The 44,382-nt window shown below is 30.5% G+C and carries 33 protein-coding genes, 1 tRNA gene and 1 pseudogene (1 of these 35 cut by a window edge); 9 read left to right on the top strand and 26 right to left on the bottom strand.

Annotated elements, in window-relative coordinates; translation table 11 throughout:
• Window positions 1-610: 610 nt before the first annotated feature.
• The gene (locus OCU55_RS22210) at window positions 611-1,564 is read right to left on the bottom strand and encodes an L-lactate dehydrogenase (protein WP_261854476.1); all 954 of its coding nucleotides are present in this window, start codon (window positions 1,562-1,564) and stop codon (window positions 611-613) included.
• Between the two features lie 306 nt (window positions 1,565-1,870).
• Here OCU55_RS22210 and OCU55_RS22205 point away from each other — a divergent pair, with 306 nt between their 5' ends.
• Complete coding sequence (locus OCU55_RS22205) at window positions 1,871-2,548, top strand: uracil-DNA glycosylase (protein WP_261854475.1); 678 nt, start codon at window positions 1,871-1,873, stop codon at window positions 2,546-2,548.
• A 189-nt stretch (window positions 2,549-2,737) separates the two neighbouring features.
• On the opposite strand, the gene OCU55_RS22200 is transcribed toward OCU55_RS22205, so the two are convergent.
• The 11 genes from OCU55_RS22200 to OCU55_RS22150 all read right to left on the bottom strand — a co-directional run bounded on the left by OCU55_RS22200 (window position 2,738) and on the right by OCU55_RS22150 (window position 17,403).
• Window positions 2,738-2,965 carry a hypothetical protein gene (locus tag OCU55_RS22200; RefSeq protein WP_261854474.1) on the bottom strand — a complete coding sequence of 76 codons (228 nt, stop codon included), beginning with the start codon at window positions 2,963-2,965 and terminating at the stop codon, window positions 2,738-2,740.
• A gap of 226 nt (window positions 2,966-3,191) precedes the next feature.
• Window positions 3,192-3,267 (bottom strand) — tRNA-Phe (locus OCU55_RS22195).
• Window positions 3,268-3,464: 197 nt separating this feature from the next.
• Window positions 3,465-6,350 carry a VWA domain-containing protein gene (locus tag OCU55_RS22190; RefSeq protein WP_261854473.1) on the bottom strand — a complete coding sequence of 962 codons (2,886 nt, stop codon included), beginning with the start codon at window positions 6,348-6,350 and terminating at the stop codon, window positions 3,465-3,467.
• A 35-nt stretch (window positions 6,351-6,385) separates the two neighbouring features.
• On the bottom strand, window positions 6,386-8,185 hold the full coding sequence (locus OCU55_RS22185) for a vWA domain-containing protein (RefSeq protein WP_261854472.1): 1,800 nt from the start codon (window positions 8,183-8,185) through the stop codon (window positions 6,386-6,388).
• Window positions 8,182-9,054: a DUF58 domain-containing protein gene (locus tag OCU55_RS22180; protein ID WP_261854471.1), complete on the bottom strand. Its 873-nt coding sequence runs from the start codon at window positions 9,052-9,054 to the stop codon at window positions 8,182-8,184. Before OCU55_RS22180 ends, OCU55_RS22185 begins: the two co-directional genes overlap by 4 nt.
• Before the next feature lie 12 nt (window positions 9,055-9,066).
• Window positions 9,067-10,050: an AAA family ATPase gene (locus tag OCU55_RS22175; protein ID WP_261854470.1), complete on the bottom strand. Its 984-nt coding sequence runs from the start codon at window positions 10,048-10,050 to the stop codon at window positions 9,067-9,069.
• 170 nt (window positions 10,051-10,220) lie between these two features.
• Window positions 10,221-11,825 (bottom strand): hypothetical protein, encoded by a 1,605-nt coding sequence (locus OCU55_RS22170; protein ID WP_261854469.1) that lies wholly within the window; start codon window positions 11,823-11,825, stop codon window positions 10,221-10,223.
• A 32-nt stretch (window positions 11,826-11,857) separates the two neighbouring features.
• Entirely contained in the window at window positions 11,858-12,784 is a 927-nt protein-coding gene (locus OCU55_RS22165) for an ABC transporter permease (protein ID WP_261854468.1), read from the bottom strand.
• 2 nt (window positions 12,785-12,786) lie between these two features.
• On the bottom strand, window positions 12,787-13,716 hold the full coding sequence (locus OCU55_RS22160) for an ABC transporter ATP-binding protein (protein ID WP_261854467.1): 930 nt from the start codon (window positions 13,714-13,716) through the stop codon (window positions 12,787-12,789).
• Complete coding sequence (locus tag OCU55_RS22155; protein WP_261854466.1) at window positions 13,716-16,088, bottom strand: hypothetical protein; 2,373 nt, start codon at window positions 16,086-16,088, stop codon at window positions 13,716-13,718. The genes OCU55_RS22160 and OCU55_RS22155 overlap by 1 nt, the downstream gene beginning before the upstream one ends.
• A 256-nt stretch (window positions 16,089-16,344) precedes the next feature.
• The gene (locus OCU55_RS22150; RefSeq protein WP_261854465.1) at window positions 16,345-17,403 is read right to left on the bottom strand and encodes a L,D-transpeptidase; all 1,059 of its coding nucleotides are present in this window, start codon (window positions 17,401-17,403) and stop codon (window positions 16,345-16,347) included.
• A 294-nt stretch (window positions 17,404-17,697) separates the two neighbouring features.
• Between OCU55_RS22150 and OCU55_RS22145 the strand changes: the two genes are divergently transcribed.
• Together OCU55_RS22145 and OCU55_RS22140 are read left to right on the top strand one after the other, a co-directional pair.
• Window positions 17,698-18,420: an NAD-dependent protein deacylase gene (locus OCU55_RS22145; protein ID WP_427847085.1), complete on the top strand. Its 723-nt coding sequence runs from the start codon at window positions 17,698-17,700 to the stop codon at window positions 18,418-18,420.
• 198 nt (window positions 18,421-18,618) lie between these two features.
• The gene (locus OCU55_RS22140) at window positions 18,619-19,050 is read left to right on the top strand and encodes a hypothetical protein (RefSeq protein WP_261854464.1); all 432 of its coding nucleotides are present in this window, start codon (window positions 18,619-18,621) and stop codon (window positions 19,048-19,050) included.
• A 174-nt stretch (window positions 19,051-19,224) separates the two neighbouring features.
• Here the strand turns inward: OCU55_RS22140 and OCU55_RS22135 are convergent, their stop codons facing one another.
• The 5 genes from OCU55_RS22135 to OCU55_RS22115 all read right to left on the bottom strand — a co-directional run bounded on the left by OCU55_RS22135 (window position 19,225) and on the right by OCU55_RS22115 (window position 24,053).
• A complete protein-coding gene (locus OCU55_RS22135) occupies window positions 19,225-19,647 on the bottom strand; it encodes a YjdF family protein (protein ID WP_261854463.1) in 423 nt (140 codons plus the stop codon).
• Between the two features lie 166 nt (window positions 19,648-19,813).
• Complete coding sequence (locus OCU55_RS22130; RefSeq protein ID WP_261854462.1) at window positions 19,814-21,100, bottom strand: DUF2812 domain-containing protein; 1,287 nt, start codon at window positions 21,098-21,100, stop codon at window positions 19,814-19,816.
• Complete coding sequence (locus OCU55_RS22125; protein WP_261854461.1) at window positions 21,100-21,417, bottom strand: PadR family transcriptional regulator; 318 nt, start codon at window positions 21,415-21,417, stop codon at window positions 21,100-21,102. The genes OCU55_RS22130 and OCU55_RS22125 overlap by 1 nt, the downstream gene beginning before the upstream one ends.
• Window positions 21,418-21,653: 236 nt before the next feature.
• Window positions 21,654-22,079, bottom strand: coding sequence for a hypothetical protein (locus OCU55_RS22120; protein ID WP_261854460.1), 426 nt, complete (start codon window positions 22,077-22,079; stop codon window positions 21,654-21,656).
• A 279-nt stretch (window positions 22,080-22,358) separates the two neighbouring features.
• A complete protein-coding gene (locus OCU55_RS22115; protein ID WP_261854459.1) occupies window positions 22,359-24,053 on the bottom strand; it encodes a methyl-accepting chemotaxis protein in 1,695 nt (564 codons plus the stop codon).
• Window positions 24,054-24,507: 454 nt separating this feature from the next.
• Here OCU55_RS22115 and OCU55_RS22110 point away from each other — a divergent pair, with 454 nt between their 5' ends.
• A complete protein-coding gene (locus OCU55_RS22110; RefSeq protein WP_261854458.1) occupies window positions 24,508-24,984 on the top strand; it encodes a CBO0543 family protein in 477 nt (158 codons plus the stop codon).
• Between the two features lie 223 nt (window positions 24,985-25,207).
• Entirely contained in the window at window positions 25,208-26,131 is a 924-nt protein-coding gene (locus tag OCU55_RS22105) for a metallophosphoesterase (RefSeq protein ID WP_261854457.1), read from the top strand.
• Window positions 26,132-26,535: 404 nt separating this feature from the next.
• On the opposite strand, the gene OCU55_RS22100 is transcribed toward OCU55_RS22105, so the two are convergent.
• Together OCU55_RS22100 and OCU55_RS22095 are read right to left on the bottom strand one after the other, a co-directional pair.
• A complete protein-coding gene (locus OCU55_RS22100; RefSeq protein WP_261854456.1) occupies window positions 26,536-27,945 on the bottom strand; it encodes an HlyD family secretion protein in 1,410 nt (469 codons plus the stop codon).
• On the bottom strand, window positions 27,945-30,152 hold the full coding sequence (locus OCU55_RS22095; protein WP_261854455.1) for a peptidase domain-containing ABC transporter: 2,208 nt from the start codon (window positions 30,150-30,152) through the stop codon (window positions 27,945-27,947). Before OCU55_RS22095 ends, OCU55_RS22100 begins: the two co-directional genes overlap by 1 nt.
• Window positions 30,153-30,397: 245 nt before the next feature.
• Between OCU55_RS22095 and OCU55_RS22090 the strand changes: the two genes are divergently transcribed.
• Together OCU55_RS22090 and OCU55_RS22085 are read left to right on the top strand one after the other, a co-directional pair.
• Entirely contained in the window at window positions 30,398-30,547 is a 150-nt protein-coding gene (locus tag OCU55_RS22090) for a hypothetical protein (RefSeq protein WP_261854454.1), read from the top strand.
• Window positions 30,548-30,641: 94 nt separating this feature from the next.
• Entirely contained in the window at window positions 30,642-30,878 is a 237-nt protein-coding gene (locus OCU55_RS22085; RefSeq protein ID WP_261854453.1) for a hypothetical protein, read from the top strand.
• 1,263 nt (window positions 30,879-32,141) lie between these two features.
• On the opposite strand, the gene OCU55_RS22080 is transcribed toward OCU55_RS22085, so the two are convergent.
• From OCU55_RS22080 to OCU55_RS22055, 6 genes and pseudogenes are all read right to left on the bottom strand, one after another.
• A complete protein-coding gene (locus OCU55_RS22080) occupies window positions 32,142-33,698 on the bottom strand; it encodes an ABC-F family ATP-binding cassette domain-containing protein (RefSeq protein ID WP_261854452.1) in 1,557 nt (518 codons plus the stop codon).
• Between the two features lie 372 nt (window positions 33,699-34,070).
• Entirely contained in the window at window positions 34,071-35,120 is a 1,050-nt protein-coding gene (locus OCU55_RS22075) for an ABC transporter substrate-binding protein (protein WP_261854451.1), read from the bottom strand.
• A gap of 246 nt (window positions 35,121-35,366) precedes the next feature.
• On the bottom strand, window positions 35,367-36,320 hold the full coding sequence (locus OCU55_RS22070) for a CPBP family intramembrane glutamic endopeptidase (protein WP_261854450.1): 954 nt from the start codon (window positions 36,318-36,320) through the stop codon (window positions 35,367-35,369).
• A 540-nt stretch (window positions 36,321-36,860) separates the two neighbouring features.
• A pseudogene (locus OCU55_RS22065) lies at window positions 36,861-37,907 on the bottom strand (competence/damage-inducible protein A); the annotation flags it as partial.
• Between the two features lie 659 nt (window positions 37,908-38,566).
• On the bottom strand, window positions 38,567-38,863 hold the full coding sequence (locus tag OCU55_RS22060) for a hypothetical protein (RefSeq protein WP_261854449.1): 297 nt from the start codon (window positions 38,861-38,863) through the stop codon (window positions 38,567-38,569).
• A gap of 227 nt (window positions 38,864-39,090) precedes the next feature.
• On the bottom strand, window positions 39,091-40,137 hold the full coding sequence (locus tag OCU55_RS22055; protein ID WP_261854448.1) for a YncE family protein: 1,047 nt from the start codon (window positions 40,135-40,137) through the stop codon (window positions 39,091-39,093).
• Window positions 40,138-40,761: 624 nt separating this feature from the next.
• On the opposite strand from OCU55_RS22055, the gene OCU55_RS22050 reads away from it, so the two are divergent.
• On the top strand, window positions 40,762-42,213 hold the full coding sequence (locus OCU55_RS22050; RefSeq protein ID WP_261854447.1) for an FTR1 family iron permease: 1,452 nt from the start codon (window positions 40,762-40,764) through the stop codon (window positions 42,211-42,213).
• A 34-nt stretch (window positions 42,214-42,247) separates the two neighbouring features.
• The gene (locus OCU55_RS22045; RefSeq protein WP_261854446.1) at window positions 42,248-43,264 is read left to right on the top strand and encodes a hypothetical protein; all 1,017 of its coding nucleotides are present in this window, start codon (window positions 42,248-42,250) and stop codon (window positions 43,262-43,264) included.
• Between the two features lie 180 nt (window positions 43,265-43,444).
• On the opposite strand, the gene OCU55_RS22040 is transcribed toward OCU55_RS22045, so the two are convergent.
• A protein-coding gene (locus OCU55_RS22040; protein ID WP_261854445.1) for a multicopper oxidase family protein crosses the window boundary here: on the bottom strand, window positions 43,445-44,382 show its 3' portion. The gene runs 505 nt beyond the window's last position; 938 of the gene's 1,443 nt are visible here — the last part of the coding sequence; its start codon lies beyond the right edge, outside the window — the gene reads right to left on this strand; the stop codon is at window positions 43,445-43,447.

Genomic DNA, 44,382 nt, shown 5'->3' with positions numbered 1-44,382 from the left:
TAATCATAGCTTACTTACTTAGTAAGTCTTTTTTCAAAAGAATTGCTGGTTTAGTTTAAGTCTAATTTTAGACTTTGTTTATCTTCTCTGTTTAATTTTCAAAGACCAAGTTACTGTTACCGCTCATCAGCGACTTTTACATCTTAACATTTTTAAGATGTTATTGTCAACACTTTTCTAAAACTTTTTTGTATTCATAAGTTTTAACTTTCGTGTTCTTTGCTGTGTGTTTCAGCGACGTGTTTTATAATATCATGCCCATATACTTAATAACTTTCCTAATCATTAGGTAAACAAACTTTAACCATGCCTACTTAACTTTTCCTTAATAATCCTCTAATTTTCTTATATTGATACACTTGGTAATGTTTATGTATCAAAAATCAACTTATCCTTGTTTATTATGCATTATATGAAAGTATTATATTCATTTAAATCAATAAATTAGTTAAAACTTTAAAAAAACACAGATTATATTATAAGGAATTTTAGTCTGATAGCATAACTTAACATATATTTGATTAAGAATATTGGAACAAAAAACAAAACCTTATGAAGTTATTAATATAATTAATTAATTCATAAGGTTCTTAAATAACACTAATATATTCTAATGTCCTAGTCTTGCAATATATCCTCTTAAAGATTCATTAGCTTTTTTAAATTTCGACTTTTCTTGCTCTGTCATATTTATCTCTAGTATATCTTTTACACCTTCAGCATTAATAATAGCTGGTACTCCAGATGCAACATTATATTCCCCATATTCACCATCTAATATTGCCGATACAGGTATTATGCTGTGTTCATCAAATAATATTGACTTTATTATCCCTACAGCAGCAGAAGATATACCATAATAAGTGCTTCCACCTTTTCTATTAAAAACTGCCCAGCCTTCTTGAGAAACTCTATATTCAATTTCATCAAGATTCAACTTACCATAAGTATCAGGGTTTTCCTCCATTATTTTTAGGAATGGTTTACCACCAACATAAACATGTGACCATGGTATCATTTGAGCATCACCATGCTCTCCCATAGCATATCCTTGTACTGATCTTGGATCTACATCCAAGTACTCTGAAATCATTGTCTTAAGTCTAGCACTATCTACAGAAGTACCTGTTCCCATGACTTTATTTCTTGGTAATCCTGATATCTTCCAAACATGATAAGTTATAATATCTACAGGATTAGATACTATTATAAAAAAACCATCAAATCCAGATTTCATTATGGGTTCAACAATACTATTACATATCTTAGCACTAATATCTAAAGTATCTATTCTACTTTGTCCTATCTTAGGTGGTGCCCCTGCTGTTATTATTACTACATCTGCATCCCCACATTGATCATATCCTCCTTGATATATTTTTGTTCTTTTAGGAAGATATTCAACTGCATGAGTTAAATCCATCGCTTCACCTAATGCTTTTTCTTCATTTAGGTCTATCATTAGTACTTCTTCGCATACACCTTGGTTTACTAAACTAAATGCACAGCTTGAACCTACAAGACCTGTTCCAACAATAGCTACTTTCCTTGGTTTAATTGCCATTTTAAAGCCCCCTTAACAATATTTATGTATCATATTAAATTATATATTTATTATAAAATACACTTCAACTATTCTATTTTTACCAATAGATAATATAATATGAGATTATTATCAGTAATTATAAATTCTATCATATTTTTTATTAATATTTCTACTAACTTGCATGTAATGTATTACTTTAATTTATTTTATGAAAATTTGATATAATAAATAATATAAGTATGTTTTTATACTACATATATAAATAAAGCAATTTTATTCAAACTGTACTTTCTAGAATTTTATTTTATAAATGAGGTGAAGCATATGTCTGTTAACTTTAATAATGAATGGAATAGCTTATTAAAAGATGAATTTGAAAAAGAATATTACCTTAAGCTGAGAAAGTTCTTAGTCTCAGAGTACGAGAAAAAAACTATATTTCCAGATAAATATGATATCTTTAATGCCCTACACTATACTTCTTATAGTGATGTTAAGGTAGTTATACTTGGCCAAGACCCTTATCATGGCCCTAATCAAGCTCATGGATTAAGTTTTTCTGTTAAGCCAGGAATTAAAATTCCTCCATCTCTTTTAAATATGTACAAGGAATTAAAAGATGATCTAGGCTGCTACATCCCTAATAATGGATATTTGAAGAAATGGGCTGACCAAGGAGTTTTACTTTTAAACACATCTCTTACTGTAGTAGCTAGTGAAGCAAACTCTCATAAGAGTATAGGCTGGGAGACTTTTACTGATAAAATAATATCTTTGTTAAATGAAAGGAAGGATCCGATAGTTTTTATACTTTGGGGAAACAATGCCATATCAAAGGAAAAGCTAATAACTAATGGTTGGCATCACATAATCAAGTCAGTACATCCAAGTCCATTATCTGCTTCAAGAGGTTTCTTTGGCAGCAAACCTTTTTCTAAGACAAATAAATTTCTTGAGTCCATAGGTAAGGCTCCTATCAATTGGCAGATAGAGAACATATAAATTACATAGAAAAATTGCTAAAAATAAAAGGCCTGAATTATTTAAAATAATTCAGGCCTTCTTTACTTAAAACTAAGTTTATTCTCATATAATATATTTCTAATATATTATTTATTTTCTTTCCATAACATCCCACGTCTTTATCTTATAGAGTTCATTATTTAACTATTAAATATGCACACACGACAGTTATCTTTTGATAGATGTCTGTTTACCTTCTATGAAAGCTCTTTTTCTCACTCGTAAGTAAAATGAGTAAGTTAAGGAACCTAATATTCCTATAACACCTCCGGCTGCAAATCCTAGAGTTACATAATTTAGTAGTGCGCCCCCTACTATACCAACACCTGCACCAATAGCTATACCTTTTGCAAGCATATCATTTTCTTTATCAGTTAAACTTAGTTTATCTAGCATACTAGCAACTCCTTAATAAATTATAGGTTATAATGAAAAGTTTTATATCTTACTTCTAATTATACTTCCAATTTATTAAGAATTTCTTTCAAAAAACTTAAAGTATTATTAAGATTTAGTTAAAATAATGTGTTTATCGATAATTAACTCTTTGCAGTGTTCTCTAAATAATGTTATATTTCATAGATAACAAAAAAACCTTTAATAACTAAGGTTATTAAAGGTTTGGTGGCTCGAGCAGGAATCGAACCAGCGACACGAGGATTTTCAGTCCTCTGCTCTACCGACTGAGCTATCGAGCCATAACTTACAATTATGAATTATACACACTTGCTCATATTTTGTCAATAATATAAAAAATATAGAAAAAATAAATATAAATTAACTTAATAAATGACGATCTATATAACAAACTAGCTACCATAGAAGTGCTCTATGGTAGCTAGTTTATTACTTTTATCATAGCAAATGTTTCACTTGTTATATAGCTGTACACAGCCTATTTTTTAAATCTCTTATTCTTTAATAGTTGTGAGGTGTTTAAAGTTGAAGGATTATTCTCTTCCATCTTCTCTTTATTATCTTCTATCTCTTTCTTAACCTCAGCAGCTTTTGGAGGACTTAAGTCAATGAATTCATTATTATAAGTTTTATCTTTACTTGCTTCATTAACATTACTCCTACTATTCTTATTAGCATCTTTATTTAAACCCATATCCTTTAAATTACTACTTTTACCACTACCATTAACTGAACCTACGGTTTTTAACCTGTTTGTTTTCTTAAGCTTAAACCTATTTGAAGTTAAATCTTTAAATAATTTATCTATAAATAACTTAATTTTAGATAAATTCAAATTCAATCTTCTTAAAGCAATATCAAACATCAAAATTATTAATGCTATTGCTAGCAAAAGTGGACTTAAGTCTCTCTGACCTTTCTTCTTTATAATTTCAGTACTAAAAACTTCTTCAGAGGTTTTTATTATCTTCCCACCATTTTCAGTAATGATTTTATCAGTTTTATTTCCCTCTTCTCTTATCTTATATTCTGGAGAATACTGCCTAGCATAGCCTGAGTTTATCGAGCTTAATGTTTCTCCACCTTTACTTTGCTTTCCACTTACCATATATACCCCATCTTCTTTTGTCTGAAAATTGCCGGTATATTCTCCTGGTGCCGTAGGATATAGCTTTATATCCTTACTTTCACCTTGAGGAGTAACAATAGTTGCAGTGGTATCAACTTCACCTTGATTTTTTTTATCCTTTAATACAACCTTTGCTCCATTTCCATCATTGCTTACTTCCATTGATACATCTTCATCATTATAATTCTCTATAGAAAAATTAATTATGTTCTGCCATAACTTTAAGTTTTTTCCCCATCCTATATAGTTAGCACTCCATTTGCCTGATATATCAGAATTCCAAGCTACAGCTTTTCCAAGTCCGTACTGCCAAACTGTCAAGATTGGATCATCCTCATCACTCTTTAATATTATTCTTGCAGTTTCTTTTTGTGATGAACCTATATACCCTAAAAGTGATGGTAGTCCGCCATCAGCTACTCCACTTATTATACTGTGTTCAGTGCTTATTTTAGGTGTAAACTCTCTATTATTCAGGTACATTCTTGCAGCCATAAAGGTTTCTTTTGAAAAGATTCTAGGTATATTAGTATACTCATCAGTAACATAGGACCTACCTCCACAAAAGTCTGCAATACCTTTGAGAAGGTTCTTATCTGCATCTCTTCCCACTGCTACTGTTGAAACAGTAATATTATCCTTATTTATATCCTTTAATAAATTATCATATCCTGTTCTTTCTGCTTGACCGTCTGTCAAAAGAATTATATGTTTTATTTTTGCATCGCTTTCTTTTAGGGATTTATAACCTGCTTCAAGTGCTGGTAGTATGCTAGTCCCCCCTCCAGCACGTATACTTCCTATATCATCCTCTATCTTTTTAGGCTCATTTATAACTCCTCTTTTTACCGCCCAACTATATTCGCCATCGAAGGTAAGAACTCCAATTTCATCTTTTCCTGTTCTTAAGGAATCAAGACTTCTAATAGCAGCCTCTTTTGCCATATCAACCTTGCTTACTCCAGCCATTCCTTCTGTCATGCTTCCTGATTTATCAATTATAAGCATCATAGCCATTTTAGGAATTTCTTTTTTTCCTCTCATGTCCATATAGACTGGCAATACCTTTTCAAGAGATGTCTTAGAATATCCTCCTAAGGCAAAGGAGTTATCTCCACCAGTAGCTATGAAACCTCCACCGAAGTCTTTTACATAACTTTCTAAGGAATTCATAAATCCTTCATTAAGATCGTCAGCTGATACATTGCAGGTTATTATGCTCTTATACGTTGTCATCTCCTGCAGACTTCTTGGCGCTGACTTTGCATTTACTACAGTGAAATCTAGAGAGGATGCCGTAAGCATCTTAGTAAGTTCACCGGCTTCATTTTCGCCACCCTCTATTATAAGAATCTTAGGTTTTGAAGTAATCATAGTAAACGCTGATGCTTCATTATTTTTTAGCTCCGTATCCTTATCTGCTTCTACCGTTACCTTATATCCCTTAAATCCCCCACTAGTTGCCTTATCCCTAAAGACATATTTATTTATCCCCTTAGTTAAATGAACACTTTGTTCTCCAACCTTTTCTCTGCCATTGAATAACGACAATTTTGCATTAGTATCTGTGGTGCTTTGTATAGTAACTGATAAATTAAATTCCTCATCTAATACTAGTTTCTCAGGAACAGAAATACTTTGAACAGCTATTTCTTGTGACTTAGCTTTTTCTTTTTTATAATACTCAAGTTCTATTCCCTGCTGCTTTATCGATGGCATTATTTTGTTTAAATCACCTTGATTTTCATCTCCATCTGAAAGTAATACGATTCTTTTATTCGAATTACTTGGAAATAGAGCAATTGCTGATGCTAAAGCACTTTCTATATCAGTATAATTTTTATCCACATTGCCATCAATCCTTGAAAAAGTCGATTCCTTAGATATAAAACTTTCTACTTGAGTATTTCCTCCAAAGGAAAGTACTCCAATCTGATCCTTAGATGATTTTTCTTTTATAGCATCTTTCACAAATGTTTCAAAAGCATCCTTATCTGTATTCACTGAATCAGAGTTATCAATCAAAAATATAGTTGTATTATTATTTAACTTCCAGTAAAAGCTAGTACCACATATAGATAACATTATTAATATAATAACAACACTTCTTAAAATCACAGCCCATTTTCTTTTTGATTTATTTATTCTAACTGCATACTTTGATAAAAATATTATGATTCCTATTAGAATTGGAATAAATAGCAGAAGATATGGTCTTATAAAACTAAATCCCATAACTGTCCTCCTCTTCCTTCATATTGATCAAAACACTACCTTCCGTGAATTCGCACATAAGCAAACCATTCTATAATCAACACTAAAAGCGTTAGTGCTAACAGAATATTAGTCAAATTAATGCCACTTTTAGAAAGCTCTCCTCCATACTTCTGTGAATTTTTAGAAGCAATATTTTTGGAAGTATCACTTTCAGAGGTTGGGAAATTCACGGCTATGAGCTTAGTCTGCTCATTCTTATCTATCTTTTGATGAATTTCATATATACCAGGTTTATATGCTTCATCAAAAGGCTTCAGAGGATATTTTGTTCCAAGATCAATATTGTCATTATATGGAGTCTTAATCCATATCTTATTTGCTTCTGGTTGTGGTATTACTTCTATATTTTCACCAGTATAATACTGGGTTCCTGATACAGTGTCTCTGTTTAGCATATAAGACATTAAGTTATTTATAAATATAGGGAATTCTGGAGTTAACGGCATATCACTGTTATGCAAATCAAATGCTATGGCTCCAACCTTTTGTCCTTTTACTTCCCCGCAAAACGCTGCATTGTTATCTCCGACCTTTATTATAGTTGATCCCCAAGAAGGAACTTCTATATTCTTAACCTTCGAAACTACAAAACTACTCTTATCCATATACTTGGTCACTGCATGGGATAATACATTTCCTTTTCCACCGTCTCTTTCCGATGAGACATTGAAATAATCATTGTTTTGCTCTGGATTAATGATCAATATATTTCCCTTCTTAGGTAAGGATTCTGGAACTTTGCCGTCAAAAATATACAAATCATAATCACCATTTATAGCTTCTCCTGGATTGGTTTTAAATAATTCTATATCCTTTATTGTTGAGATAGCCTTTTCAAGAAATACATTTTGGTTAGAAGACATTAGGACCTTTGACCCATCTTTTTGTTTCACTATAGAATAAATAACATTGTCCTCATCTAGTGCATCCTTTTGTGATAACTCACACTTTATAAATCTATCTTTAGTCTGAACTTTATCAAAGTAAACAGTCTTCGTCTCTCCACTTTTTATATCCACATTCTTTATATCTAAAAGCTTCTCTTCACCATACAGTAAGATTTCTGAATTGCTTTCATTACCATGATTAGTAACTCTCACCATAACCCTTAAATAATCATTATCTTTACTTTGAGATATATAATCTAAGCTTACATTTTCTTTTGGTGTTGCCAGACTTACAACTTCACCATTTATCTCTTTTAAATTAACATCAGAATCAGTATAATACACTACTTTGTAGCTATTATAGCTATTACATATAGACTTTATAAGTGAGTATGTATCATTTATATCACCCGAGCTATTAGTAGGTTTAATAGCTTTAATCTTATTTATAACTTCTTTTCTATCAGTAGAACCACTAAGCTCAACCTTGCTGTTCTTTGAAGCCGAGACTAATGTAATTCTACTATCTGAAGACAAACCTTTAACCATATCTTCTGCCTTTTTTTCAGCTTCTTCAAGTCTAGTATATTTTTCACCTATTGCGCTCATACTTCCACTATTATCTACAACTATAATTACATTCTCAAAATTCTTACTTCCTATATTTATGAAGGGATTTGCAAGTGCAAAGATAGCTAATAGTAAAGCTAATAGCTGAAGAAAAAACAATAGATTATTTCTAAACTTTTCAAAAGGTGTAGAAGCTTCTGTTTCAGCTAATACCTGTTGCCATAAAAAAAGACTTGGTATTTGTCTTTCTTCATATTTTTGCTTTAATATATACATTAAAATTAATATAGGTATAAGAAGAAGAAACCATAAAGACATTGGTGAATATAGCTTCATATGATTCCCTCCTTACTAAACTTTTCAAACACTACCTTTTGTAAATCTTCCTCTGCGGATACTTGAATAAGGCTTCCACCATACTTTTTCAACTGCTCTTTCATCCCATTAGTCAATGATTTTAATTTTAGCTCGTATGCCTTCATGAGTTTTGGAGTAATAGTGATGTTTATCTCCTCCATTGTCTCACTATCAACAAGTCTTACTTGTCCATCAATCTTAGGATTAAGTTCTTCCTCTGTAAGTATCTGAATAAATATTATTTGCTGCTTATTAAAAGCAAAATACTTTACTAAACTCTCAATTGAACCTTTAGTAAAGAAATCAGATATTACGACAGCTACTGCTCTAGGCTTAAGCTGTTTTTTCTTTATGGCTTCCCAAAGGTTAGTACTTCCACTAAAATCAGCATTTTCTATAAAATTAAGCGCTTGCTGAAAAGATCCTTTTCCCATAAAAGAAGTAGATGGTATTAAGCTATTACCAGATATCTTGTTAATACATACTCTATCTAAATTGTTTATAGCTAAGTATGTAAATACAGCGGAAAGTCTTTGAGCCATTTTCGCCTTACTCTCTTCTCCAAAATCCATAGACTTACTGCAATCAATAAAAATATTTATATATGCTTCTCTCTCTTCCATAAATAACTTTAAAAAAAGCTTTTCAAATCTTCCATAAGCATTCCAATCTATCCTTCTAAAATCATCTCCTGGGGTATACTCTCTGAAATCAGAAAATTCTACAGAACTACCTTTTGCTTTAGATCGCCTTCCTCCAGCAGCACCATTATTTATGGTCATTCTAGCTTTAAGAGATATATTTTCAAGGTTTTTAAAGAAATCACCATTAAATACCTTATCACTCATCTAAACACGCCCTTATTTTAATTGACTTTCTAATATTTGTGAAATTATATTTTCAGCTGTAATACCATCTGCTACTGCATCAAAATTCATGAAAAAACGATGTCTAAGTGCTGGATAAGCAACGTATTTTATATCTTCAAAGGACACATTAAATCGACCTTCCATAATAGCTCTGACTCTAGATGTTGAGATTATTGCTTGTGCAGCTCTCGGGCTAGCACCATATCTTATATATTTTTTTGATATTTCAGGAGAGTTCTCATAGTCTGGATGAGTAGAAAGAACTATTTTTAAAGCATATTCTTCTACTGCTTTAGAAATCGGCACTTCTTTTAAAAGCTTTCTCACTTCTAGTATTTCTTCACCGCCCATCATCTTCCCTAACTCCTCAGCCTCATTATTTATAGTTACTCCTATTATGCTTTTAAGCTCTTCTAAATTAGGAAAAGGCACATTTAATTTAAATAAAAATCTATCTAATTGTGCTTCTGGAAGAGGATAAGTACCTTCATTTTCTATAGGGTTTTGAGTTGCTAATACCATAAAAGGTTCAGAAAGAGTATAAGTGGAGCTTCCTACCGTAACTGTATGCTCCTGCATTGCCTCAAGAAGTGCAGATTGTGTTTTTGGAGTTGCTCTATTTATCTCATCTGCCAACACTAAGTTAGAAAAAATAGGACCTTTTTGAAATTGAAAAGCACTATTTCCTTTACTATCTTTAATGATAATATTTGTACCAACCACATCAGCAGGCATAAGGTCAGGTGTAAATTGTATCCTTGAAAACGGTAAGTCTAAAACCTTTGATAAGGTTTTTACTAGCTGAGTCTTTCCAAGACCAGGTGATCCTTCAAGAAGTACATTTCCACCAGTAAAGATAGCTATTAAAACTTGTCTAACTATATCTTTTTGTCCTATTATTGCTTTACCAATCTCATTTTCTACTTTTTCTATCTTTTCTATTATACTTTTTATGCTTTCTTCGTTTATACTCATTTTATTCTCCTTATTATTTTTATCTCTATAAATGCTTCGATTTAATTCAATGCTTTTATTTAATAACTACTTCAATCAGCGGTTTATCTTAGAAACCTCTCACCGTTTCTAACGAGAGATTTCTAAAATATAAACTTAGAAGTGATTTATCTCTTCCAATGAAAATCTATCTACTGCTGCAATGATGAAAAATACCCTTTTATTATCTCTGTCATACCATCTGGAACCTCGTAGTTTTCCATATTCTCCATAGCTTCTTTACTATATTCACCTACAACTTGATCATAAGGTTTTAGTTCTCCTAGCGTAGCGTTAGATTTATCTGTTATTTCACTCTCACTATTTCCACTGGTTCCGGCTTTACCGCTTAAAGAAGAAGTTTTGCCTTCTCCTCCAAGTCTGCTTGGCGTAAATACTTTTTCATATTCCCTTTCTTTTGAAGTACCTGGAGCCTTATTTCCTACTCCTCCTCCAGAATAAGGATTTACACCATTAGATCCATTGGACGTTCCATTTCCAGCTCCACTTCCTCCGCCACCTGTTCCATTTCCTCCTGATCCTGATCCAGTTCCAGAACCACTCCCACTACCATCTCCACTACCATTTCCACTACCACTGCCGTTGCCAGATCCACTTCCTTGACCTTGGGAATTTTGATCTTTAGCTTCAGCTAGTTGTTGATCTTCATCTCCCAAATCTTTTTGAAGTGAAGCTAATGCTTGATTTTTGTTTCTTTGCGATGAAGACTTAGCTAAGGTATTACTAACTGAACTTACAGCTTTATTTATTGCAGCTTCATCACTGGATGATAATGAGTCTGAAAGTTCACCTAAACTACTTTTAAGATCGCTACTACTTAAAGAGGCCGAGGTACTTGAAATGCTATTTTTAAGCTCTTCTTTTTGCTTGCTATCCATGTTTTTCATATCATTCTTAAGCTTATCTAATTCGCTTTGAAGTTTTTTATCATCATTATTTTTTATAGCATCTGCTAGATCTTTTGTAGCATCATTTTTTTTAAGTCCTTCTGCTAGCTTATTTAAATCCTTTTCTAACTCTTTGTTCTTATCTATATCTAACTTTTTTGCCAGCTTTTCTTTAGCCTTATCTATTTCCTTATCAGTTTTTGCTAGCTTTATATCCTTTTTTAACTCATCTACCTTTGCTAAGAGTTCTTTCCTCTCTTGTTCCATAAGTTTCTTATTTTCATTTATCTCCTTCTTAGCATTTTCTATCTTTTTCACTTCTTCTTTCTTTTCTACATTAAGGGTATGCAGTCTATTCGCTTCATCCTTTAATGTATCTGGTATAAGAAAGGTAAGTGAAAATAATACCATAGTTCCTAACAGTATTCTAAGTATCAATTTTGAAGGCATTAATCTTATATGTTTAGCATAATCCAAGTTATTAAATTTCACTAAAGCGTCTTCAGCTTGAACCATTTTATATATGTTTTCTTCATCCATAAGCTCAAGAGCAGTTGATACCCTCTGATTTAATCCAAAGGAATCAACTATTTCACTAATCTTTTTCAGCTTCGGCATAAATATAATGGTAGAAACTAAAGCACCTACCAAACCTATAGAATATATGGAAGGAAGCCATATGAAATATACTCCATATATAGGTATCAGCCTTGATGCTAATGCCACCGCAATTACAAATAGGGTAGAGATAACAAGAGCAATAGAAAGGTTCCTAAGAAACTTTTCCACATATATCCTTTTTCTTACTTTTTTCAACCTAGCTATTATCTCTCTATATGGACTATCCAAAATGGCACCTCCTATAACTTTTATTAAAAAACTTATTTATCATTATCTTCACTGACATCATCCTTGTGAAGCTCATCATACTTTTTATCTATTGAAAACTTTCTTCTTGCAGGGTTTAATTTATATGAACATGCTGTAAGTAATAATATTGATAAAACTAAATCTATTACTATATTAATAGCCCACATATTTTGACTGCTACCTGATATATAAAACCCCGGAAAGATTGACTGACCACTTACACCAAACTGGCTTACTAAAAGTGTAACAAATGAAGCTGCTGGATTTAAATACATGAGCCAAAAGGTTTGATCATAAGATTTATTTAGCAGAGTAGGTTGAATAACTAACTGAACATAGAATACTGTTATTAATAGTGTTCCTATGAACAAGAATACAATCAAAGCATAAGACAATACATTAGCAGCAGTGCTTTTCTTTATAAAAGTTGAAAAGAAAAGTCCAATGCTTCCTAAAGTTATTGCAAGTACAATATAAAATAAGAAGGTCTGCAGCAATTCACTTATACCAATTCCACCAAATAGAAATATTATTGAGAATATCGGTATTGAGCTCAATATAAGAAGTATTATATGGCTTAGTGATGCAAACAGTTTTCCTAAGATTATAGATCTATGCTTTAAAGTAGTCGATAAAAGTATATCTAAAGTTTGTTTTTCTCTCTCCCCCGATATCGCTCCCGCTGTTAAAGCTGGAGCAATTAAGCTGATAAGACCAAATTGCGCTGCAGACATAAAACCATAAGTTATAAATACCTGTTCTGCATTCATTGCACCACGGTTCATAACGGTTTTAAGAAAAAGTATTGTAAGTAGGGTCAATACTAGATTATAAACTCCTATTAATATAGGTGCTCTCCATCCCCTCATCTTAACTCTTAATTCTTTAAGTAATACTGGATTTATTCTAAAACTGCTTTTATTAATATTCATCTTCATCACTATTCCTCCAAAGTAGCAGTTACTTTCATAAAGATATCCTCAAGATTTCCATCAAGCTGATTAAAAGATACAACAGGAATATTATTATTTATAAGTCTTACTAGTAGCTCATTCATATACCTATCATCACCTTTAAAAGAAGCTTCTACTATATTATCACCAACAGGATTTATATTATCTAAATCTGGGTACTCTTTAAGTATCCTTAAAGTCTCTTCAGCTTTATCCAAAACCTTAATCTTTATGGTTTGGGTGTGGTATATCTTTTTCATTATTTCTTCTACAGTACCATTTACAACTACCTGACCTCTTTCAATGATACCAATAGAAGTACAAAGCTCCGCTAGCTCTGGTAGTATATGAGAACTTACTAATATGGTCTTCCCCATTCCTTTTAAAGTTCTTAGTATTTCCTTCATCTCAATTCTCGCTCTAGGATCCATACCCGAAGCCGGCTCATCTAGCACTAAAAGTTCTGGATTATGAACCAAACTTCTAGCTAAGCAAAGTCTTTGTTTCATACCTCTAGATAAGTTATCTACATAGAAATCTTTCTTATCTACTAGGTCTACTAATTCTAATAAATCCATACATATCTTCTTGCTTTCAGTACCAGTTATATTATAGATTGATGCATAGAATTCTAAATACTCTGTAACCTTAAGATCATCATATACTCCAAAAAAGTCAGGCATATAACCTATTTTACTTTTTAAGAGCCTTGTATCCTTTAGAGCATTAATCCCATCCACCACAACTTTTCCAGAGGTAGCATCTAATAGACCACATATTATTCTCATTGTAGTTGTTTTTCCTGCACCGTTAGGTCCTACAAATCCAAATATCTCTCCTTTGGGAATTTCAAGATTTAGACCTCTTACAGCTTGAAACTTTCCGTATGTTTTGTAAAGATCTTTTATCTCTAACATTATTTCACCTTCCCTTTTACAGATATATCTGGTATTTGAACTGGTCCACCATTATTGTTTACACTAACTTTAATCTTTAATTCATTATCATTATTCAAATACTTCTTTAAATCATCGCCATTAAAACTACTGGAAGTTACAGATACATACTTATTTTGCTTATAATCATACGCTTCTAAAACTGCATTAGAAGTTCCTATATTACTACTAGTTGAACTTGAATCTAGTTTTAGTTCTGATACAATCATGTTTTTATCGATATCATATACTATCTCAGGAGTTCCGGCACCATAGAAGACTTCTCCATATGGATCATAATTTGTAGTGGACATTTCAACTACTCTATGATTTACAAATCCCATTGGGTACTGAATAGTATCTCCATTCTTAAAATTTAGTTGTAAAGGCACCCTTATTATAGTTCTATCCTTAACTTCCGAATCCTTACCATTTACTACTAAAGGTTTTGAGATATTATCTTTTGTTATTGCTATAATAGAAATATCTTTAATTCTTGTTGTTTGCATCGATTCAGAATATGACATTCTAAATAAGCTAGCATTATATCTATCCTCATCGCTGGCATTAGGACTGCCTATTTTATATATTTTATTCTCATAGGTTAGTTGATTTATATCACCATTATAATCTCCTGTTTTTTTATCTATGTTTACGCTATCTCCTTTTTTTACAGCTCCAAGAATATAGTAAGACTTAGGAGTTATTACGTAACAATATTCAAAATCATATGATGTGGAATTCTTAATAGTCCCTTTTATATCATCTCCATCTATGGATACATCAGAATCTATTTTTCCAATGCTAATATTAGAAGACGGTATCTTCACGGTTCTAGTGGCAAGTACACTTTTATTTTTAAATTCAAGAGTTCCTTTATCTTCTCTTATTAAAGTATCAAGTTCATTTTTCTTTGCATTATCTGGATTTCCATTATAATTAGGATTATCCACTGACTCTAGCTTTTGTCCTTCTTTACTTGCCACTTCAACACTCATTTTTTTGGGTGTGAATATCCCTACATATGTGTTTTTAGTAGCTGCTCCTTTTGAATCCATGTTTATTATATTGGCGTTATTTGCAACTACAGTATTTAACCTTGTTCCACTTCCTAAGAAATAAACTACAACTCCAAACACTATAGCAATGCATGGAACTGTTATCCACATTAATTCACGTTTATCTAATTTTTTAAGCACAAAATAACTTATTGGAGCTACTAGAACAATATAAATTATTAGCACTAAAAGATACATATTTATATTTGCTTTTTTAGTCATTAAATTGTTTACTAATTCACTTACAGAGAAATAAGTGTTCATATAGCTATTATCAAATTTAGCACTGTTAATAAAACTTGGATTTATCATGCCAAAAATCTTTTCTCCGAAGGAGCTGTTATTTGCCCAACCAACAAAAGGTTTAAGCCCAAAATCAAAACCTGCTATAGCTACATTTCCCGAACCTATACTAACTGTCTGAAGAAGTTTGAAATTTCCTTCTTGTATATTTGTGTTACTTCTATCTAGCTGTATATTTAGATTTTCTAATGAAACTGAATTGTTGTTATCCCCATTGGTAGCTATATTATATATCTTATTGGTATTCACTTTTGTAAGTTCACCAGGCTGGCCCTTTATAAAATCATCCTTAAATAAGCTTAGAGTTTTATTATAGTTAGTACCGGTACCAATTACCAAGGTTCCGCCAAGTTTTACCCAACTCTTTAGATTTTCATAAGCTTCCTTAGATAATTTAGAACTATCAAAATTATTGATTACTATTATGTCAAAAGATTGGAGTACCTGAAGATAGTCCGGGAATTTATTTTCATCTAGCTTTATCAATTCTGTTGATAAAGTAACACCTTTTGGTGCTGGAATTTTATTAAGGTATGTTAAGCTATCAAAATCATCGCTTAAAATTCCTATAAACTTTACAGTTTGATTTGTGGAGTTTCCAACCTTAATTTCTTCGCTATATACTTCATCATTTCCATCTTTTATTGATATTTCATATTTCAGAAAGGCTTGCTTTACAGGTACATTGATGGTAACAACTTTCTCGGCCCCTTTTTGAAGACTAATATTCTTTAAATAACTATCGTATTTATTTTCTGAAGTAGGAACCTTAACTTCAACAGTTCCTTGTATATCCTTATAATCATTTTTTATGGATATATTTATAGGTGTATAGTAACCTATCTTATACTTGTCATTAAATCCCACAGTAGCTTTCACTGTTACACCTTTTTTAGTATCTGCTTTAACAGTTTCACCTCTTACTAAAACTAAAGGGATAATTAATGCCATTGCAAGAATAAAAATTAATGCTCTATTGACTACTTTTCTCATAATTCCCCTACTTTCTTATAATATATAAACATTATTGCAATATAAGTTAAATTTTACCACCATTATATCATAGTATTGTATCAGTTTTTATTACAACTTCCTTACAAATTTCTGAAGATTCATATATTATTTTATAAAAAGAAAAAAGCTCACTGAAACGACCTTCTTCAGCGAGCTTTTTAAAATACTATAATAGACTTTTTAAAATGCTTATTAAATTATATAAATATGTTACTTATAAATTGTTAAGCTTACCTTAATTAACGTAAACTGTGGTACCACCTGGTATATTATTAAATATCCATTTAGAATTCTCTAGGCTTAACCTTACACATCCATGAGATACAGGCTTTCCTAAAGTATAATCAGTAATATTTTTATTCTTGTCCATAGGCCAAGAATGGAAAAGGTAGTTACCAAAAAACTGAACCCAATTTTTTGCTCCTTCGTTTATGCTTGCATTATAGAACCAGTCACCTCTTGCAGAAACCTTATATATTCCTTTTGGAGTCTCGCTTCCTGCTGCACCAGTAGAGCAATCTATCTCTTTTATAAGCTTCCAATCACCCTTACTGCCTACAAATACATTTGTTTTCTGGTTTTGAAGATCCACCCAAACTAAAAATTTAGATCTACTTGAATAGTTCTTCACAACATTTTCCTTATCAGGATTAGGCGTATATCCGTTAAGATACTCGGCAATAGCAGGACTAACAGATTTTTTCGCTTTTTCTTCTGCTGCCTTTCTATCCGCTTCTAACTTCTTCTTTTCTTCTTCTGCCTTTACTTTTGCGTCTTCAATAAGCTTTTTACTGCTATCTAAAAAGTCTTTAGACAAGTATTCTTTATTTTCGTCTAAGAAATTTAGTCCATCATCATATTTAGAATCAGTTATATATTGTTTTAAATCATCTGAAACAGAATCTTCTATCGCACTTTTAAGCTGTAATAGCTTATCTTTAAGAGCTTTATCGTCAATTTGCTTTTCTAAACTTGCTATTGACGGCAAAACATATTTATAATTCTTCTTTGCAAACTGTTCCTCTATATTCTTAAGTTCGTTTCTTTGCTTTTCTATCGTTTCCAAACTCTTAATTTCACTATCATCTGCTTTATATGAACCTGTCTTTTCTAAGTCATTAATTTTAGTACTAAGCAATTTATAATCTATACGTTCATTTAAATAATCGCTTTTTAAAGCACTAAACGCTTCCTTTGATTTTTGAGCTTGTACATTTTTGTTGTAATAAAAAAGCGACCCTGTTATTACGCATACAGCTAAAGCAGCAGTTGTTAAAACTCTCTTCAAACGCAAGTCCTATTCCCCCTGAAATAAATTTTATCTTTCCATATATAATGAAACTCAGCTGAACTGAATTATATTTTCTATATCTTTATAACTCCAACTCTAATAATCCCTTATGCACACCTAAAGTTTCTCAAATCTTATGATTACTTATTAGAGGCAAAGTATCTTTTTAGTAAACCCCTCCAATCTGAAAAAGGTAACTTTTTTAAACATTATGTAACTCATACATTCTAATTAATAATAACAGATAAATTAATAATACTTCAATACTTGTGATATAATTTTAATGAGGTGATTTTGATGAATTTAGATAAATTAAAAGAAATCATAGATAATTCTAATAATATTGTCTTCTTTGGTGGTGCTGGTATGAGTACTGAATCCGGTATACCCGATTTCAGAAGTTCTAATGGACTTTTCAACAAAAAGTTAAACATGACTTTCACACCTGAGCAACTAGTATCCCATACATTTTTTATGAGATATCCCGAGGACTTTTATAGTTTCTATAAGGATAAATTAATATACCCTAATGCGAAACCTAATGCTGGACACTTAGCCTTAGCAAAACTTGAAGAGATGGGCAAACTTAAGGCAATTGTCACTCAAAATATAGATGGACTTCATCAAGCTGCTGGTTCTAAAAATGTTTTCGAGCTTCATGGATCAGTGTTACGAAATTATTGTACTAAGTGCCATGCCTTTTATGATGAGAGGTTTATTTTAGAATCAGAAGGTATCCCAGCCTGTACTAAATGTGGTGGAACGGTTAAACCTGATGTAGTTTTATACGAAGAGGGACTAGATGAAGATATCATTAATGGAGCAGTTAAAGCTATAGCTGCGGCAGATACTTTAATAATAGGAGGAACTTCTCTTGTTGTTTACCCAGCTGCTGGACTTATAAATTATTTTAGAGGTAAAAATCTAGTATTAATAAATAAGAGCACCACCTCCGCAGATAGCAAAGCTAATTTAGTCATTCACGATTCAATCGGTAAAGTCTTAAGTTCAGTTGTATAAGGTTCCATTACAAAAACTTATGTTATACATGTTTAAAGATCATGCATCTATGTTTCTTAAGCATTTATAACCTAAATTGAGAACTTGAAGAAATTTAATTAACATTTTGTAACTGTTTATAGTATTATAGATTCCCCACATTTTTCAGAGAAAATATTAATATACTTTAATGATATTTCTTTTGTGGGAGTGGAATCTTTGAAACTAATAATAATCTTCTTATTAATTTTAGTTATTGCCTGTATGTATTTATATTTTGATAGAAAACTTAGTTTTTCTAGGCAACAGTATTTACTACTATCTAATCAACATAAGGCATTAAGGGAAAAATATAATTCCCTAAACACAAGCCTTACTAATATTTCAATAAGATACTTAAATAACACAACCTCTAATGGCGTTACTCTTGAAGGGGTTCTTTTAATGCTTTCTCCTTTAGAAAAAGGCCCTATTATAAACAAGATAACTCAAAAGCTTCAAGTTGGAATTCTTGAAGAAGCTGAAGTAAATAATCAGATATGGTATTTCGTATCTTTACCATTAAATACTGACTTCAACTCAAAGGGCTGGCTTCGAAAATCTGATTTTTCACTTCTTTTCAGCAGTTCACAAGATGTGATGAATAGATAATATACAATCTGAAATATAATTGCCTACTATAGTAAAAAAGAAAACACCTGCTAAATAGTAGGTGTTTTCTTTCCCGTTATGCAACTGCATGGGTAATAAAGTGCTTTAATATAATAGCACATATCAAAGCTTTTGAACAGTATTACAAAAAAATTTGCTAAAGAATAAAAAGTTTTAATGTCCTTTATGCTTATCAAGTTTTTTTCTCTGCTTTATACTAAATTTTCTTTCCTCTTCCTGAAGCTTTTGCTCTTTAGTTTTACTTTTACGTTTCAACTTTAATTGGTCGTGCTGCAGTTTCATTGCTATTTGAGCTTTTGTCCCTACTTCTTTTGCGCTGATCTCTTTTCTTATACTTCTTTGAAGTCTTTTAGGATTTTGTTTCTTTATGGCAAGATCTTTCTTCTCTAGTTTTACTGAACCACTGAAATCTAATCTGTAGAAATTCATTAGTATAAATTCATAAACTTCTTGATCCCTTGGCTCAGCTCCAAATGTAACCTTGCACACCTTAAGCTCATAGTCATCCATAACTTCAAAAATACCAATCCAAAATGGGTCATTAAAAAGAATTGTTAATTTAATTATAGAGTCCATAATTAAATCCTCCTGTAATTTATTATTAAAGAGAACGGACAACCCCAGGAGGGCAGGTTACTGCTACGTATAAATATCTAATAGCAATATACGCAGGCTCTGACTACCAACAGAAACTGTGTTTTTATCTCTCAATTATTATTATATATAAACATCGATAGTATATCTATTCTTTAAAAAGCTTATTATAAACTATACTTAAAAACTTCTCATCATCCATATCAGTAAAGTTATTTCTAGCATCAATCATCTTATTTCCCGATACCAATATAAAGCTCTTCGACTCATTGAACGCATATACTTTCACTCCACTAGGTAGTTTTGATTTGTATTCTCTTACATTTAACTTATTAAGCGTTTTTACTAGTCTGTCAGCATTAAACTCAACTATCATAGGGTATTTACTTTCAAAAATTGTATAACTTAAATCATGCTCTTTATCATCACTAAAATACACTAATCTCTCTGCTAAGATACTTTCATTAAAACTAGTATATGGATTTGAATTAGCAGTCTCCTTATATCCAAAGTCAGTTAAAGATAGCTCTACATGATTTTCTGGTTTATTATTATCGATATTTATAATAGCTCTGCCAATACCCCTACCTACTATACTCATAACTAAAACAGTTGAAATTAATATACCAAAAAGGGTTATAACTATATTAACATTTCTAGAATATCTTTTTTTATTTATAAATAATCTAGTTATAAGTATTCCTATTATAGGTATAAATGTAATGATTAACGTGGTAACTATGGGCATATCACTTGTATTGCAGATCATGCTTATAAGCGTTATTAAAGCTATTGCAAGTGGCAATGATCTCTTTATTCGTATTTGTTTATAATTATTATACTTCATAACTTTATTCACTTTTAGATTACGGTTGGCTCTAATTGACCAAGTTATAAAGCCTACCACTTCCACTCCAAATATCAACACCAATAACATCATCATGAGAACATTTAAAAGTCCAAAATTATGTGAAAGAGTGTAATCAGGACTACCTAAAAACAATTCAATATATATATAGAAAAGCCACGTTCCAATTAGAACTACATGTGCCAATGCATTATACAGTGACGCTTTAAATACTGATTTAAATTTCTCCTTTTCATCAGTATGTATATCCAAAGTATTTTCAGTATCTTCAGTATAAAATATCTGAACCTTCCCTCTCTGTCCTACAAACTCCCAGCCTGCTGCTTCACAGTAGTCTCTATACTCTAAGGCTTCATTACTATCTTTACAATCAAATTCAGAGACTTTGTGGAGTATATCAACTGTATACCTAACAGTTTTTGATTTATCTCTTTTAAAGATCAATATTGAGCCTTTGATAGACTTTAGTATCCATCCGTTTCTTGCCATATTGTTGAGATATTCTCCTGCAGCTTCACACTCATAAGGAAAAAAATTAAAAATTTTTATCTTCGTATTAATTGCCATTATGCCTTATCCCCCATATAACCTTCCCCATCACTTACCATAGTAATTAATCTCCTATACTCATCCAATAGTATTTCTTTACCTTTATCAGTTATTATATAGCTTCTCTTTCTTCCCTGTACCTCTGTTTCTCTAATCATGTTTTCTTTTCCAAACTTTCCTAGAAGCGCATATAAGGTACCTGGGCCAACTCTCACTCTTCCCTTTGAAATTTCTTCTACAGCCTGCATTATATCCACACCACATCTTTCTTCCAGAAGTGACATTAATATATAATACATTGGTTCCGTTAAATTTTGAAATTGTTCCCTTGCCATTTTAATCTCCTACTTATGGATGTACTACTTCGTAATAAAATTTATTAATTCGGTTCGAAGTGGCACATCTATAATATCGAATATCGATATTTATATTTTAATTATATTATCGTGTATCGATATTGTCAATATTACCCTTATATGTCATTATCAAGATTTATTCTAAAAATCAAATTGTTTTTAATCTCAATATAAGAAAAAAAGAGACAGTGTCCTCACACTATCTCTTCAAATTCTTAATCCTCTAAATTTCTTAATATCAATGAATCTTCATTTATATTATCAAGTCCCTTAGGTATTCTTCCAGTATTAAGGTCCTTAGTAGTTCCACCCATACTTTTTATTAAATTTCTCGCATCTTCTTCGTTGCTTCCGTCTGCTTCAACCACTACCTTGCAATTTATATTTGCTATTTCTTCGAACCCTCCCATACCACTTGCCATTGGACTTGCTGCAGCAATAGGAGAATTGCTATTATCTTCACCTAAAACCGCTGATGATAAAGTCGGCAACTCATCTGATCCTACCATACCTCTCTGTGAATAAACATCGTTATTATGCTCATTTATATCTACAAAAGCTCCTCTAAATCCATCTTCTCTAAGCTTTTCAACTGTTTCTTTTGCTGTTTTTATACTATCAAAATACGCCTCTATCTTCATTTAACCACTTCCTTCTAAAATATTGAAAGTAAAACATTTTTCAGTTATAGATGTAGTATCTTTCATAAAATTACTGCATCTTTAGTATCAATTTTATTATGTCAAAGTGGTAAAAATTTATCCTTTTTATTTATAGAATCTAGTGTTCTTAATGCTAAGATATAAAAAGACAAAACTATTATTTGAATTATTTCTCTAAATAATAAAAGTAGCAATGACATTGTTTTTATCACTGCTACTTACAAAACTTAATACAATTATTTACTTCATATCATTAAATTATTCCTGTAATCTAAACTTACTCACATACAACATCATTTCTTCTGTAGCATTATCTAAGATAGAAGCTGACTTTGCTACCTCATCTGTTGCACTGTAAACTTCCTCTGATGAACCTGTCATTTCTTCTGATGCAGCATTTATCTCTTGTGCTAAGGCTGAAGTGTTGCCAACCTTTTCTATTATATTATTTTTTTCTTTATTTAGATGCAAAGCTTCTTTAGTCACTTGTTCAATTTCCGGTATTATCATTTCTACACTTGAAATAATTTTTTTAAACGAATCTAAAGATGTCTCAACTACAGTTGATTGCTCAGTTAGTTTACCATTCATAGAATTTGTTATATTTAATATTTCTGAAGTATCATATCCTATGTCTGCAGTAAGTTTACTTATATCTTCAGTAGAAACTTTACTTTCTTCCGCTAGTTTTCTTATCTCTGCAGCAACAACAGAAAATCCTTTTCCATTCTCTCCAGCTCTTGCAGCCTCAATTGCAGCATTTAGCGCCAGAAGATTAGTTTGCTGTGAAATATTATTTATATAATTGGTAATATCATTTATCTTTCCAATCTTAACCCCTAAAGTGTTCATTCTTCCAGTAAAGCTTTGGAATGAAACAGCTAAATCATTCACTGACTCAATTAATGTTTCTAACTGAACATCACTTTCGTTAGCCATAAAATTAATATCCCTTGAATTGTTATCTATAGTCTTTATAGCATTTACTATATGTTCAATACGTTCTCCAAATTCTCCAAGTGCTACATTTATATCAGTTAACGCTATTGATTGATATTCATTTGATCTTGAAACTTCTTCAATAGATGCTGCTACACTTTTAGAGGATGTTGCCATCTCCTCTGATACTGCAGATAAACTTCCTGCTTGATTGTTTATATTACCGGCAGTGTTTTTTACACTTTTAATCATATCAGATATATTTAATATGGTCTTTTTCAATGCAGAATTCATCAATCCAAATTCTGTTTTGCTATTATTCTCCTTTATGTCTAAGCTAAAGTTACCTTCTGAAATTTGTTGCAAATTTACTATGATTTCTTTTGATGATTTATTAATAACTAATATTATTATGTATGCAATTATAGTAAATATCGCTAACGATATTGCAAATATAATTAGCATTAACTTTTCACTTAAAACTGCTGCTTTTGTACTTGTTTCTTTGTTTGCCTGTGCAATACTTTCATCATAACTAAGTAATTTATCTAAATTGGTTTCTAGTTTACTTTCTTGTTCTGAAATTTGGCTTAAATATTGATCTGAATTGCCAGTTGCTTTGCTATCCCACATCTTAGAGAAAAAGCTATAAGCTGAGGTAAAATTATTTAAATAAACAGTCTCCTGATCATCTAATTTAGTCTTTTCATAATCATTTATATACTTATCAATATTTTGTCTAAAGTTTTTAATAGTACTTATAAACTCACTTCCACTTGTCTTATTCGACATTGCCTCAATATCTGCGGCTTTTATCTGGTAAAAGTTACTTTTTATTTCTCCAATATCTGATACTGGTATTAAGTACTCAGAGTACATAACTCCCAATTGGGTATCTAGGTTCTTCATATTAAAATAACCAAAGCCGCCTACGACTATTGTGGATATAACTGCTGAAATTGTTAGAGAAATAATCAAGTTTTTCAATTTAAATTTTTTTAGTTTTGCTAACATATAAGCCCCCTAGTTACCACTAATTTTTATAGTTTTCATTTCTATCAACAAATTTTTTTGAATCATTAACACTATAGTTTGTATATTAATGCATAAGTACTGAATTTTTATCAAAACTTTGTGTGAAGCTTATGTGATTTTTAATAAAACTTTAACTATATTTAATATAATATCTAAAATTGCACTATTCTGAAGTGGTAATTATATGAACATACGCCTGCACAATAGAATCTTCTCACCAGAAACAGTGAGAGAATTTGAATATATAAATTTAAGTATGAAATAGTTTATTGATATAGGGTTACATTACGAAAACTTAATTTATGCTTGTTTCAAAATCACACACCTGTGAACTTTAGCATGTCTAATTAATAGTTGAGTTAGTCTATAGGAATATGAATAACACAATTAATCTTTGTAAATATTAAATAATATGGTATCGGAGGACTTGCTAATGGATAAAAATTATATCTTTATAATTATTGGGTGGGTTGTAACAATTGGTTTATTATTTAAGTTTGTCCCAAGAGATAAGATTAGAGAAGCGCATGTAGCCTTTTTCTTCAAACAACTGCTTACATGGTTATTAGGCTTATTAGTAGTACAATTAGGACTTATAGAATATCCAGTTAGACTTTTCCCATATGCTAATAAAACAAGTTTTAGCTTTGAATATTTCATATATCCTTCTATATGTGCCATATTTAATGTTCACTATCCTGAAAAGGAAAGTATTTTTAAGCAATTCCTCTACTATTTCTATTACTGCACCACAATAACAGTTGTAGAAATATATGTAGAGAAGTTTACTAATATTATAAAATACGTACATTGGAATTGGTATGTAACATGGATTACACTTTTTCTTACCTTTTATTTAACTAGAAAATACTATACATGGTTTTTTAAATTAAAACATGAAGATAAATAAACACATGCTAAGTTACCCATCTGTATCTTATTTTTAACTACTCATAATAACCATATATTCTTTCTCATTAAGATCTGTTATTGTTAGTAAATCTAATAATGAATTACCATAGTTTTAAAACATCACTTTAAATATATTTTTATTGAAAAGGGTAAATTAACTATATATAATCAAATCATATTAACATGAAACTTAGCTTTATTAGTTATAAAAGGAGTCTTCTATGATATTAGAAAAGAAGTTAGCAAGAAAGCGATTAACGGAAGCTTACAATAACGCTAAAATTGAATACTTTGATAACAATTCTAAATATATATTTTTCAGTGATTGTCATAGAGGAGATTGTACACCCTCAGATGAATTTGCAAAGAATCAAAATATCTTTCTATTCGCATTAGAATTCTATTTTAATAATGGATATACTTATGTGGAAGTTGGAGATGGCGATGAACTTTGGGAACACTCTAATTTTAAACACATAAGACTGGCCCATGATGAGGTATACTCTTTATTTAAAAGATTCTTTGATTTAGATAGATTAATTATGTTATATGGCAATCATAATATCCAATTAAAATACAAAGACTTTGTAGAGAATAATTATTATAAATTCTACGATGATTACAACGAAGAGGAAATAGAATTGTTTCCTGGCCTCACTCCATACGAGGCAGTAGTATTTAAACATAAAACTACAGGACAAGAAATATTGACTGTTCATGGTCATCAAGGCGATAGAATGAATGATACTTTATGGCGTTTTAATATGCTTACAGTAAGATATTTTTGGAGGTTTCTTCATTCAATAGGTTTTATAAATCCTGCAAGCCCCGTAAAGAACGCCGAAAAGATTCACAAAATTGAACGTATTTATAGCAGCTGGATAAAAGCAAACAAAATTATGCTCATCTGCGGACATACTCATAGGCCACATTTTCCAAAAATCAATGAATTGCCTTACTTTAATGACGGTTCATGTGTTCGAGCAAGCGGAATACAGGGTATCGAAATAACAAATGGAGAGATAATGTTGGTTGAATGGAAGATCGGTACTGATTCATCTGGTGATCTCCATATAAAAAGGAGAATATTAAGGGGTCCAGAACCAATAGAAACATTTGATTTAAGAAATAATAATACAAATTAAATAATTGACATTCAAAAAACAGCAGAAATACTTAATAGTACTTCTGCTGTTTCAACATTATCATTTGCTATATGCTCTAATTAGATATGTTCCATGGATATACTACACGATTTTAGTTGTCCAATAAAGAATACATAGGATGTTTTATTAAATTAATTCAATGTCGACTTTTTCCCTAATTCTCTTGCAAAAAAGTATCACTATAATAAGTGAAATTAAATATCATTGATTTTTATTACAAATCAATTTCTATTCTCAAATTCTTCGTAATCCACAGAATTGAACTGAATGTGAACAACTTCAATCTGAGGATATTCAAATAATTGACGTTCATCTTTCTTTTTCTAGAAAAAATGGATAAAAGCTTATTCATAAAAATGTACTTGTCTCATTAAATGTACTCCCTATTCTAAAATATTTATCTGTTCCAAGAAGTACCTAAAGTATGAAATCTTTCTGTTCACAATCTTCCCTTGAAAAATCATACCTGATTTTATTTCAGCTTCTTCTCCCTTTTTATTCTTTAAGTAAGATTCTGAAATATGCGCTTCAGCAGTATAATAGCTAGAACCATCCTTTTGGTTAATCTTTGAATCTGCACTGATTCTCTCGATAGTAGTCTTTACATTTCCATAGTCTTTTTGTGGAAGTGCATCAAAAGTTACGTTAATCTTCTGACCTTCTTTTATATTACCAAAGTCCTGATTTCTAATATAAATTTCTAATTTATATGAAGATGTATCTGGTGGAAGTATTGAAGCAATTTCTGTACCTGCTTGAATAAAATCCCCTTCTTTAATTGGAGCTATTGAGTTAATAACCCCATTATCTTCTGCCTTTATAACAGCATCATTTATCTTACTATTATAAGATTCAATGTTAACATTCATTTCAATCATGCTATTTTTGTCTGCAGTAATATTATCACTAATTTGTGAAATATACTGCTGTTTTGTGTTAGAAGTTGTTTGTGAAAGGCTAACTTCATTAAGCTTTTCTTGTGTTTGAGATATTGAATTTAAAACATTTAACTTTTGAGTATTCTTATATTTATCAAGAGCAGTTTTTGTATCACTGATATTAGTTTCAAGAGTTTTTATCTGATCCTGCACTCCATTGGCTTCTTTTAATTTATTTAATGAATCCTGCATTGTAGCAATTTTATTATTGTAATCATCAATATTAAATTTATAATCTGTGTATTGATAATACATAAGACTGGAGCTATCAAAATAATTCTTATTTTCTTCCATGGACTTTTGTAAAATCCTTAAATCAGATAAATTTTTACTATAGTAATTTTTTTGCGATTGATATACATCATTTTGCTTATTGCTATTATTTTGACTATCAGCATAAAGCTGGTATTTTGAATAATATTCTTTCTCATCAGCATTGTCCTGAGAAAAATAATTTGTATTATCCAAAATTGAATTTTTAAGCTTAGTAAGATTATCTATTTCTTTTTGTTTGTTATCTATTGTCTTTTGCAAAACATCCCTTTGGGCGATCAAATCATTACTGTCGAATTGTATCAAAACCTGTCCCTTCTCTACTTTATCGCCATCTTTAAAGTTTATTTTATAAACACTTCCCATAGATTTATTAGAAATTTTAATAATATCACCTTTGGGTCTTACCATCCCGCTTGAGGCTATTGTAATTTCCTTTTGAGCAATTAATGACCAAACTATTGTAAGAGAAAGCACTGCTAATATTATATACATCATGTACATAGAAAAACCTTTAGGCCTTGATTGCATAATTTCTCTACTGTCTGTTATATCACTTAAATTTTCAATATGATATTTCATTACAAATCACCTCCTATAGTCGCTGCAGCTTCTTCATAACTTTCAGGCAACTGTTTACTCCAAAGGTTATAGTAATAACCCCTTGATTTTATAAGCTCATCATGACTTCCATATTCAACAATTTCACCTTTATCCATAACATAAATAGTGTCACATCTCATAATTGTGCTTAGTCTATGTGCAATAATAATAGTTGTAGTATCCTTTGTACATTCTTCAATGGTATGTTCAATAGCCTTTTCTGTTATTGAATCTAAATTGGAAGTCGCTTCATCCATTATTAAAATTTCAGGTTTTCTAAGTAGTGCTCTAGCAATTGCCAGCCTTTGTCTTTGTCCACCAGAAAGATTTGAACCATCCTCTTCTAGCATAGTCTCATATCTTGTTGGAAGAGAATTAATAAAGTCATGAATTTGAGCGTACTTACAAACTTCAATAATTTCTTCATATGTAGCATCCGCATTAGCAAACTGTAGATTTTCTTTTATGGTACCAGAAAAGAAAAATGCTTCTTGAGAAATATAAGAAATCCTATCTCTTAGCGCCTCACGATTAATATCCTTTATGTTATATGTATTTAAAATTATTTCTCCTTTTTCTGGAGTGTAAAAATTCATTAAAAGCTTAGAAATAGTTGTTTTCCCTGAACCACTTTCACCAACTAATGCAATTTTTTCTCCAGCTCTTATTCTCATAGTTATATCCTTTAACACTAATTGACGAGTTCCATATCTAAAATCTACATTTTTTAATTCTATTTCTCCGTTTAACGTGGATGGATTTATCTTTTTATCTTCATCCTTAGCCTTTTCACTTTCAAGATCTAAGATTTCTCCTAACCTATCAGCAGCAACTATAGCACTTTGAAGAGTAGGCTGAAGATTTATCATTCTTTCAATCGGTTCAATAAAATAAGCAAGCAGAGCATTAAAAGAAATAAGAGCTCCTATTGTTATATCTCCCTTAATAACTAAATAAGCACCTACCCAAAGAATTGTAATACTAAAAATCCCTTTAACAGTACCTTTCACACTTCCTTGAAGGTTATTAACATATCCATATTTAAATACACTTTTTATGAGCTTAATAAATCTTTTTTCAGTTTCTAAATTAACTTTGCCTTCGCCATTAAAAGCTTTAACAGTTTCAATTCCTTTTAAAGATTCTACTAAATAAGAGGTTAGCTTTGCATTATCTTCCATAGTAGTTCTATTAACCTCTTCAATAGGCTTTTTAAATATAAATACTAATGCTAGGTAAAGCACAATTGGAATAAAACAAATTAGAAACATTGTTGAATTTTGTTTATATAAAATAGCACCGCCAACAACTGCCATTATTGAATCAATCATTAAGGTTAAGGTTGCAGAAGAGATAGCATCTCTGATTTTATTTGCATCATTAAATCTTGAAACAATTTCCCCAACCTTTCTTGTACCAAAAAAGTTCATCGGCAGATTTATAACATGATTATAGTAACCAAGTAATAATGGTATATCAATGTTTTGTGATAAATGAATTAAAAGCAGTGTTCTGAAAAACTCTGTAATTATTTTAAATACAGCAAGCCCTATCATCGCTAAAGAAATTACTAAAAGACTATTATCTAAAGAGTTAGGTAAAATATCATCCAGTAAAAATTTAAAATAAAATGAACCTATCATACCTAATAAAGTAACTAAAATTGAAGCTATAAAAATATTAACAAGAAGATTTTTTTGAACCTTAACAAGGCCCCAAAATCTTTGAAACAAGCCTTTAGTTTCATCACCTTTTTCAAAGGATGGAGCTGGAACCATCAAAATAAGAACCCTTGTCCACATTTTGAAAAATTCTTTAGGCTTCATTTTAACTATACCCTTAGCTGGATCAGCTATAATAATTTCTTCCCTAGTAGCCTTATGAATAACAACGTAGTGCAGAAGGTAACCATCTACAATAACATGAGCAATAGCTGGTCTTGGATACTCAGAAAAAATATCCTCAGGCTTTCCTGCCTTTACCCCTTTAGCCGAAAAACCTAAAGCCTCAGCAGCCTTTATCACACCATAAGCAGAAGTACCTTGCATATCTGTTCCTGCAACTTCACGAATTTTTGAAATTGGAATTTTTAGACCATACTGTTTTGAAATTGTAGCCAAACAAGCAGCACCACAATCTTTAATATCATGTTGTTTAATACATATATATTTCTTAAAAAATCTCATAAATAACTCCTTTAAGTCAAAATTTGTCGTTAAAAAATATTCATAAAAACAAAATAACATATTTACAAAAAAAGTAAATACTGTAATATAAACCTTAAGAGTTACATAAGGTTACATTTTCACATATGACAATAAGATAATATGTAAAGATGAGTTTAATAAGTTAACATTAGACAGTGAAATAGAATATAAAAATCTTCTTTCTTTTAGAAAAACGTTAACTCAATAAAAAAATGCAGAAAGAGATGAAAAAGATCGAAAAATTTTTTAAAAAAAATAATCTTCAGCCAATAACTACTTTATACAATGTTACTGTAAATGAAGTTAAAAGCGTTGAAGAAGTGGACAAGTTGCATGTTGATATGTATCTTGGTTTAAACCCAAATATCTTTTAGTTAATAGCTTCTTTACGGGCCCGAAGGAGTTTATTATAAATAAAATAAATCGGTGTACAAGTAGTTACACTAGATATTTAAAGGAGATATACAAATGGAATTAATAATGAATAGTAACTTTTCTGAATTAAAAATTAATGAAATAGAACTTATTAATGGTGGTGATGCATTATCTTGGGTACTAGATGTTGCTGGTATATTTGGTATAGAAGCTTGGGCAGTTGATGCAATGATTGCTGCAGGTCTTATTAATCCAGTTGCCTTAATGGGAGTAGGATTATTTGCTGCGGGTGCAGCGTTATGGTCTGCTTACAAAAATTTTGTTCAATAATATAACTCATATTCCGGTGAATGCATAAAAACACTAATATATTTATAGTTTTTCACCTTATTCAACGATGATTTGCGAATATTAAATTTATTGTTTAAAATGAAATTTTTGCTTATTAACGAATATCAAAATATCGTAAATATGAAAATCATTGTGTGGAATATAACATATAAGTTCAATTAAATTAAAAATAAGGGGCTGTCGCACTAAAAATGTATACTACACCATATTGTGTTTGTATTTCTATATACAAAACAATATATAGTATGTAAATTGCTTAATGAGGCAGCACCTTATTTTTCAATAGTTAAATTTAATACTATAAATGTTTACACCAAAAGCCAAATATATGATTTACTCAAATCAATAATTTTAATAGTGTCATCATTCATGTATAATATAAATTAATAATACTTTATTTGTAATATATAAATTAGTTAAATCGGAGGATTATTATGATTGAAACTTTAAATCACATTATTTCTATATTATGTATAGCTATTTTGTTTTTACCACTAATAGCTACATTTTCATATCACAAAGAAAAAAGTAAATCTAGAAATCAAATTAACTTAACACTCTCAATAGTATATCTAGTATTATTTATTATATCTATAGTCTTCAATAAAGGCGCTGTTTATTTAAGACCCTTGCTCTTAATTTCAAGTTTGCTTTTCTTTTATAGTTATAAAAAACCCACTAGTGTTTAATCTATTGACAAAATTTAATTTTAAATAACTTTATAATTCCCCAAAATTTAGATATGAAATCTAGACTCTAATATTTATTGATCTGGCTTTAACACTAGTATTGATATTTAAATATTATCGTATTTATTTAAATTCACTCATTAATTTAATATAATGAATTTAGATTATATTCTTATAAACCTCTAGTATATATGTAAGTTTATAATTTATCTTCTCTAACTTAAATAAGAGTGGTAAGTAACTAATAATTTCTATAGTTATTTACCACTCTTATTTAAGTTTTTTTATTTATATCATTTTAAATCATTGAAACCAAGTGTCGTCCATGCTGGGGACAGTAAGAATCATCCGTAAACGGGTCAATATATTGATTTAAACTTAATTGTTCATATGCTAAACCTGTTTTTCTGCGGTAACCAAACCTACTATTACTTTACTCCAGAGTTATTATCTTCTACTCATAGCCATATATTTTTAAAAATCACAGGTATAAGCAGTGACATTAAAAATTCTTGAAGTCGCCATCCTCAAGGGCTTTCATCACACATCCTAATTAATATATCTTTGTTGTCCACTCTTCACAGTTCCAAACATCTGTAACTACATCTCTATAGAATTCTGGTTCGTGGCATACTATTAATATACTTCCCTTATATGCCTTAAGAGCTCTCTTTAATTCATCCTTAGCTTCTACGTCTAAATGGTTAGTAGGCTCATCTAGTATTAGTAGATTTGTTTCTTTATTTATAAGCTTACATAATCTAACCTTTGCTTGTTCTCCTCCACTTAGTACAACAACCTTGCTTTCAATATGCTTTGTTGTAAGACCACACTTAGCAAGAGCAGCTCTTACTTCATATTGAGTAAATGCAGGAAACTCACCCCATACTTCATCTATACAACTGTTATAGTTTGCATCCTTTATCTCTTGTTCAAAATATCCCATTTGTAGATAGTCACCTAATTCAACTTCTCCATTTAACGACTTAAGCTCTCCCATAAGACTCTTTAGAAGAGTAGTCTTACCAAGTCCATTTGCTCCTACTAGAGCTATTTTTTGGCCTCTTTCCATTCTTAAGTTAAGCGGACTTGATAGCGGCTCATTATATCCAATAACTAAATCTCTAGTCTCAAATATAAGTTTTCCTGAAGTTCTTCCACTTCTAAAATTAAACTCTGGCTTTGGTTTTTCAGCAGTAAGTTCTATTTTTTCTATCTTGTCTAGCTTCTTTTGTCTAGCTTTTGCCATTCCAGTAGTAGCTACTCTAGCCTTATTTCTAGCTATAAAGTCTTCAAGTTTTGCTATTTCTTGCTGTTGTCTTTCATAAGCAGATTCTAACTGTTTCTTGTTAGCTTCATGTACTCTCTTAAAGTTATCATAATCCCCAACATATCTATTAAGCTGTCTATTTTCAACATGGTAGATTAAGTTTATAACACTGTTTAAGAAAGGAATATCATGTGATATTAATATAAATGCATTTTCGTAACTTTGTAAAAATCTCTTTAGCCACTCTATATGTGCTTCATCTAAATAGTTAGTAGGCTCGTCTAAAAGAAGTATATCTGGAGTTTCTAAGAGAAGCTTAGATAATAAAACCTTAGTTCTTTGTCCTCCACTCAAATCCATAACATCTTTATCTAGACCTACATCTTTTAATCCAAGTCCAGCAGCAACTTCATCAATTTTAGCATCAATAACGTAGAACCCATTATGATCAAGCATATCTTGGATTGTTCCTATATCATTCATCATTTTATCTAACTCTTCAGGTGTAGCATCAGCCATCTTATCATACATATCTAACATTTCTTTTTCTAAGTCAAAAAGATATTGAAATGCACCTCTAAGTACATCTCTTATGGAGTTTCCTTTTTCTAGGTGAGCATGTTGATCCATATATCCAACTCTAACTCTATTGCTCCACTCTACCTTACCTTCATCAGGCATAAGTTTTCCTGTTATTATATTCATGAATGTAGATTTACCTTCACCATTAGCGCCAATAAAACCTATATGCTCTCCCTTTAGAAGTCTAAATGACACATCTTCAAATATAGCTCTATCACCAAAGCCATGACTAAGGTTTTTTACCGTAAGTATACTCATTATATTTCTCCTCTTCTTATAATAAACTTTCTTCTTAAAACCTGCATGAATACTATATATTTATATAATTTTATAATTATATATTTTTATAATTTTATAATTTTATAATCATATATTTTTATTTAGATTTGCTTAATTTCAACACAATATTTTAACAACGCCTTTTATTTAAACTTTATTTTTAGCTATTGCTTAGATACAATGCGATTTAAATTTTTAATAATACCATGAATATTTTAAGGTATTCTATAGACTGTTGTCAAAAGAAATTCTTAGTATATTTTTTAAGTTATCCTATATATCCAAAAATTCACTCTAGACTAGTTCTTTTACTAACGCTCAGCTTACGTTAATATTAGTCTATATTTAAACTTATCTTGCAGATTTAACTTCTAACCAAGCTTCATCATAAAGCTTTAAGTTTTCTCCTAAGTCCTTATAGTTCTCACATTTATCTAAAACTTCTTTTGGTAAATATGCATTTTTATTATTCTTTATATTATCTGGCTGTGTTTCTCTTGCTTCTTTTTGAGGGGTTGTGTATCCTACCTCCGAAGCATTTTTAAGTGCTGGATCTTTCTCACATAAAAAATTTATAAATAATTCTGCTTCCTTTTTATGCTTTGATCCTTTTGGAACTACCAGTGAATCCACCCAAAAGTTTGCTCCTTCCTTAGGAACTATATATTTTAAATAAGGATACTTATCTTGTAGATTTAACCCTTCTCCAGACCAAATTACGGCTAAACTACCTTCTCCAGCTATCATCCTATCTTTTACTTCATCCTGCACATAAGCTCTAACCAATGACTTCTGCTTTATAAGCTCCTTTTTTGCTTCGTTTAACTGGTTTGTATCAGTAGAGTTTAGCGAGTAACCTAACCTCTTTAGAGATATTCCTATAGCGTCTCTTTGAGCATCCAACATAAATATTTCACCTTTATACTTGTGATCCCAAAGTATATTCCATGAATCTACCGGATCTTTAACTAAATTTGAATTATATAATATTCCTATTGTTCCAGACATATATGGTACAGAGAATTTATTTCCCGGATCAAATTCTCTATTTAAGTAATCTGAGTCTATTTTATTGAAGTTAGGTATATTATCAAAATCAAGTTTTTCTAACATATTCTCCTTGACCATCTTTTCAACCATATAATCTGATGGAACTACTACATCGTAGTTTGTTTTGCCTGACTTTACAGCTTCATACATGAACTCATTTGTATCATAAGTATTATAATTTATTTTAATATCATATTTATCCTCAAATTCATTTAGCAGACTTTCATCTATATTTTCACCCCAGTTAAAAACATCTAGAGTCTTTTTTTCTTCTTTACTACTACAAGAAGTAATAGAAAATGATATTAATATGATAAGTAAAACAGAAAAAGCTTTATAGCTATTTTTCAATTTAGTGCACCTTCTTTCTTTGCATTGATAAATATTCTCACTACACTTAAATATATTACCATATTCTTTCAGTTAGTCAAAATTATTTTCTATAATCAACAAAGAATATGGATTTCTTATATCCCAAATAAAAACCTTTTTATAAAAACAAAAGTCATGCATAATAAGGAAAATAAAATTCCTTATATGCATGGCTTTCACCTATTAATATTTATAAATTCTTGTTTTATATTACACTACTTGCAACTATGCAAAAAATATCATATATATTAAGTAGATAACTACTGTAGCTATAAACGGTATATTTATTATATTATCCCTCTCTAAAGCTACATCACCTATTCCATTAACAGACTCTCTTCCATAGTTAGTTATTAGGTCATAACTATCAACTACTCCTCTTTCTTCTGCAGCCTCTTTTAATTTCTTAATTAAAATTGCAACCAAAGCTGCAAAAATTACTGCTACAAACCCCCATGTAAGAACCATGTTTATCTTATCATTCATAGGCAAACTTCTTAAAGAGTAATCTTGTCTATTGCCTACAAGCTTAGTAAGTGGTGAAAGTATAGCCTGTAGACTTACTTGAAATCCGTTTACTGTAAAGTGACATATCATAGATACAAATATACTATTAGTTACTCTTACCATGTAAGCAAAAAGCGCGCCTAATGCTGCTGCATAAAGAAATTGTTGTCCATTTAAGTGAAAAATACCAAATAATAAACCTATCATCAATGAAGCTTTTATCTTACTCTTGTGATTATATCCTGATAAGACTATACCTCTCATTGTTATCTCTTCCGTAATTGCAGGTGTAACAGCTACAACTAAAAGCATCATCCAGTATGGTAGATCTTTCATAACATCCATAGCCTTTGCAACATCATTATCAAAGAAAAATGAAGTTATTAATGAAAATAAAGTCATTATAGGCTGCGCTAAAAGAGCTATTAGAATTGCATAACCTATTTCCTTTAAACTTACTTTATTAAATCTGAAGGTTTGCTTTACTGGAGCTTTAGTTACTATAACATATATTATGGCAGGCAATATAAAAAATATGGCGTGCACAGTCATTAGAAGTTCTCCATAATTCAAGCCTAAAAGTGCAAGTGGTCTTCTTACTATATATGGACCTACCATTGATACAAACAATACTATCAAAAAATATAAATTTGATTTAAATACAGGTTTCATAAATCTCTCCTTACTCTTTTACTCATAAATACCATAACATATATTTTTATTTATGTATTTATTTTTTTGCCAATGTATATTTTCTTCCTTTTAGGAGACAATTATTATTGTAGATAACTTTTATATTAAATTGCCTCTCCCCCATTTTATTTAATATAGAAAATTCCTCTTTTAGTGATGGTTTTCCTCACTTTAAGAGGAATTTTTATTTTACACCCTTACATTTTATACAAACTAATAATTATTTTCCAACTTATTTATTTGGCATTCTTATATCATTTCTATTTGCTTATAAGTCTCCATTTAATATTAAGATATGTTTAAGAAAATTGTTAAAATTAAGTGATTATGCAGGAGATGCTATATAAGCGAGCTATTAGAATTAAATGATTTTTTCAGATGTAATGGCGTTGAAAAACTGTACTGTTCGAACGTAGTGAGTTTACAGTTTTAGCCATGGAATATGACAAAATCATATTAATTCTTTGCGTAAGCTCATTAAAGCATTGGATGCATAATTACTTAATTTAAGCCAAAAGGCTAGTTATTAAACTTCTTTATAAGTTCTCTCCTAAGCCAATCCAATGCATTCATGGTAGCTCTTTGTCTAATTCTTTCTCTACTTCCTTGAAAGTTAAACTTTCTAACTAATGTATTTCCATCTATATGAAGCCCCATATAAACGAGTCCCACAGGTTTATCAGCTGAGCCACCACCAGGACCTGCAATTCCAGTAGTAGATATCCCAACTCTTGTACCAGCATTTTTAGCTATACCTTCAGCCATTTCTCCAGCTGTTTCTTCACTTACAGCACCATACTTTTCTAGAGTATCTGCTTTTACTCCTAGCCTTTTCATTTTACTATCATTTGAATAAGTCACTGCACCTTCCATAAACACTTCTGAAATTCCAGGATAATTTATGAGAGTAGCTGCAATAAGTCCGCCAGTGCAAGACTCTGCTGTGGCTATAGTAAGTTTATTACTTACAAGCATTTTAGCCACCACTTCTTCTAAAGTTACATCATTTTCACCGTATATATTATCATTAAGCCTTTCTCTTATTTTATCTTCAACTGGCTTAATTAACTTTTTAGCCTCTTCTTCATCTCTTGCTTTAGCTGTTATTCTAAGGGTTACATCTCTTTCTTTAGCATAAGGAGCGACAGTAGGATTGCTTTGACCATTTATTATATCTGAAATCTCTTCTGCCATAACTCCTTCACCAATACCAAAAATTCTAAGCACCTTTGATACCAGTATTGTATCAGAATACTGCTGTAGATAGGGAACAACATGATTAATAAACATAGGCTTCATTTCTTTAGGAGGTCCAGGCAACACTACTATGATTTTTTGATCCTTTTTTAATATAGCACCTGGAGCTGTTCCATTAGGATTAGGTAATACAACTGCATCTTTGGGAAAATACGCCTGCTTAGCATTGCTTCCTTCCATGATTCTTCCACTTTTACTAAAATAACTTTCTATATGCTTCCATGATTCTTCATGAACAACAAGTTCCTGATTAAAAAACTTAGCAGCTGTCTCCTTTGTTAGGTCATCTGGAGTTGGCCCAAGACCTCCAATTAAAGTCCGGTCTAATATTTTTAACAAATATTCATAATCTTCTTTTTCTGGCCAAAAATAATATACGTCATCATCACACATTTTATACTCATCCTTTCATATATTTCTTTAGTTAAAACTCATTTACTTCTCACGTCATTACTAGTTCAAGTAGTTTTAATTATTTTATCTATATAATAATCTATAAATCTATACTTAAGGTAAATAATAGCTACACATAAGTAAGATAACCATGATATTATTTTGTAAAAATAACCCTAAATTAAATTTACTCATTATAAGTTAATATCAATAATGAGGTTATTATCTTGTAATTATAATGCTTTATCATATTCTAACATTATATCTATTTTATAACACTTTATGAAATGTGTCATTTCATAATTTCTTATTTAAAATATTGCTAGCCTCTATTAATCTCATCACAATTAAAGTATTTTGACTTAAATGATTATACTAGTATATTATATCCTGAAGATTCTTTATTACTATTATAGAAAATTATCTATATGTAAAATTAATTCAATTTGTTATTTTAATTTATGTAAAAAAACTTTCACATACTGTTTAAACAAAAATCATCATCTCAAATAAAAAAGCATACGTAGGTTTTTCAATAACCTATGTACGCTATATTATATCTATATATTATAAGCTTATTCTATAGTCTTTTTAATATCAACAACTTCTTTATCACTGTCATTTGAACAACAACTTTTCTTTTTATTGTGTCCCATCATCATAGGCATCATTGCAAGCATCATTATTGGGCATAAGAATGGAGCTATCTTACCAAGCACTCCAGCAATGCTAGGACTTAGACTTGCTATAAAAGGCAACATAAATATTATTACTATTGGTAAACCACAGCAAATAATCATATGGAGTAAATGTTTATTACCTCCGTGCTTATGATTCGATTTATTTTCATTACCTGTATTGTGACAACTCATAGTAATCCCTCCAAAATTTAAATTATTAAGTATTCTTAATATATTTATATTTTAACGTATCACTATAAAGATTTTATGAAGAAATAAAAATTTACTTTTTGCATACATATAATCTAGTATCAAAAATAAAAATACTAATAAAATTAGATAATCTTTTTATTTACACACTTATATCATTAAAATTAATAGAGTTAATTTAATAGTTTACTAAAAGTCTCTCTTTACAATTACTTTTTAAAACTTATTCCATTTGGTTCCGCATCAACTGAAATATTAGCAGTCACCTTATTCGTCGCATTATCTATTATACTTACGCTATCATCATACATATTGGTTACATATACATATTTATTATCTGGACTTACAACTACTCCATGTGCTCCTTTTCCTGTTTCAATTGTAGCCACTACCTGCTTTGTTGCCAAGTCAATTTTTGAAACAGAATTCGATGGATTTTTTTCAGTTCCTTGATTTGCTACAAATGCATATTTACCATCATATCCTACGAAGACTTGAGCAGGTCCTTTTCCTACAGGTACTTTAGTTATTTGGTCTGTTTTCAGATCTATTATAGCTAACACATCTTCAGAGTTTACTGTTATTACTAAAGTATTGCCATCCTTAGTAATACCAGTTGTTACTGGCGTATTTCCAACCTTTATTTTTCTAAGTTCTTTATAATTCTCTATATCTACAACACTTACAGTGTCTTCTCCCATATTAGCTACATATGCAAATTTATTGTCATTTGATATTCTAAACCCATGTGGACCATTACCTACTGGTACATTTTTTATTAGATTGTAGTTTTTCGCATCAATTATTGAAAAATTATTGTCTTCATTATTAGTAACTAACACATATTTCCCATCTGAAGTATACACTACATGTGCAGGATGCTTTCCCACTTCTACTTTCTTAATTAATTTATCTGAACTAGTATCATAAAAAACAACATTTCCATTCATACTCATAGATCCATGTTCTGTTTGACCTTTTTCCATCATTACTGGTGATGTATACGCTATTACATTTCCATCAGGTGAAACTTGCACATTATGTGGAGATCCTTCATCCTTGATAGTGGTTACGACTTTATTAGTAGCTAAATCTATCTTAGATACACTTCCACTTTCATTTGCAGTATAGATATACGAATTTATTTTTTTCTCTACATTACTAGGACCTTTTTGGGATTGGTTACTACAAGCTACTAATGTTATACTTAGGATAATTGCAGTTCCTACAAATTTAAAGTATTTTGATTTAATCATATACTTTCCTCCTATCTACATATGTATATGAGATAACTATATAAAGTTCTAGAAACTCATACAAATGAAAGTTTTCTTATAATTTTGATTCTCTACTCAGTATTCTCTACTCAGTATTATTTAGTAAGAACACTTAATTTATTCATCAACTTTGATACAAAAAACCTTAACATTACCTAATATTTATTAAACAGCTTACAAGATATTTAGTTTCTTTTTTGATTTTATTTATCCAAAACAATTTACTGTGGTACACTACTATAACTAATCTATAAATTTCTTTTTACATGTATATAAAAAATAAGGCTTTATTTGTATAGTACTACCTTCAAAAGATGCTATTCTAATTTGTTCCATCATTCCTGAATCTTCATACCTAATTCTCCACCAAGCTTAGATGCTAATTTGTACAATCTAACATTGTTTAAAAAGTAACTATTGAATTGTATAATATCCTACTATATAATGAAATAGAATTTTAATTGATAATGATTTACATTTTCTTCATATCAATGCACCTTAGCAAGCTTCATAAAAGCTTACACAAATTATGTTTTTTAATTCACAAAATTAATTTTTTCTTTGTGAACACTTAAAGTACTAACGATAAAGGGGGCGCAACATTTGCGTAAATTATTTGTATTATTATTTTCAGTATTTCTAATATTTCCATTCTTTTCTGTTAAGGCGTTTGCTGCAGATGCTAAAACCGAATTTTCAAAAGGAAATAAACTAATAGAAAGCTCCATTGAAGCCGTTAAAGCTGGAGATCTTTCTAAAGGAAAAGATCTTTATGATCAATTTAACGATTCATGGGTTGAATTTGAAGATGGTGTAAAAGAACAATCAAAGCAAGCCTATGGTGATATTGAAGAAAAAATGGGCATGGTTCGTTTTCTATTCACACAAGACCCTGTTCAAAAGGACAAGGTTCTAACTGCACTAGAAGATTTGGAGAAAACAAATACTGCATTTCTTCAAGATAAATATAAAAGTGGTGATTCGAAAACTAAAGGTAAAGCTGCTACAGTTAAAGACTTAGTGAGTCTTTTAGAAACTTCAAAAAATCAAATACAAGATGGTGATGTTGCTTCTGCTATTGAAACTATGAACACCTTCAGTTCTTCTTGGCTTGATGTTGAAGGCGTAGTTCTTACTCAATCTAAAAAAGTTTATGACGATGCTGAAAAGGATATGGTAAGTGTTAAGGCATACCTTACTGTAACCCCTGTTGATAAAGATAAAGCGTTAAAGATAATCGATAGAATGCATGGATATCTATCCTTACTATCTGGTGATACTTCATATGGAATAGTAGATGTAATTACTATTATCCTACGTGAAGGACTGGAAGCCATTTTAGTTGTAATTGCCTTATTAGGATTTTTAAATAAATCAGGGCAAGAAAGCAAAAAAGTATGGGTTTATGGTGGCGTTGGAGTTGGTCTTATAGTAAGTATTGTACTAGCTGCATTAGTTAAACTTCTATTTGCATCAGGAACCTTTGGAAATAATAACTTCTTAATCTCAGGATGGACAGGTGTATTTGCGGCTGTAATGCTTATTTATGTGAGTTATTGGCTTCATAGTAAATCCAATGTATCATCACGTAAAAATGAACTTGAAGATAACAGTTATAAAACATTAAAGAATGGAAGTTTACTTTCTCTAGGTTTCTTAGCATTTCTAGCAGTATTCAGAGAAGGAACAGAAACTGTTTTATTCTATATAGGCATGGCTTCATCTATAAAATTACCAACTTTATTTTTAGGGATTACGATTGGATTTGCTATTCTTATATTAATATCAGTACTTATAATTAAAGTTGGTTTAAAGATTCCAATGAAGCCATTTTTCCTAGTTTCTAGTCTATTAGTCTTCTATCTAGGATTAAAGTTCACAGGCATGGGTATTAATGGACTTCAGCTTGCAGGTTTACTGCCAGCAACAACAAGTGATACTCTACCAACAATCTCTGCTCTTGGTGTATATCCTACTTGGGAAGGATTTATACCTCAAATACTGCTAGTAGCGCTTGCAATAGTTATAAGTCTATTTAATAAATTTAAAAAGTAATAAATTTAGAAAACGAAAGACGGAGGATTTATTTATGAAATCAGCAAAAAAATTATTATTATTAATTGCATTAGGAAGCTCTATATCATTGCTTGGATGTACAGCTCAAAAATCACAAGCTACAGATTCTGTATCAAAGCCACAAGTAACTGCAGCTGCTAATCAGGAACTTTCCGTTGATAAAGCAGCAAGCGATATGAGAGATATTGTTAAAAATATAAAAGATGAAATTGCAAATAAAGAAGATGATAAAGTAGCTGAGTCTTCTACAAAGCTACAAGATTCTTGGAAAACTTTTGAGGATAAGTTCGAAGAAGATCTTAAAGACAAGTATTTAGATTTATACGTTAAAATTGAAGACCCATTAGGAATTATTGAAGCTGCCGCGAAAGTAAAACCATTAGATACAAAGGTCTTAAATAAATCATTAGATAATCTAGATACTCAGTTGGCAAAGTTACAAAATGATAATGCTACTACAATAGGTCTAGAAAATATGAAATCAATTTTAAAAGAACTTAGTGGTGAAATCACTAATAAAGAGGATGCTAAGATAGTTAAGACTTCTGAAGGCCTTGAAAAAAATTGGAGTTCATTTGAAGATGGAATAAAGAAAAACTATCCTTCAATCTACGAAAAAGTTGAACAACCATTAGGAACAATTCAAGCTGCTGTAAAAGTAACTCCTCTAGATACAAAAGTTCTAGATACCTCAATTGTAGAATTAGATAAGGTTCTAGAAGAGCTTCAAAAATCAATTGCATTTTCATCTGGTCCACAAGATATGAAAACTGCTTTAACTAAAATTAAAAAGTTTATTTCCCCATTAAACGAAGAGAAAGTTACTAAGTACTCTGATAGATTAGAAAAATATTGGAGCAGCTTTGAAGATGAAGTTAAAGAAAAGAACAAACCATTATATGAAAAAGTGGAAGCTCCTTTAGGAACAATTCAAGCTGCTGTAAAAGTAAAACCAATAGATGAAAAAGTGATAAAAACAGCTTCAGACTCTTTAGATAAAACCTTAACTGAAATACAAAATATGAAGTAATATAACTAATTGGATTAGAAGCACATAAATCTTATGCTTAATGAAACCATAAAGAAAAAACATACACAGATTATTAGAAATCTGTGTATGTTTTTCTTTATCTAAAAACTTATGTATTATAATTTCATAGGACTAAAAAAAGATAAGGCTGTAGAAATAAAACCTTATCTTTATAACATACTATTCTACTTTAATTTGTCCCATCATTCCTGCCTCTTCGTGCTCCAATATATGACAATGATACATGAAAGTGCCCTTATTATTAAACCTAACAATAATGCTTACTTTTTCATTCGGCTCTATATATACTGTATCTTTCCAGCCTTTTTCCTCTGTAGCTGGTTCTTTTCCGTCTCTAGATAGTATTTGGAATTGTACCCCGTGAATATGGAACGGATGTCCCATGTTATGCATCATTGAGTTTTCACTTGTTATATTCCAAATTTCAATATCTCCTTGTTTTACAGTTTCATCAATTCTATTCATATCAAACTTTTGACCATTTATTGATACCATATTTCCCATACCTTGAAGGTCGAAGTTTCTCACCTTTGTAGCTTGTGATTTTTCAATTTTATTGATTTTTGTTAAGACACCCGGGATTTCTGTTGTATCATTTCCATCTTCCTTAACATTAAAATTCAATATTTCAGTCTTATCACTCATAAGTGATACCTTAGTTCCTTTATCGTATTTAGAAAAATCAATAATTATCTCAGCCCTCTCACCCGGAGCTAATAAAATACTTTTTTGGCTTATTGGACTTTCTAAAAAGCCACCATCAGATGCAATTTGATAAAAAGCACTTCCATTATCTAGCTTTAAATTAAAGTTACTTGCATTAGCTCCATTTACTATTCTGAATCTCATCTTAACCCTTTTAACGTCTAGATATGGCTTTATTGCTCCATTTACTAAAATAGTATCTCCAGTTGCTCCATCCATCATATTAGTATCGTATTTGAAGCTTCCATCCTTATTAAAGCTTCTATCTTGAATTACTAATGGAATATCATTTACTCCATATTCCTTAGGAATATTCAAGTTTTTAGATATTTCATCATCTACATAGAATAGTCCCGCTAACCCACTATATACTTGTGTAGCAGTGGTTCCAC

This window comes from Clostridium folliculivorans (genome assembly GCF_024341905.1).
GTDB classification, from domain to species: domain Bacteria; phylum Bacillota; class Clostridia; order Clostridiales; family Clostridiaceae; genus Clostridium_AR; species Clostridium_AR folliculivorans.
Note: the sequence above shows the minus strand (reverse complement) of the source record. Positions and strands in the feature narration are given on the sequence as shown.

Excerpts from the sequence above, each read along its gene's own strand:
- OCU55_RS22210 (WP_261854476.1), bottom strand. The coding sequence starts at position 1,564 with ATGGCAATTAAACCAAGGAAAGTAGCTATTGTTGGAACAGGTCTTGTA.
- OCU55_RS22205 (WP_261854475.1), top strand. The coding sequence starts at position 1,871 with ATGTCTGTTAACTTTAATAATGAATGGAATAGCTTATTAAAAGATGAA.
- OCU55_RS22200 (WP_261854474.1), bottom strand. The coding sequence starts at position 2,965 with ATGCTAGATAAACTAAGTTTAACTGATAAAGAAAATGATATGCTTGCA.
- OCU55_RS22190 (WP_261854473.1), bottom strand. The coding sequence starts at position 6,350 with ATGGGATTTAGTTTTATAAGACCATATCTTCTGCTATTTATTCCAATT.
- OCU55_RS22185 (WP_261854472.1), bottom strand. The coding sequence starts at position 8,185 with ATGAAGCTATATTCACCAATGTCTTTATGGTTTCTTCTTCTTATACCT.
- OCU55_RS22180 (WP_261854471.1), bottom strand. The coding sequence starts at position 9,054 with ATGAGTGATAAGGTATTTAATGGTGATTTCTTTAAAAACCTTGAAAAT.
- OCU55_RS22175 (WP_261854470.1), bottom strand. The coding sequence starts at position 10,050 with ATGAGTATAAACGAAGAAAGCATAAAAAGTATAATAGAAAAGATAGAA.
- OCU55_RS22165 (WP_261854468.1), bottom strand. The coding sequence starts at position 12,784 with ATGAAGATGAATATTAATAAAAGCAGTTTTAGAATAAATCCAGTATTA.
- OCU55_RS22160 (WP_261854467.1), bottom strand. The coding sequence starts at position 13,716 with ATGTTAGAGATAAAAGATCTTTACAAAACATACGGAAAGTTTCAAGCT.
- OCU55_RS22155 (WP_261854466.1), bottom strand. The coding sequence starts at position 16,088 with ATGAGAAAAGTAGTCAATAGAGCATTAATTTTTATTCTTGCAATGGCA.
- OCU55_RS22145 (WP_427847085.1), top strand. The coding sequence starts at position 17,698 with ATGAATTTAGATAAATTAAAAGAAATCATAGATAATTCTAATAATATT.
- OCU55_RS22135 (WP_261854463.1), bottom strand. The coding sequence starts at position 19,647 with ATGGACTCTATAATTAAATTAACAATTCTTTTTAATGACCCATTTTGG.
- OCU55_RS22130 (WP_261854462.1), bottom strand. The coding sequence starts at position 21,100 with ATGGCAATTAATACGAAGATAAAAATTTTTAATTTTTTTCCTTATGAG.
- OCU55_RS22125 (WP_261854461.1), bottom strand. The coding sequence starts at position 21,417 with ATGGCAAGGGAACAATTTCAAAATTTAACGGAACCAATGTATTATATA.
- OCU55_RS22120 (WP_261854460.1), bottom strand. The coding sequence starts at position 22,079 with ATGAAGATAGAGGCGTATTTTGATAGTATAAAAACAGCAAAAGAAACA.
- OCU55_RS22115 (WP_261854459.1), bottom strand. The coding sequence starts at position 24,053 with ATGTTAGCAAAACTAAAAAAATTTAAATTGAAAAACTTGATTATTTCT.
- OCU55_RS22110 (WP_261854458.1), top strand. The coding sequence starts at position 24,508 with ATGGATAAAAATTATATCTTTATAATTATTGGGTGGGTTGTAACAATT.
- OCU55_RS22105 (WP_261854457.1), top strand. The coding sequence starts at position 25,208 with ATGATATTAGAAAAGAAGTTAGCAAGAAAGCGATTAACGGAAGCTTAC.
- OCU55_RS22100 (WP_261854456.1), bottom strand. The coding sequence starts at position 27,945 with ATGAAATATCATATTGAAAATTTAAGTGATATAACAGACAGTAGAGAA.
- OCU55_RS22095 (WP_261854455.1), bottom strand. The coding sequence starts at position 30,152 with ATGAGATTTTTTAAGAAATATATATGTATTAAACAACATGATATTAAA.
- OCU55_RS22090 (WP_261854454.1), top strand. The coding sequence starts at position 30,398 with ATGAAAAAGATCGAAAAATTTTTTAAAAAAAATAATCTTCAGCCAATA.
- OCU55_RS22085 (WP_261854453.1), top strand. The coding sequence starts at position 30,642 with ATGGAATTAATAATGAATAGTAACTTTTCTGAATTAAAAATTAATGAA.
- OCU55_RS22080 (WP_261854452.1), bottom strand. The coding sequence starts at position 33,698 with ATGAGTATACTTACGGTAAAAAACCTTAGTCATGGCTTTGGTGATAGA.
- OCU55_RS22070 (WP_261854450.1), bottom strand. The coding sequence starts at position 36,320 with ATGAAACCTGTATTTAAATCAAATTTATATTTTTTGATAGTATTGTTT.
- OCU55_RS22060 (WP_261854449.1), bottom strand. The coding sequence starts at position 38,863 with ATGAGTTGTCACAATACAGGTAATGAAAATAAATCGAATCATAAGCAC.
- OCU55_RS22055 (WP_261854448.1), bottom strand. The coding sequence starts at position 40,137 with ATGATTAAATCAAAATACTTTAAATTTGTAGGAACTGCAATTATCCTA.
- OCU55_RS22045 (WP_261854446.1), top strand. The coding sequence starts at position 42,248 with ATGAAATCAGCAAAAAAATTATTATTATTAATTGCATTAGGAAGCTCT.